Origin of the sequence: Pseudoalteromonas arctica, from assembly GCF_012927645.1 — a bacterium.
Taxonomy (GTDB): domain Bacteria; phylum Pseudomonadota; class Gammaproteobacteria; order Enterobacterales; family Alteromonadaceae; genus Pseudoalteromonas; species Pseudoalteromonas arctica_A.
The window spans coordinates 1-57,671 of sequence record NZ_JABBMT010000020.1; the positions used below are offsets into that span (position 1 = coordinate 1).

The following is a 57,671-nucleotide window of genomic DNA, read 5'->3' on the forward strand; positions in this document are numbered from 1 at the left end:
AGCATTATATATTTACCAGACAAAATTCCTATCGTTGCCAATTTGGAAGCGCGCAATCAAACCATCATTGATTGTTTGGGTAAACAGTATCAGAAAATTTATTCTTAAAGTGGGTGCGGAAGATCGGTTGTAATGGTTTGCATTGCTTTAGCACGCCAAGTTAAAAATGATGAAAATACGTTCAACTAGTCATAAATCTGCAATTAAACTATAGGATAATTTCTATTCGATTTAATTAACTTAGAAAAGACGACTGACTTTAATGACCACTCCTTTAGTGCGCTTGAACTTTGCACTGCAATCATTTGAAGATCCGCTCTCAGCTGCCATGGCACATACTATGGAGTACGATACGCTGCATCTAAATGCAAACGCACAGCATGAAATTACACTGCTTTGTGTATTACCTGAAGATGCACATGAAGGCGACATTATCTCATTAAGTGCAACACATATTGCAGCGCGTGATGCGCGTTACTTTATACAATACACACTGCGTCAAATCGATATAGAAACAGGTACGGTTGCGCTGACACTTGAAGAAATAACTATCAGCGATGAAAGCAACGAATATGTGCTGCAATTAATGCTGCATGGTTTACATGCTACCCTCAAAGACAGTGCTGAATTTGATGCCGCAATCAAGCAGTATGGCGCAGGTTACCTACCACAATACGAGCCAGATCTGGCGTCTAAAAGTCATTCACTGCGCCAATATATGACAAGTTTTAGTAGTTCATTTTTATCATTATTTTAATCCGCAAAGCTGACTTTACCCATAGTAATGATGGGAATGCCCTGCGCTTGATTACCAAAACGTTGCTGGCCACCTGCTAAACATTCGTTCGCTAAAATCGCAAACAATACTGCTTCTTTCGCATCTGGGTCGATACCTAGAGCATGGGTATTTTTAATCTCATGTAACTGTGGACACAAAGATAAAATATGCTTCATCAGCAGTGGGTTATGTATTCCCCCACCACTAGCATAAACTGTAACATCGGCTAATTTTTCACTGCATTGATTAATAGCCTGTGCAATCATCATCGCCGAAAATCGATTTAGTGTTGCCATCACATCCTCGTGACTTAGCTGGAGGGTGTTAGTTATCGTTTGTGCTTGGTGTAAATAAGCCAAATTGAAAACTTCAGGGCCTGTCGTCTTGGGAAAGTCTAAATAAAAAAATTCATCTTGGCATAACTCATCCAACAGCGGCTGATTTATCTGGCCTTGGTTGGCAATTAAACTATCTTTATCATACTGAAGCGGCGCAAAATGACGCTGTACATAAGCGTCCATAATGGTATTACCTGGGCCAATATCAGAGCTAAATACAGCGCTCGCATCAGCAGATTGTGGTAAAAAAGTCAGGTTAGCAATACCACCCATATTCAGTAATATGCGATTTTCAGTTAGGCTACTAAAAAATAAATAGTCGCCATATACCGCAAGTGGTGCGCCTTCGCCACCCGCTGCAATGTGCTTTTGTCTAAAATCCCCTATCGTGGTAATACCTGTGGTAACCGCTAAATGGTCGCTATCACCTATTTGTAACGTACCATGATTAAAATCAGTTTGCTTATGCTGGTTTTTTGGACAATGGTAGATCGTTTGCCCGTGACTCGCTATTACATCAATCTCAGCCGCATCCACTCCCCATTTAGCTAGACATTGTAAAACCATTTTGCCATGTAATTGCCCCACCCAAGGGTGAAGTAAAGTAACTAACTCCAAATCACATTTACGCTTGGAAAATACTGTTTTTATTTTCTGTTTATAGTCACCATCATAATCAACGGTGTGAAAGGCTAACACATCAATTTGAGTGTCCATGCCATGACCTGAGACTTTACACAATGCTACATCTAACCCATCTAATGAAGTCCCACTCATCAGACCAATTATTAATCTTTGTTGTTTCTTAGCACTGTTATACAGTTGTAATATATGCTGATGCATTATTTTTACCCTTAAAAATCAAAACACTCACAAATGTACATTCATTTTAAACTAAAGAATACTTTATACCTTAACCTTGAATATTGAAAGAATAATTATTGCAAATACGTTAGGAATGTTTTAAAACTTATTAACACACAGAGTGTACCGACAACGATAAAACTCATAATAGCAAAAAATACATAACCACGGGAACAGACTATGAAACACCGCAAACCTAACTCAATGCGCCCACTCCACCTGCTATCGCCAATTGCACTGACAGTTATTGCCACTACTAGCCCTGCTTTATTGGCCGCTGAACAGCAACAAGTGCAGCAAAAAAAGCCTGAAGTAATTACGGTTACTGGCTCGCGTATTCAGCGCACGGAATTAGTTTCAAGCAGCCCGGTAGTAAGTGTGGATGAAGCACAAATACACCTAGATCGCGCGGTTAATGTAGAAGATATTACCGCAAAGTTACCACAAGCCGCAGCGGGAGCTAATAGTACAGGTGCAACGGTAGGTGACTCATTTGGCTCATCGACTATTGATTTACGTGGTCTTGGTCAAAACCGAACTTTGGTATTAATTGACGGTACGCGCGCTGTGCCATTTAGTTTTCGTAACTCAGTTGACGTCAATACAATTCCTGCCGGTTTGATCAAACGTGTTGATGTTTTAACTGGCGGTGCGGCTGCAGTTTATGGTGCTGATGCCGTTGCAGGCGTGGTTAACTTTGTACTTGATGATGACTTTACCGGCGCCGAGTTTTCAAGTAGTTATGAAACAGCTGATGGTGGCAATGAAAAACTTAATTTTGAAGCCATTTTTGGTGGCGATATAGCTGATGGTAGTGGCCATATTACTGGCTATCTTGGTTATTCTGAACGTAAAGAGTTACTTGCTGGTGAACGTGATTATGCCTTAGAAAACGGCGCTACTATGATTAATAGCGGCGGTTATTATACCGATGTTGCCAGCGGCAACAGTTTAGCGATAAATGATGCAGGGCAAGTCGTGAGCGACCGTCAAACCAGTGACTTTACCGGCGACCGTTATTTAACTCAGCCAATGGATAGAATTTCTGCTGGGTTATTATTTGATGTGGATGCCAGCGACAGCGCAATCATTTACGGCCGCGCTATGTATTCAAAAGTAACCGTTAATGGCTCCGGCGCTAGCGGCCAAACACCTATTTTTGTTAATGAGCAAGTGACCCTCACGCAAGATAACCAATATATTCCTGATGAACTACGCCAGCAACTCACGTTTGATGCTGATGGCAATGCGCTAGTCAACGTTGAACGTAATTTAGGCCTTGGCGTTCAGTATACTGAAGCCGTGCGCGATTCATTGCAATTTCAACTGGGTTTAAAAGGCGATATTAACGATTACTTACGTTACGACATTTATGGTCAATACGGTCAAACTGACGAAGTCGCTGCAATTTACAACAATGGCTATAAAAATGATAGCAGTGGCAATAGTCGCTTTGGCAATATTGCTAATAGCAGCGATATTTTTGATCCTAACTTAAATTTAAATGAATTTAGCGACCCACTGTTATATACCACCCGTGAACGTACTCAAAGTGTATTTGCTGCAACTCTCTCTGGCGATTCTAGTGCCTTATTTGAATTACCTGCCGGTTATGTCGATTTTGCAATTGGTTATGAGTACCGCAAAGAAACCGGCAAACAAACACCAGGAGATGCATTTAGAAATGGCACTAGCTTTGCCTCAGTTAGCGCATTTGATATGGATGCCAGCTTTGACAGTCGCGAGTTTTATGCAGAGCTATTAGTACCAATTCTAATTGATATGCCATTTGCAAAAGAACTTAGCTTTGAAGGTGCTTACCGCATTTCTGATTACTCAAACACTGAAGCCGAAGACACCTATAAACTCGGCATTAACTGGGCAATTAATGATGATATTCGTATTCGTGCGAATAAGCTCACTGCATTTAGAGCACCAAACTTGGGGGAATTCGCAAGTCCGATCACAGGGTTATCATTAGCTTTATTTGACCAAACTAGTGACCAATTTGTACCACGCTTTGCTGGTCGCTTTAATGGCGACCCATGCTTGCTAGGTACGGGGGATGCAGCGCAATGTGCCGCTTTTGGCGCACCGCCAGTAGGCACTGAGTATGACTCAACAACAGCCAAATATACTTATGGCGGTAATCCGAACATCAAGCCGGAACAAGCAGGATCAGATACTTTAGGTGTAGTTTATACCCCTAGTTACATTGAGGGCTTTGACCTATCAGTTGATTACTACAGCATTCATGTAACCGATGCAGTAAGTCAAATTCAACCTGCTGCAGCATTACAAAGCTGTTATATCGACGATCCAAATCCGAATAACCCATTGTGTGGCGCAGTACTTCGCGATCCTAATACAGGCTTTATTAGCACCGCGATCGTAAATGACTTTAACCTTGCTGCGATTAAACAAGCTGGTATCGATTTAGCAGCCAACTATGTATTTGATGCACCAATGGCTTTAGGCGGTCGCTTTAGGCTCTCATATCAAGGTAACATTGTAACAAAACAAACTCGCCAAAATAATAGCACCGTAGCCGAAATTGATTGTAAAGGCACTTACGGTAGCGCGTGTTCAGGCGATTTTGCGAGTATCTTACAAGCCGATTATAAACACCGCGCCACCTTTGATTGGCAGCTAGATACCATGAACTTCCAATTAGGCTGGCGCAGAATCGGTGCAGTAGACTACGCTGTAGATAGAGCAGAAACAATTTCAGCACAAGACTACATGGACTTTGCCACATCGTGGCAAGCAACCGACACTCTCGCGGTTAACTTTGGCATCGATAACCTATTTGACAAAGCACCACCAACACCTGACATTGGTGCAAACCATTTTAATACCGTCAGTGATTACAGCGTGATTGGCCGTACAGTGGGCGTTGCAGTACGTTACTCACCGAGTTTTTAGTTAACTCCCAATTGCTCATAGCAACACAGGATTAAACCCTTAAAGCGCACCCTGCCCGGTGCGCTTTTTATATTAGACTTATGATGAAATCAAAACATTTGCGATATCATTAGGCTGATCCATGATTTAATTATGAAAATGTGAGCGTAAATGTGTTTTACACCGTATTACCTTTAGTTAATGTCACTGAGCGACTATATAGTCCAGATCGCATGAGTACGCTATGGGTCAAATGATCTCTAAACAAATTCATATATAAGGCTTTGAGGATAACCATGATCAGATTACATCATTTAAATAAATCACGCTCTAAACGTATTATTTGGCTACTTGAAGAGCTAGATGTTGACTACGAAATTGTTGCTTATCAACGCAACAGCGAAACATTTTTAGCTCCTGATGAGCTTAAAGCGATTCATCCACTAGGCAAATCCCCGGTGATTGAAGACAACGGTCAAATTATTGCTGAGTCAGGTGCGATCACCGACTATTTAATTACTCAATACGGTAATGGCAAGTTTGCGCCAAGCCGAGGCAGCAAAGACTATATTGATTATCAGCAATGGCTACATTTTGCTGAAAGCTCCGCAATTTTACCGCTATTATTAAAAATGTTTGTGCAAAAAGATGGCGTTAAAACGCAATTTTTAGAAGGTTATGCCGATGCAGAAACCGCCAAAGTTATTAATTACTTTAATGACCGCTTAGAAGGTAAGCGTTACTTAGTGGGTGACTCTCTAACTGGTGCTGATTTTATGATGTCATTTATTGTTGAAATTGTTAAAAATGCAGGCCAACTAGCACATTTTAAAAATCTCGTTAAATACGATGAGCAATTACAAACTCACGAGAAATTTCATTCCGCTAATGAGTTAGAGGCAAAGTACGACTAAATTAGTTTAATAGGTAATTTAATTAACCTGAGCCTCCGTTGCCGGTGCGGGCGTAGAGGAAATTGCCAGTATGTCTAAAGAAACCAGTTTATCTTTAAAAAACAATATATTAGTTATTTTAAAGTAGATTAAGATGTAAAGCCCCTTTACATCTTAATCTACTAATCTATATCCTACCGCAGGCTCAGTAAGTAAATACTTTGGGCTTGCGGGATTTGCCTCTAATTTTTGCCTTAGCTGCGCCACATGCACACGCACATATTCAGGACGATTTATATATTGCTCTCCCCATATATGGCTTAATATTGCATTATGAGTTAGTACTTTATCTTTATTTTGAAATAATAACAGTAAGATTGCATATTCCTTTTTAGTCAGCTTAATCTCATTATCACCAACACGTACAATATGCTTATTTGGGTCGATATAGATGTCACCACATTGCAACGCAAAACTGACTTGATTATTAGTACGCAGTAACACCCGAATACGCGCTAATAGTTCATTGGCGCTAAAAGGTTTTGTAAGGAAGTCATTGGCACCATTATCAAGCGCTGTAACCTTTTCAATTTCACCATCACGCGCTGATAGCACTAATACCGGTAACTGACTCCATTGCCTAAACTCAAGCAGCCAGTCTTGGCCATCCATATCCAAAAGCCCTAAATCTAACAATACAAGGTCATAACTTTGCTCACTCAAAAGTGCAAAACCATCCAGCCCTTTATCACAAATGCTCAGCTCATAGCCACTGGCTTGCAGCAAAGTTTTTAAAAAACTTTGCAACGGCGGAGAATCTTCAAGTATTAAGATCTTAGTCATTATTTTTTATCCAGATTAATTTTGCCAGAGCCATTTCTGTATCGTTATCTATCGTCAGTGAAAATGTGCCTTGATGAAACTTAGCAACCACATCACAAATTACACTGCCAAGCCCTACACCTTCATCAGCACTTGCTTGTGGCTTGCTAATTAATTTATTGCTCAATAGTAATTGATAATTCACCGCTGACTCGTAACGGTTTTGGGTAAATTCAACAACCACCTCACCATCACCGTAACGCCATGCATTTTCGAGCATATTTGCCAGTGCTATTTCTAATAGGGTCACATCGCCTTGGCAGCTCGAATTGGCATCAATATTTGTTGTTACCACTAAATGCGCTAATTGCTGTTGCCTACGCGCTTTTGCTTCGCTTAGCAAAGCTTGTAAGTTAATTGTTTGCCAGCACAGATTTTCGCCCATTTTATTTACTCGGCTTAGCTCCATCACCTTGTCAAAATGCTGATTAAGAATTTTACTTTGTTCATAAATATTACCGGCCTGCTCTTTTATTATCGCTTCACTGAGTGTGATCTCATCATCAGCCAACATGCTTGAGGCGCCCATAATCGTTGCCAGTGGCGTGCGCAAGTCATGGGATAAACTGCGTAATAATGCATTTTTAGCGCGCTCAAGTTCAGCTTGAACTGACATAGCCGCCGACTGCTGCCTCAGTAAAGTTTTCTCATGTACCTGATACAACAATGAAATTGCGGTATTTACGAAGCTCCTTTGTCCTTCTGACAGTAACGCTGTAAAAGCAAACCCACCCAAGTTTTGTTCTTTGTCACTCAATAGCATAAATTCGCCAGCAGATTGCTGATGTGATTGTTGAAACTGGCAAGTAATGGTCAAATGTTCGCTAATAAGTTGCTGAAAATACTGCTTTTGCTCATCCAGTGTGTCTAAACTATTTAATCCTTTAGCTAGCTCATAAAGTAGCCGACTATTGCTCGCGTGTAATTGCACATCTCGCACCTTCGTGTTTAATTCGCCTGCTAACTGGCTGATCATTAATCCCACAATGAGCATCACTATAAAGGTGACTAGATACTCAATATTTTCAATATGAAAAGTAAAATACGGAGTAACAAAAAACCAATCTGTACACGCTACACTGACCAAGGTGGTAATGGCTGCAACCCATCGATTGCTGCGTACAGCAACCCATGCGACCCATAACAGCTGTAACATCACAATGTCGGTGGTCGAAAACCAATCTCGTAGCGGATAAATCACCATAACCACAATGTTTGGCATTATCACCGCCAAAAAAAATGCTTTGTATTTGCTAGGTTTGCCCTGCACTTGGTTCATTAACGATTCCTCTGACAATTAATTACATAGGTTACTGCCTTTTCAATATTGCCTCTATAAAGTTTTTATAAAGTTTTTTATCTCATTTATAAAACCTTTATAAAGCTTTGCAGTGCAAAGCTGACTTTACTATTGGATCCCGTATATTCAACTCAACTTTAGTGATTGCGGGCTGCCTGCTATAGGTATTTGATAAGGCGTATTGATGATATTCTCGGTCGCTATGATAGTGGGTCGGTTAGAATATTTCACTGTTTTTGCACTTGTTACTCATAGCTTTTTGAAAAAATAACGAAGGAATAATATGGCACATTTTACAGTTATTGGTTTAGGCCGTTTTGGCATTGCAGCAAGTCTTGAGTTGATCCATTTAGGGCACACTGTGACTGGCGTTGATAGTAACCCAAAACTCGCCGAAAAATATGTTGAGCACTTATCAGAGACAGTGGTATGCGATTCAACGGATGAAGCGGCGTTAAAAGAGCTCGATTTAGCAAATAGTGAAGCAGTCTTAGTTGCGATTGGTGAAGATATGCAGTCCAGCATACTGTGTACCTTAGCACTAAAAAATCTAGGGGTTAAACAAATATGGGTTAAAGCCAGCACCAAAGCGCATCATACGATTATTTCAAAGTTGGGTGTCACACGTATTATTCACCCAGAAGAAGAAATGGGAGTACGCGTTGCACAAGCGCTTAACTACCCAATAGTGAATGATTATATTTCCTTGGGTAATGGTTTATACGTGGTAGAAGTGAGTATCAAAGCGCATTTACATCAAACACAATTAGGCCATTTACTAAAAGAAATAAAAGCGTTAATTGATCCGCTACTGGTTAAACGAGGCAAACAAACATTTGTAAAATTAACGGATGACTTTGAGCTGCTCGAATACGACACGCTGCTGTTATCTGGTAACCGTGTACAATTAAATTATCTTGCGCCAAGGCTGTTATAACCATGGTTTTATGGCATCCACTAAAAACCGCTATCGAACGCAGCCCTAGCGGCAATAAAAAAATCAATGCTGCGCCGCCGCTTATTTTATGTTGCAGCTTTTTGATATTGATCGCACTGGGGGCTTTAGCATTAAAGCTGCCTTTTGCCACTAATGAACCTATTTCGTGGATACAAAGTGCCTTTACTGCAACATCGGCGGTAACCGTCACCGGATTAGTTGTGGTAGATACAGGCTCCGCATTTACGCCTTTTGGCCAAGGGGTGATCGCGCTATTAATTCAACTTGGTGGTTTGGGTTTGATGACATTTGCAGTGGTAACCTTGCTAGCACTGGGTAACAAAGTTGGCTTTATTCAAAAAACAGTGACTAAAGCCGCTTTTAATCAAACAGATACATCAACACTTTTGAGTACGGCAAAATCAGTGCTGCTTTTTGCCATCATTGTAGAGTCACTCGGTGTTGTTATTTTAACTCTGTACTGGCTCCCAGAGCTGGGCTTACAAACTGGCTTTTTTCAGGCACTATTTTATACCATTAGTGCATTTAATAATGCGGGATTTGCGCTTAGCCCTGATAGCCTGATGCAGTATGTTGACGATCCCGTGATCAATTTCACTATTACTGGTTTGTTTATTATCGGTGGCCTAGGTTTTACAGTACTCATGGATGTGTATAAAGCAAAACGTTGGGCAGCCCTTAGTACCTATAGTAAGTTGATGCTGCTCAGCACGGCTATCATTAATATTGTCGCGCTGGTGCTGATTTACGTTATTGAATATGACAATCCAAAAACACTGCAACCCTTGTCAGAAGCTGGTAAATGGCTAGCTGCTTGGTTTCAAGCCGTAACACCGCGTACAGCGGGTTTTAATACCATTGCTATAGAAGAACTAAGAAATGCCAGTAGCGCATTAATAATGATGCTAATGTTTATTGGTGGCGGCTCTTTAAGTACTGCCAGCGGTATTAAAGTGGTTACTTTTGTGGTGTTGATTTTAGCCACTTACAGCTACTTACGCCGCGATAAAGGCGTTACTGTGTTACGCCGAGAAATCGACAAAGAAGCTGTTTATAAAGCACTGGCTTTAACCCTTGTTTCAGCGGGTATAACATGGCTGGCTATTTTTACGTTACTAATTGTTGAAGATGCGCCTTTTTTAGATGTCGCCTTTGAGGCTGTGTCTGCACTTGGCACTGTAGGGTTGTCGCGGGGTTTAACTGCTTCTCTTTCGCCACTAGGCGAATTTATCATTATGTTTTTAATGTTTATGGGAAGAATTGGCCCCTTAACCATTGCCTACTTTTTAGCGAGTCCTCGCTGTAGGAAACTAAGGTATCCAAGCGCACCATTATCGATTGGCTAATCAACCTGAGCTCGGGATCAGTTATTGTTAGCCCGAGCTCGCATATTTTACTAGGCGATTATTTTACTAGACGATAATAACAACTGCATCAGTTAAAAACTAAATGCCCGCCAATTCACGCTCAGTTATACACTCCCCTGACGCCATTTCAAATTCGCGGCAAACCAGTGGGCGGTTTTCATAAATAGAGCACATTAAGGTGTTTCGATCGAGCGCTTGGCACCAACCATCATCGGCGCGTTTCATAACCTCGCTCCCCCATTTATCATATTCAATATAATGAAACGGCACACCAGTATCAGTCACTATGCGCACTTCCAACTGACAACAACATGCTTGGCAGTTAGCACAGGTAACCGGCTCCGGTGCGTTAGTAACTGTTTCAATAGGAATTATATTGTCTATGGGGATAACGGTTTGAGGCATAGCAGCTTACTAAAATAATGTTAGCCGCTTAGCATACACGAGCAAAACTAACGCGCCAGTAGTTTCGCTTTTATTTCATTATAGCGTTGCTGTTCGCACAAACCAAAGCCACTGAGTTGGCGTACTTTATTGCGGGCAAATAACGGCATACTCATTCCCGCTAAAAAACGGCATTGGGTTTCAATACCTATATTATGTATACCTTTATTGACTAGGTGACTAAGTAACTCATCAACCTTTTGATAAATTACAGCATCGTCAACAAAACGATGCTCTAATGAATACTCAAGTGTTACAGCTTGGTCTCTACATACTGAGCAATGCCCGCATTGCTGTGGCGCTTGATGGTCGTCAAAATAACGAGCTAGGTTATAGCTTAAACAGCTTTTCAGCTCAAAAAAGCGAATAAGTGCGGCAATACGTTTGATCTCTGCTTGCTCTTTATCAACAAAATAACTGTGTAATTGCTGAGTCAGATCAGGGTTATTGATCACCTCATTATGTACTTGATAGACTTGGGTAATCCGTTTGGTTTCCAGCGCAATTAAATTCTTCTCAGCTAAATAATCAAGCGCTGCAACAACGCGTTTTCTATCAACTTGAGCTGCTTGAGTTAGAGTATCAAAATTAAGTGTACCCCAGATTTTTTTAAACTGGGTATGGCTAAATATTAACTGTAAAAATGCTTGGCGTGCCGTATCAAAATGGCTAAGTAAAGCGGCTTTATCAACCAAAAATTTATATTTAAAATCAGCGTAGTATGCATAAAGTGGGGTGATCGCGCCTTGCATTTCTAGTTGTACTAACAAGGTTTTAAGCGCTAATTGGCGAATATTACTATCACTTGAAAGGCTGTATTCTTGCATTTCCCATTGTTGATTGTCTTTTTGATGGTCACTTAGATGCTGACGAATATCGTTGATCACATGTTCGATGCCACTAAGCTCTGGGGTATCGCCATAAACAAAGTTTTCAACCGTGTTTAAGCCATCTAAATTAGCTAAGGTAAAGCACTGCGATGGTTGTCCATCTCGCCCCGCACGACCAATTTCTTGGCTATAGTTTTCAATCGACTTTGGTAAATCGTAATGAATTACAAAACGGATATCTGATTTGTCCACCCCCATACCAAACGCAATCGTGGCCACCACAACATTAATTTTACCCGCTATAAAATCATCTTGGATACCATAACGCAGGGTATCTTCAAGCCCAGCATGATAAGCCACAGCGTGTAAGCCTTGGCGGCTAAGCGCTTCAGCGACTTGCTCTGCACTATGTTGTAAGGTCACATAAATAATCCCTGGGCCCGTTTGCTCGCGCACAATATTAGCCAATGTATTTGCTTTATCAGCGCTTTTCACGCTGAGTATCGATAAGTCTAAATTAGCTCGATAAAACCCAGTTTGTACAATACACTCAGGCGCAATTGCAAAACGTTCACTCATATCACGCTTTACTTTTTTAGTGGCGGTGGCCGTTAATAATAATACCAAGGGAATATTGAGCTCATCACGATAGCGCGGTAACTTTAAATAATCAGGCCTAAAGTTATGGCCCCATTCAGAAATACAGTGTGCTTCATCAACCACCAGCATTGAAATAGCCACTTGATTAATAAATTCGCGAAATCGCTCGTTTTTAAAGCGCTCTACCGACACCATTAAAATTTTCACTTTACCGGCACGCACATCGCTCATTACTGTATGACTTTGCTCTGTGGTTTGACTCGAATCAAGGCTAGCGGCATAAATTCCTTTATTATTTAAAAAACCAATTTGGTCCTTCATCAGCGCAAGTAATGGCGAAACAACCAGCGTTAGATTAGGTAAATGTAATGCGGTTAACTGATAACACAATGACTTACCAGATCCAGTAGGAAAAATTGCCAATGATGATTGGTTATTTAGCAGTTGTTCTATGGTTTGCTGCTGACCTTGGCGAAATTGACTAAAACCAAAGTGTTGCTCAAGTGAAGAAACTATCGATCCGCTCATAATATTTCCCTTCATTTATATTCCCTAATAAAGGAAATCATAGTTTGAAAATGCAATGTTTGCCATGGTAACTTTTTTTTGCTTTATTTTCTTGGCTTATCTATTTGTTCCCATTAATTTTACTGACAAGTCGTGGGAAAAGGCGCATTATAAATGCGTTGCTTGAAAAGGTATTTTGAATATTTTTGTTCAGCTCAATACCTAAGTGTTCTATACGTTTTATCATAAGAGCATTTAGGTATAATTCTTTTGAGGGCAATGAAATGATAACCACACATCCTAAAATCGTGATCATCGGTGGCGGTGCCGGTGGCTTAGAGCTGGCAACGCAATTAGGGCATAAACTAGGCAAGAAAAAACAAGCAGATATTCTATTAATTGATAAAAATCGCACCCATATTTGGAAACCTTTACTGCACGAAGTGGCAACGGGTTCTATTGATGCCAATTTAGATGGCGTAGTTTACTCAGCCCATGCCGCGAAACACCATTACAACTTTCAACTGGGGACTTTCTGCGACCTCGATAACACCAATAAAACCATCACACTCAGTGCCTTTAATGACGAACTTGGCCATCAAATTTTACCACAGCGTACCGTTCATTATGACTACTTGGTGATTGCCATCGGCAGCGTCAGTAACGACTTCAATACACCCGGAATTAAAGACCATTGCTTTTATCTTGATTCAAACCAACAAGCAGAACGCTTTCAACACGCGCTACTTGATAACTTTACTCGGTTACACCAAGACGACGACCCACAACATACGCTAAATATTGCTATTGTTGGTGGTGGTGCTACAGGCGTTGAACTCTCAGCTGAGCTGTATCATGTTTCTGACTTATTAAAACTTTATGGTTTGACAAATATGTCAGCAAAGCGTTTACACATTCACTTAATCGAAGCAGGCCCACGTATTTTGCCCGCTTTACCAGAGCGTATAGCAAACTCAGCGAAAAGAGAACTACTAAAGCTTGGTGTTAAAGTTCGAGAAAACACCCAAGTAAAGCAGGCAACAAATCAGGGGTTCATCACTAAAGATGATGAACAGATCAATGCTGACATTATGGTATGGGCAGCGGGTGTAAAAGCCCCTGATTTTATTAAAGAGCTCGGGATTTTTGAACTAACTCGTAATAACCAAATCATGGTGAACGACTATTTGCAAAGTAATAACGATGACACCATTTTTGTATTAGGCGACTGTTGCGCGTTTACTCAAAAAGATGGCAAGTTAGTACCACCTCGTGCACAATCAGCTCACCAGATGGCACAATGTGTTGAAAAAAACTTAATTGCGACACTGCGCCAACAGCCATTAACTGGCTTTGAATACAGTGATCATGGTTCACTTGTCAATTTGTCACGCTACAGTACCGTGGGGAGCTTAATGGGAAATCTCACCAGTAACAGCTTTTTTATTGAAGGCAAGATAGCCCGCTTTATGTATATCTCACTGTATCGCATGCACCAACGCGCTATCCACGGCAGCGCCAAAACCTTTGCATTATGGATCAGCGAAAAAGTACTTAGGGTCGTTAGACCAAAAATGAAACTGCACTAACCAACTGACAAGAGTAAGTGGAGCCGACGCTTCACTTACATACGTAGATCTAATTAAATAAAGATCTAATTGACACCCATCTAGAAATTATTTATAAACTTGACACCCATTCAAAATATAAACTTGACACCCATTCAAAATAAAAATGAAATTACAAACATCCTGATTGGGGCAATCAACCAAACAATTAAAACCTGTAGTTATTTTCAAAAAAGACTTTTATTAAAATGACAGGTAAATATTAGACGTTTGCATTTTTAGGTATCAGAAAAACCTGAATTAATAAGTTATGTATTATTGGCTACTTTATCACGCTAGTAATTTTTCACAATTCGTTAGATTCGTTCGTCGCTTAAAGTGCTGATGTTCACAAAACAGGTTTAACGACTCCGGTCTTCCAACAGCGCCGTGAAAAATGGTGGTAAATTTGCTGGTAACTTTCAACCAGTTTTCGGGGGTTATTTGCAACCTTTCAAGCAAAGGGGTTAGATCGGCGGCTATAAAACCTATTTTATCAGGACGAATATAGCGCCCAGTCACATCAACAAGAGAAAGGTAGGAAGTTAGCTCAAAAGGTAAACCTTTCACCATATGCTGTGTTGTCATCCCTGAAAAACGTTGTAATGATTTGGGCTGTTTCCCTGCTGTGGCCGAAATAATACGCTTTTTAACACTCGTGAAATCTGAATTTTCCGGTGTGTCAGCAATACCTGCACGAACTGGGTTTAAATCAACATACGCCATACATGCTAATAATGCGGCTTCATCAAGTAAAGCTTGGGATTTGAACCGTCCCTCCCAAAATCGCCCCTTACAGTCATCTTCTTTATTTGCTTTTCGCGCTATATATTCATTCAAAGAGCGCATGAACCAGCTAATATCCATTAACCTTGAACGATATTGCGCAATACTATCTGTAACTATTTTCATCTCAAAAGACGCTAGCTTTTCACCTTTAGCAAAACGTCGTGTTAATTCAGAACCTTTAAAAACTTTATGCCAGCGAATTGCAACCGCTCTATCATTTACTCTTTCCGCCTTTTTACTATCTACATACACTATAATATGAGTATGATTACTCATTACTGCATAAGCGCACACATCTATAAAAAAGAGTGATGCCAAACTCATTAGCTTATCTTCAACCCATTTTCTACGGTGTTCATAACATTGACCCGTATATTCATCCACACCACACAAATAGGCACGTCTTACACATCGTGATATACAATGATAGTAGTGAGTGTCCATTAAACTGATTTGTCGATTTCTTGCAGTAGCCATAAATACCTCAGATATCACGTTCCTTATAGAATACTAGTTCCTCATGGTAATACTGCAAATATAGTCATTGTTATGGGTGTCATTTAAGTTTGAATTACTACAATTACAATCGCCATTTATTAAGTGGGTGTCTTTATTTTTTTCTTTATTTTTTTATTTGTTATTTTGTATTAGTTACTCTGACTGTGCTGAGGCTATATGCTCATAACGGGCTAATATTTCATCATATTCACCTGAGCGCTTTATTTGCTCTAGCCCTTTATTAAAGGAGGTTATTATATATTCAGCATTGGGGTGCTCTTTACTAATTCCAATATGAAGAGGGTGCTTAATTAAAGCTGGTTGCCAAATTGTTAGCTCTGTTGAGTAATCGTTTTTCTTCATTTCGAACCATGCCGCGTATTTATCAACCAGAGCAATATCAGCGCGATTCTTTCTTACATGCTCAAGACAACTATGAACATTAAGTAAAGGAACAATTGTCAGCCTATCAATTGACTGTAAATACTCATGATATCCGTAGCCTCTAATTATACTGATTGTTAAGCTTTCTAGGCTGTGAGAACCTTGATAATCAAGCTGCAACTTAGTATTACTAATGATGCTAAGTTCATTGGTAAAATAGGGCTGGCTAAATAAAATTGTTTGAGCACGACTTTCTGTCCACCATAATGCAGGGATCAAATCTATTTCATTATTTCCTAACATTCGCATTGCACGGCTGAATGGCGCTATTTTAATATCCAATGCAACCTTCTGGCTAGAAAATGCAGCACGTACAAGCTCAGCGGTCATACCCGTACCATCAGCAAATATGTAGGGAGGCCATTCATTATGAGCTCCTACTAAAGGCTGTGTTATTGCATTAGAAAGCGCAGCAGTACTTTGTATGTATAACAGCAAAATAATAAAAAATTTAGTCATAGCAACACGATACCTTTTATCATGCCTACCTAAAGATACACAACAATACATTTACACTAGGAAAATCTGCGTAACTTAACTATTTAACCTGAGGCTTAATGGCAACCTGAACTTTGTTACTAAACCAGAACTCAACTGTTTAAGCTTAGACTACATTTGACTATATTATTTTCAATCTATAAAAAGTATTGCCTAAAATTAATAGCAAAAATCCTTATTATATATTTGTGTGGATTGTCTTCAAATTTAAATACTTTACCTGTAAGTTATAAAAAACCACATAAAGGAATGATGCTATGACCGCGAAAACGCTGATTTTCAACTTTGATGGCACAGGTAGTGAGCCACGTGATGCTGAGCAGTTCAGCTCTGCGCATTTTAAGGAAGATGTAAGCATTTCGAATATCCTCAAACTTCATTTATTAATGGGTGGCCAATTAAATAACGAGCCCGTTACTCCTTTTACTAATCAACTCAGCTTCTATTACCCAGGTATTGGAACCCAAGGCAGCCGGTTAAGGAGGTTCCTTAATCAATCTTTCGCACCACGCGATGACGATGTTGCCAGTATTTTAAATCATGCTATAAATGATTTTAAACACTACTACAAAGCTGGCGATACACTGTTACTCACAGGCTTTAGTCGTGGCGCTGCGTTAGCACGACGTTTTGCAAAGTGCTTAGAGCCGCTCATAGCTAATAATGTTTATTTATGCGTATTTGATACTGTGGCATCCATTGGTTTCTCTAAAGTCACCAAAGCTACCCGAGGTGCTGAGCATGTTATTTTTGAAAACCATACTTTAGCGACCAATATAAGTCAGGCTCTGCATTGTGTGGCATTGGATGAAAAGCGTCGAGCTTTTGAGCCCACTCTTATAAATCATCAAAACAATGTACATGAAATATGGTTTTCAGGCGCTCACTCAGATATCGGTGGTGGCTATTATCGTGATGGACTGGCTGATATTTGCTTACGCTTTGCAATGGAATGGTTGCTTGAATTACCTGTAGCTTTATCTTTTTTAACTAGTCAAGCAATCGATTATGCATCGTTATTTCCAGCTGATCAAAACAGTTTTATCGCCCAAGATGATATGACCATCACCCCAGATCCTCTCGCGTTAAGCCACCAACAGAATTATTTTTGGCTTAATCCTTTATTTAAACTTATTGATCGTGAATGTACTGTGTTGGTTGATGATGAACAAAGTGAGCTGTTACCCATTATCCACCACAGTGTTGCTAAACGTATCAATCAATTAACCAGCTATCGCCCTGAGTCTTTAAAAAACCTCAGTTATCAACTGTTGTATACAGATCAAAGTACATTGAATTTTAAAGGTTTATCTGCCCATATTGCTTTAAGAAATCAAAATATGTCGGTATTGAAGATTGGTCAAAGCCAAGATGTGTTGGTATATGCTTCTGAGCAATACAATGCAACAGGACTCATGCTTGAACAAGGGGCGACTTATCGCTTTAGCCCTTACCCCGCACAATTATGGTATGACGATGGCGTAAAATGTGGGCCACAAGGTTGGCACCGAGATAACCTACAGTTAGGTGTAAAAGAGATCCCCATGGCATTACTCGAACCCTTTCGCCGTTTACCACATGCCAACTGGTTTGCCTTAATTGGCGCTATTGCCCATAGCGATAATGATGCTTTTGAGATTGCCGATGGAGGGGAATTTAAAATGACTCACTCAGGAGAGTTTACGCCTTTTGCAAATGATTTAATGCGTTTCTATGGCGCGAATGCTGGGCGTATAAAAATAAACGTGACTCGCCTTGGTTAATTGTAACAGGCCGTGCAAACGGCCTATTAATGATATTAAACTCTCACTATTTTGCACTTAAAGCGGCTTCAGCTTCAGCCAATATAACAAACTATTCATCGGCACTGTGTGCGACTAAGTGCTTACTACTATAAGCAACTATTTGGCGAAAACCTTTCAGGCACAGTAAAGCGTGCGCAGCTTTAGTGATATCAATTATACCTAGGAGCAGTTAATTAATAGGTATAGCTGGCAATTATCTGCTTGATATTCGATTGCATATCAATGATCGCAGCATTAATGGCCTGCACATTGTCAATCGTGACCGTTTTTTTGCTGAGCATAAAATGGATTGGATTATCATGAATAACATAAGGATGCAGTGTAATACCGGGAATTTTTTCTTGGCTTATGAGGTATAACCCAGATATTTCATCATCAATCATAAAATCCACACGTTTTGCTTTTAACATATGCAGTCGATGCTTGAGTAAAGGTACCCGTACAAGTAAATCTTTATAATTTGTAACTTTGCTTAGCTGCTCAAATTCTTTACCATAATAAGCACCATTATTTACGGCTATGGTTTTTTGTTGCGCCAACAGAGTGGCTAAATCATATGCTAGATATTTAGCATCTTCATACCAGAATAGTCGTATTTTCTCACGCCTATACGGGGTTGAAAAGTGACTATATTGAGCACGTTGTTGATTGAAACTTGCAGCAGTTAATATATCCACACGGCCTTTTTCCAGCTCAACCAAACCACGCTTTGATGACGGTAAAGACACAAACTGACTACAGAATCCAGCATGCGTTAACACCAAACGGCTGATCTCTACATCTATTCCTGTCAGAGCCTGCTCACCATCAAAGACAAACGGTGGCCAAGGTAACACTACCCCTACTTGTAGAGTTTTTTCGCAGCCACTACTAATTGGACTCAACAATATCAAAAATAAGTAGATGTATTTAATAACCACAGCCCAGTAAAATTATAGACGCTTTGTACAGTATGGTGCATCTGGCTCGAAATACAAAAAAAGCAGCCCGAAAGCTGCTTTATGTGAGTGAATTTCACTTTAATTTATTACCTAAAAGTAGGCTTGGGTAATAGGCTAATTAAAGTAATTTCCATACCTCTGCTACGCCTGGCTCATTTCCTTGAGTCCACCACTTCGCTTGGTATTTGTTACCACCATAAGAAACTTGGTCACCGCTATTGTAAGTTGCTGATGACTGCCAAATCAGAGCTTCGGTATCATCTGTTGGTTGCGTAATAGCTTCCCAAACGCCACCTAAGTCAGGACGATTACCTTGAGTCCACCATTTAGCTTTGTATGTAACGCCGTTATAAACAACAGTATCACCACCAACATATACCTTACTCGCATCCCACGTATCACCTGTAGGAGGCGTGGTATCGGTGTTAGTTACCGTTACAATAAAGCTTTGAGTGGTAGCAACTTGGCCGTCACTTACTGATACTGAAACTGTTAAGTTTGTATCTGCAGCTACTGCGCCCGCCGTAAGGTTAATATTGGCACCACTGCCTACTAATGTAAGACCTGCAGGGACATTCCATGTATAAGTCAGTGTGTCATTTTGCGCATCAGAGGCAACAACTGTTACCGCAGCAGAAGCGCCTTCTTCAACAGTAATATCAGCAATTGCATCAACTGTCGGTGCAGTGTTACCACCTGTTGTTGGCGCGATGACATTAACTACAACGTTTTGGCTTACTGTTGCTTTACCATCAGTCACACTGACAGTTGCCGTAAACTGGCTGTCTTGGGTTACGTTAGGTGCAGTAATTGCCAATGTGCTTGTTACGCTGCCAGATACTATTAACTCAGGTGATGCAGTCCAACTAAACGTCAGTGGATCATTATCAGCATCTGTTGCTGAAGCACTGACAGAAACACTTTCACCAGCGTTCACAGTTACAGCGCTTGATACTGATAACACTGGCTTTTTATTAATTGGCGGTGTAACAACTCCACCTAAGCCATCGTGCATTGCATTAAGAATATCGCCATTATCGGCATCAATTTCCCATGCAAATAAACCACCTAGGTTGTATTGATTAACATAGTTACCTTTAGCAAGTACCGATTCACGGCTATCATAAGTGATTAGTTTACCGGTAGAGCGGTTCCACACATACGCCGCTTGGGCTTGGTCATCGTAGCCTACTTCAAAGCCATTAACACCAGTGCCTGCAGCACCAATCATATGTGTTTTAATGCCTTTATAATCGATAACGCCATCTTCCCACACGCCTTGTGCTGTTGAGCCTGTTAACTTGCCATTGCCAGGTGCGGTCATCGGATTGCCATCTATTGTAGTATTTTGAGGATATACGCCTTCCCAACCACGGCCATACATAGCCGTACCTACAACGATTTTCTTCGATGGTACATTTTGCGCTAGTAATAATTGTACGGCGTTATCAGTTGTATATGCAGGACCTTTACGTGGCTCGCCATTTTCATCAACCCCCGTACCATTACATTGGCCAGTGCTCATGTGCTCACCACAATAAAGCGCAGTTTGGTGGCCTGTTACATTGCTCCATGCGCCGTAGAAGTCATACGTCATCGCGAAAATGTAATCCATATATTGACTAGCCGCTTGGTAGTCAACATCTTCAATTTTATCGTAACCTGCACCAATTGCTGACGTAAGCTCGTAAGTACGGCCAGTTTCAGCTTCAAGCTTATCAAGCATAGCACGCAGTTCTTGCATTAATGCCACATAGGCTGGACCATCATTTATCGGATCGCCGATATCAGGATTAGGGCCGTCACCACCAGGAAATTCCCAGTCAATATCAACACCATCGTAAAACTTCCAGGTTCTTAAAAACTCTTCCATTGATGCTACAAAAATGTCTCGGTTAGCTTTATTAGTAAAGCCACTGAATGGGTCTGATAATGTCCAGCCACCCACTGATGGTAGGATTTTAAGATCGGGGTAACGCTGTTTAAGCGCCATTAACTGTGAATACGTACCACGGATTGGATCGGTCGCGTCCACTCCTGGTAATGCTTTTTGCACAGCCGCCCACGGATCGTGAATAACCACTTCATAATCAGCAGAGTCAGCACAGGCTGTTTCAAGTGCACGCTTAGGAGCGCCAGTTAATGATGCATTTTCACCACAAATTGGAATAAAGCCATATAAAATGTGGCTTAAGTTTTGTGCCGGGATATTTGTAACATCATAATCACGTCCGTAAATACCCCACTCAACAAAATACGCACCAGTCACTAACCCTGCTTTGGTGCCAATATCACGGTTATTAGGGTCAACATCCATCGGTAATGGCACTAAATGCCCACCGTCGGTATCTGCAATAACAATTGGCTTACCAGTACTGCGTGCACAGGTAATACCGCCTTCACATAGCTCTACATATAATGTATGACGACCAGCTTTGTCATAAGGAAATGCAACAGTTCCTGTTTTAGTTCCTGCTGTCAGGGTGCCTTCGTTTACCAACATATCATCAAAGTAAACTTTATAGCTGTCACCGCCATCACCACTCCATGCACTCCATTGAATGTTGATAGCGACTTGATCAACACGGGTAACCAGTTGCTTATATGACCCATTACCTTCTAAGTTCACTTCAACAAAAGAATATTGTTGCGGTTCCCAATTAATACTTGGTGTAGACGGTTCTGCAACGGCTGTACTTGCAAATAGGGCAACGCCAATGGCTGCTGTTAACTGTTTAATATTCATATTTCTCTCTTATCCATTATTAATTTAATTATTTAATAAGTTTGAACTACAAAACTTAGGCTTCTTAATAAAGTTTGATCCATACATTGGCTTGTCCCGGTATATCACCTTGAGTCCACCACTTAGCGCTATAGCGCTGTCCTTGATACGTTACATCAGCACCACTTTGATAGGCTTTGCTTGCATTCCAATCGTTGTTCATATCCGGTTGTGGATCGCTTTGCCATGCATTAGAGCTATCAGGTTGCTGACCTTGGTTCCACCATTTCGCTGTATAAACAACACCTTGAAAACTGACTTTGTCCCCAGCTTGATAAACAGCACGACTATTCCAAGCAGCAACATCAGGATCAGTAATAACGCTGTCATTTACGGTGACTTTAAAACTAGTTTGAGTACTTAATTGACCATCTGAAACCGACACTGACACGATATAATCAGTGCTTGCCGATACTTCTGGTGCACTAATCACCACGTTTTCATCACCACCAGTAAAACTCAGCGGCGCCGGCACTGACCAGTTGTAAGTCAATTGCGTTTGTTCATCATCAAAAGCATGTAAATGCACTGCTGTCGTAGTATTTTCTTCCATGACTACATCATCTGGCGTATGCACAATGGGTGCAGTGTTAGTAGGAGCACTTTGCACAGTTAAGGTATAAGTGTAATTTTCATTACTACTATACACTTGATTAATAAGCACATCTGTACTGTTATAAACCACGTCACCAGCTTGATTTTGCACGCCAATTTGTACTACGTGGGCATAATCTAAGTTCAGTTGTGCAGCGAGTGTTTGTTGCCAATTCACTTGATTTTCAGCGCTGATTTTTAACTGCTGATTAATCACTTCTTGGCCATTTTCATCAAATAAACGCGCCCACACAGTGTCACCCACAATGGCATTTTGTCCTTGACGAACAAAGTAACCAACACTTGACCAAACACTCGGATCCGTCGGCCCTGCATCGGTCACAATGGTAATATCGCTACAGTTATAAAAGCCTTCACCCACTACATCGTTACGTTGCCAACGGCTATACAAAATAGCATCGCCGCTACGTCCTTGTGGAATTGCAACATTCATTTCGTAATAACGCTTTCCATAGGTGTCTTTAATAACGTCAATACTTTCATGTTGTTGAACTAGTTCTAAGTCAGCCCACGTCAATACATCTGTTGCCGTATTAAAGCTGGGTTTAGTCAAGTAAAACTGCCAAAAACTTGGATCATGTGGTGTAGCCGCAAGGTAACGAATTTGAATATCACCATTAGCATTAGGCACTACATCACTGCGTTGCCAATGCAGCGAAGGCAAATCCATACCACGCTTTGCGTCGTCACCACCAGCACATAACGACCCACTTGGCACCTTAGCCTCTACCGCTGCTTGATTTAAGTAATCTGGTGTATTAGCCGAAAACTCAATATCTTGCACAAATTGCACAGTACCCGACTCTAAAAATGCGGCGCGACAAGCAAGGTTTGGAATATTGCTACCATCGGCTGGCCACCAATATCCACCATCGGCTTGGCAAAAAGCTTGCCGTGCTTTGGGGCTATCCATGTAACCATGGGCATTCACTTGCACAGGCACAATTGTTAGTAATACGCTGCTTACCACTACCGAAAGTGATAATGCTTTAGAGTTAATAGGTATCATTATTTTGTCCTTAAAAAAGCTAAAATTTTGGGGCAAATGAACTTGCCCCTATTATTTATTTACAGACTACAGCTTTTAGTCCAGTCAGCCGTTGATCCTGGCTCAGAACTTGTCCACCACTTCGCTTTATAAACAGCACTGTTATGAACCATTAAATCACCGCTTGCGGCATGGCTTGGATTGCCAGCCCAATCTTGTTGAGGGAAGTTTGGATATACAGGGATTGAGCTGACAGCCACACCTTCACACATACCAGATGTATCACCATTACCTGGATCCGTAGTGTCACCGCCACCGGAAGTACCATCGGGCAACTGCGGATACTCAAATTTGAACGCGTAAACTTTGCCGTCTTTTTCAATAGTAAAATTACTAGGACCGGTAATTGGCATGTAATACATCACCTGCGCATTAACAGTTTTACCATCACTGAAGTCTTTCGGTTGACCGCCCCATTCATTGTTAAGAGTGATTGAAAAACGGTGGAATTCATTTTCATAGCCACCAATGTTGTTACCGGCTGCATTTGAGCCATTTACTTCAACTGCCATACCCAATTTTTCTTGTGCATTCCAGTTAGATTTAAAAATAGCCGATGTTGATACCGGCACATCAAACGAGATTTTCGCACCGCTTAGATCAATATTTGAGTTATTAGTGAACGCAAATGTTGGGCTAATTGGGTAGTTGTCATCACCAATTGGAAAGTCTTTGGCTGCAAACGTTACATCTACCGCCTCGGTTGGTAGTACAAAGTTTGGATTGCCTGGGTGAGTGTCATACGCCACGCCACTTTGATTAAACTTGTCATAAGCCAAAGTTGTTAAGGTAGAGCCCATGAAGTACTCGCCTTTTGCTGAATCAAAATCATAATCACCAGCAAGTTCCCAAAACATGATACCGCCAAGGCCATTGTTGATTACGTAATCAACTTTAGTTGCCATCGACTGTTCATCTTCAATAGATAGGAATACTTTTTTCTCTGCGTTCCATAACCAAGGTGCAACAGCAACGCTGTCATAATGACGTGTATAAGTACCCGTTAATTGATCATCTGCATCAGTCTCTGGCGTTAAGCCATACACACCTAAGTACGAACCAACAATACCATTTTCAAGATTTTTAACATGCCACAAAGGGTTAGAGCCTGCTGGCATTTCTTGACCTGCATCGTTCTTATCATGCCAAAGATTATCAATGCCTAATGCGCCATTACCACACTTGTTATTTTCGCCAACACCAGTACCTTTTGCACAGTCCGCTTGGTTAGGTAAAGCAGATTGCCCCCACAACCCATTAGTACCACCACTAACATCTTTAAAACCACGGGTGTAGTAAGGAATACCAATATTGATACGCCCTGCCGATACTGCGCCACGGAAATAGCGTACCGCCCAATCAGTATTTAAATAACCGATTCCTTCAAATTCTTTGGTGCCGTACACATTCCATTGTGCAAGCTCGGAGTCAAGGCCGGTATCAAATAAGGCTGCGTTGTGGCCAACATGAGAGTTCCATGCACCGTGAAGATCATAAGACATGATATTGACGTAATCGAGGTATTTAACCGTTTGGAATGTTTCCATACCACGCAGTAAATAGCCTGAAGAAGGCGATGCAATCGTTAATAAGTAATGTTTCCCTGCTTTTTCACCAGCACGGTCTAACTCTTCGCGCAGTTTTTTCATTAGTACTTGGTAAGAGGCATTTAAACCAGCGCGGCGTGCATTTGAAATTGGAAAATCATCAGGATGGCCTGAGTCTTTCATTGATGATGGGTATTCATAATCAATATCAACACCATCAAAACCATATTTTTCAATGAACTCGACTGAGCTTTTTGCAAAGGCATCAATGCCCGCTTGATTAACTGAACCATCGGCATTAGTAGTCATGGTATAAAAGCCGCCACTTTCAACACGGCCTGTATCATCAAAAAAGCCACCCGTTTCAGCCCAACCACCAACTGATACTAAGGTTTTCACATGTGGGTGTTGTTTTTTATATTTATTTAGTAGATTAAAATGACCTTTGTATGCAAAGCTTGGATCCATTTCAGCGCCTGCAATACTTGGCCATTCCATATTAGTTGCGGGATTACCGACAGCATTTGGATCGCCAATCGATACTTTATTATTTGCATCAACATGAGCAAAAGCATAGTTAATATGCGTAATTTTATCCCATGGAATATCATTGACTAAATAGCTCGGTTGGCCATTTTCGCCATTACGCCAACTGGTAAAGTAACCAATCACACGGCGTGGATGATCATCTCCCATGATCTCGCGGCCATCAGCATCATACACAGTGCAGTACGGCGTATTGACACCTGGGGTTTGATATAAACCTTGTGGACGACACTCATCTCCCGTTACAGGCCCGGTGTTTTCTTCAACAACGGTTAACACTTTCGTAGCCTGAGCCGTTGCACCGTCATTATCAGTTACCGTTAACGTAAAGGTCGCTTGACCAAGCGCTGTTGCTTGCCAAGCATAACTGCTTGATGCCGTGCTTGCTTGATGCACATCAGCACCATTAACAGCAAAGTTAAGCGCCGTTACTTGACCATCACTATCAGTACCGGCAAGCGCAAACACCACTTGCGAACCAACCGTTAACTCTGTTGGTAAACTGCTAAAACTAATTGTTGCCACCGGTGCTTGATTAACCGGATCCACAATATCAGTAACACTGATCGTATTGCTCACTTGCGTAGATTGCGCGCCGTCGTCATCAGTTGCCACAGCACTCACTTGATGAGTGCCGACAACCGCAGGCCAATTAGTACTAAACGGTGCGCTACTATCAGTTGCAATTAATGCACCATCAACAAAAAACTCAACTTTTGTTACAGAGCCATCGTCATCGGTTGCTTGCGCTGTTATGACAACGCTGTCTTTATCGGCAAATTGAGAACTGTTTGCGGGGGTTAATACTGTAATATTAGGTGCCTGATTTTCTGTGACAACGCTGTCACACAAACCCAAAAGTTTCCACTCTTGCCAGTCACCAGCATTTTCAACTGGATTTGACTGTGTCCACCATTTTGCCTCATACGCATTATCTTGTGCGTGTACTTGGCTGCCACCGCTGTGAGTTTGCCCCATTTGCCATTGTGGTAAGACACTACAGTCAATTGCTGCATGCGCACTCAAGCCGACAAAACTAAGTGATACCACACTTAGCTTAAATGCATTTTTTATTGTCATTTGTGAGCTCATAGCTCCTCCACCCAAGGTTAAATATAACATCAAATTTACAATTCATTTTAAAAACTACCACAGTTTACCCATACGTCAACTTAATTTGGATATGTAATGCATATAAAACAGCCTAACAATTAGTGAAAAAAGACCATTAAAAATATTTTTTATAGTCATTTAACATTAAAAAAAGCCATCTAGTTTATATAATGGGTAATTTCGCATACAAAATATGAACTCAAGGTTAATTTATAGTTAAGGTTTATTTACAAGTACTTTGACGGGCTCTGGCAACTTTTACGAAGGCGTAAACGAGAGTATAAATGGATAAAACAACAATAATGGATAGCTATATAACCAAAAAGCCTCACCTAGAAAAAAATTATCTAAGCGAGGCTTTATAAAAACGCGCGTGTTTACCGTTTTTTGTAAAAAACAGCACTTAGAATAAAAGCACTATTTGATCGCTACATTTTTAGGCGGCGATTAAATAGGACTCTCGTCCTGTATGTTTGTTGTTGCGCTTGTAAGCGCCTTTACCTTTTTTAGCTTTAACCACTTGCGGTTTAAATACTTTAGAGGTAACCAGCGCTGCCAATGCGTTGTGTTTTATCACTCCACGCCCTGCGTCTACTGCGGATTTGTTAACCGCTTTTTCTTTCGATTTTTTAGCCATATGATTTCCTATTAAGTAAGTTTAAAGTATAACAAGGGATACCGTCCCACACTGTTATTGGTGGCGATTGTATGCTTAATTTTAAAGCATGCAATCATTTTTAATGCTCTTTTTAATCTATTTTAGCCATAAAAAAGCGCCGTTTATAACAGCGCCTTTGTTGGTTTAACTTAGCCTAAAGAATTAAAAACTAAAACTTACTTTTGCATAGTAACTACGGCCATCAAAACCGTATGGTACGGCACGTACAGGGTATTTAAATGCCCCATTTGAAATAGCGTTTAATACTTCATCATCACCTAGTTCATCTGGCGTTTCATCAAATACGTTATCGGCACCAACCGAAAGCACAAACATATCGTTAATTTGATAACTAACGTTTAAATCCACTAATACGGCTGGTTCTACCGTACTGGTTGCTTTAAATGAACCATCTGTTGCAAGTTCAATATGGTCATTACCAAAGTACTTCACATCAGTTTCACCAAAGAAATTAAAGCGGATCATTGAGCTGTACGCATCACGTTCATAATCAAAGGTTAACGTTGCACGTTCACTCGGTTGTCCATCCGTTAAAAAACTACTTTGGATATCATCAAGTGCCACATTTTCAGGAATACCAGGTGCTGCATTGACGCTGTCAATTTTGGTTTCGTTTAAATTACCAGCAAACGTTGCAGAGAAATTACCGTCATATAAATCAGTGCGGTATGATGCAATAACATCGACACCTTGCGTTATCGAGTTTACTGAATTGGAAAAATAATTAGCTTGGTCAGATCCTGTTGCCTGAAGAGCAGCAACAGCAGTAGGGTTAAATGCAAGATCTTCAGCTTTAATAAAGTTACCCAAAGTGATTCGATCTTTTATTGTTATATGATAAAAGTCTACTGTTAATGACAACTCACTGCTTACATCATAAACAAGACCAAAACTAGTATTTCTGGAGCTTTCTAATTCTAAACTTTCAACACCTAAAGCAACAGGAAGATCTGAACCTGCTTTAGCAATAAATGATTGCTCAAGTTCACCAACATTATTCAAATTTGTGGTAAACGCAGTGTATGCGCTTTGCTGAAGTGATGGCGCTCTAAAACCAGTTGATAACGCGCCACGAACTGCGAAGTCATCGTTAAATTCATAACGCGTAGCTAACTTACCAATTAATTCATCTCCAGCGTCAGAGAAGTCTTCATAGCGAAGAGCACCACTGATATTCCAGTCATCAGTGAGCATGGTTTCTGCATCCACATAAAATGCATAACTGTCACGACCTTGCTTGTTTGATGCTTCTGGCCTTAAACCGTTATAAGCTTGAAAACCGCACTCAGCAACAACATTAGGATTGTTTACTGAAGGGTACAAAGTATTATTATTAGCTAAACCACATGCATACGATGCTTCATCTCCAGGTACTATTTCGTAGTTCTCTTTACGATATTCTGCACCAATTGTTACATAAAGTGGTTCAGCGCGCCCCATGTCCACAATACCATTTACATCAAGGTTAACTGTAGTCTGATCAAACCTAAAGCCACCGGAGTAACCACCACTTGGGCCTGCATTTGCTGCTATCTCAGCATCACTTGCCGTTGGATTATTAAATAAATACTCCGCCGCATAAGAAGCGTTTAAGGTATTGCGTGATGTAAAGTCATATTGGTTTTCACCATACACTGCAGATACATCGTAATTCCAATCTGGATTAATATCACCTTTAAAACCTAGCGCAATAGAAATATCCTGTGCTTCGTTATAAATGCGCGGTAAAAAACCGTCTGGATAGACTTGAGTAACATTTTTAGATGCTTCATTAAAGTTACGGTAAAAGCCGTTACCCAATGCCGTGCGCTCAGAGTAACCACCAAATGAGTAAAGCTCACTCTCACCAATTGGCAATGCCATATTATAAAATAATGAGGTAAATTCACTTTCCGAATTACCTTGGCCCCAACGAACGTTTTCAGATAACGTACCTGGCTCTACATCAAGCGAACCACCGGTATCGCGCTCTGCACGGTTAGTACCTTCAGCATCACGATACTCAAGTGATAAATTAATAAAACCGCCTTCAGTGCCCAAATCAAAACCGCGATTTAAACCTGCTGAAATGGTCTCGCCATCACCTTCTGCCGTTTCGCCGTATTGCACATAACCCGTTGTTATACCCGTTGAGTTATTCAATGATAAGTTAATCACTCCAGCAATCGCATCTGAGCCGTACTGCGCCGCTGCACCATCACGTAATACTTCAACCCCTTTTAATGCAATAAGTGGAATAGCATTCATATCTGTACCCGCAGAGCCACCGCCCACTGTACTGGTTAAACCAAAAATAGCTTGGTTATGACGGCGTTTACCATTGACTAAAACCAGTGTTTGATCTGGCTGTAAGCCACGTAAAGTTGCAGGACGGAATAAATCAGAGCCGTCTGATACTTGAGTACGCGAAAAGTTAAACGATGGCGCTGTAGCTTGTAAGCTTTGACCCAGCTCTGTAAATCCGCCTTTATTTAAATCATCTGCGTCAATTAAATCAATGGGTGATGAAGATTCAGTGGCTGTGCGGTTAGAGACCCGCGAACCTAAAACGGAAATTTGCTCTATATTTTTATCTGCTTGCACTGTTGCTTCTTCAGCCATGACAGCTGAGTTACTAAATGCAAATCCTACGGCGATAGCCAATGTATTTAAACGAAGTATTGTCATGTGTGTTTTTCGTCCCTGTTGACTCTTTACCTGTTTACTCAATTGCAGCAGTAAACAGGTAAATTAATAAAAGTTATAGTGAGTGTAATTAAGCGAGATTTACAAAATCACGCCACATTAAACATCCTAGCAACATAAGCACATAAAAAGAAACATTTTCAGCTGCGACAATGGTCGATATATAGAAAAATTACCTAAAACTTACCCAGAAAGCCATTTCTGATTGAATTTCGATCAGAAAAAAGCATGGTTATTCAAATCATGCTGTCATGCTCCGCTGAGCGTGTCATTAATCAGGTATATACCCAAACCAACAATTGGCTAATTTAAAGCAAATTATTACTTATCCTAACTACGGTTAAATGGTTTTTGCTAGAGTTAAGGTCGTTCACTCAATACTGGGAATATACATCGCACACATGTACCTACATTTACAGTGCTCTCAATTTCAATTTTACCCTGATGATCATTAACCATAGTGTACACTAATGGCATGCCCATACCGGTCCCTCTGCCAACTGGTTTAGTAGTAAAAAATGGATCAAAAACTTTTGCAAGCACTTGCTCACTCATGCCCCAACCATTGTCATCAACACTTATAATTATTTGTTTGTCGTCGCTATCAACTCGCACATGGATATGTGCTTGTCGATCAATTAATTCCTCACAACTGTGTTTTGCATTAATAAGTATGTTAACCATTATTTGATTGATGGTTGCCAAATCACAATAACTTAGCGGCAATGTCGCTATTGCTGTGGTTAGCTGGCAACCTTTTAATTGATTTTTAAGCAATTTAAGTGCATTTTTTACGGCATCTGTCATATCAGCCAATTGCTTCTTATTAGTCGTTGGTCGCGCAAAATTAAGCAAATTACCCACGATTTGATTAATACGCCTTAATCCTTCCGCACTATCTGCCACTAATTGATGAATATCTTGCAGCAGTTCAGCAAATGATTGCTGCTCACTAAATGATGCTAACTGTTGTTGAAAATTTGTTTCACTAATCCTCTTGGCTAAATATTGCTGGTTTAAATCAAGTAACTCACAAAAACCATCCATGCGCTGTTGCAAACTTTCTACATTACTCATTGCATAAGCTAAGGGATTATTAATTTCATGGGCAACCCCTGCACATAAAGTACCTAAGGTCGCCATTTTATCTGCTTGAATAAATAACTGCTGTTGATACTCAAGATCAGCTACTTTTTTTATTAACTCTTCATTTAGTGCATATAATACGCGACTTTTATCTTCAATCAGTTGCTCAGCCTTTATACGTGCAGCACGTTCACGAAAATAAGCTTGCTTGTAATTTTCATCTATCGTATCCATCTCAATTAACCAGCAATTAAAAACGATTATCTTGTCATTAAAATTAGCACAGCTGATGCTAATGACACGGTTTTATTAGAAAAACCATAAGAGACAGGCTATGGTTAATGATATTGTTTATCCATAGGTACAATCGTGAGTCAATCAGCAGATCTACCAACCATGCAAGTATTATGCGTTGACGATGATGAGATTGTGTTACGCTCTTTATCGCGGCTATTCAAAACGCAGCAACTTACAGTACTTACCAGTAACTCGCCCATAGATGCACTAAAATTAATCAAACAATATGAATTTGATGTAGTTATTAGCGATATGCGGATGCCAAAAATGAATGGCGCTGAGTTTTTTCAACAAGCGCAGAAATTAGCACCTGATACTCAACGTATTTTACTTACTGGGTATGCAGATATAGAAATCACCTTAGCTGCGGTTAATCAAGGCAAGATCCATGGCTATATCCAAAAGCCATGGCAAAATGACTTATTACTACGTTGTATCACCGATAGCATTGAAAAATATCAACTTAAAAAACAAAACCTGAAACTCCAACAACAAATTAATCGCCATAATGAAGTCCTCAAAGAACTTAATAGCTCCCTTGAACAACGCGTTGAAAAAAGAACCAAACAAATAAAACAAGTACTTAAAAAGCTCGAAATTACCAACGCCCATGAAAAACACAAACATAGTTCAACCGTTGAGTTGCTCTATAATTTCATTAATGCCAATCCATATTTAGATGGCACTAAAACGCAGAACATTGCCAATACTTGTACGCAAATAGCAAAACAGTTGCAGCTACCGACAAAGAATATAGAAATGGCAGCAATGGCCGGCTATTTAGCGCAAATAGGGCTATTAGCAATGGATCCCGCACTGTATGAAAAACCCGTGCATGCGCTTAATGAACAGCAACGCAAAAGTTATTATACGCATCCAAGTACAGCACAATTGATGTTAATGCCTGCGACTCATCTGCATGAAGTGTCTGATGCCATTTACCACCAGTACGAGCGCTATAACGGGAACGGCCTACCAAAAGGATTAAAAGGTAATGATATTCCTCTTAGTGCAATGATACTCTCACTTGCCCGTGACTATTGGGATGCATTTGAACAAAGTAACTTGAAAGATGAAGAAAAGCACCAACATGCACTCGAAACAGTAAAAATGTACAGCGGTAACTTTTACCATCCTAAATTAGTGCAAGCTTTGGAGGCTTGCCGAGTTAAATGCATTAAGCAGCAAGCAAAAGTAGGCTCGATGAAAATAATAACAGCCAAAGAGCTAGCCATCAATATGGTACTTAGTCATGCACTGCATAGTCACACGGGTATTATGTTGCTACCAAAGGGGCATATATTTAGTGCTAAATCCATTGAAAAGTTACAGCAATTAGAGGCTAAAAAACCGGCTCCATTTAGGATCATGATCAAATCATTGTAAATCAGTGATCCTATTTACCCTTTCATTCGTTACAATAGGCTATTAATATTAATAGCCTATATTTCATAACCGTCTATTTTGCTTTAGGAGCATTGCGTGTCGAGATTTTCAGCAGTTACCGATAACCCTCATGATCAGCGTTTTAATCAAAAAACAGGGATTTTACTGACCAACTTAGGCAGCCCAGATGCGCCAACCGCTAAAGCTCTTCGTATTTATCTAAAAGAATTTTTATCTGATCCACGTATTGTCGAAATCCCTCGCTTACTATGGATGATTATCCTCCATGGCATTATTTTACGTATTCGTCCGAAGCGCTCAGCAAAATTGTACGAAAGTATCTGGACTGAAAATGGCTCGCCGCTGACCCATATTACTCGGCTACAATGCGATAAACTCGATGCTCATTTAAAAAATCAGGGCTACGAAAACACTGAAGTAGTGATGGCGATGCGCTACGGTAGTCCGTCAATTGAAGCCGGTTTAGAAGAGTTACGTGAAAAAGGCTTCACGCGCATTGTTGTTTTTCCTTTGTATCCACAGTATTCAAGTCCAACCACAGGGTCAACCTTTGATGCGGTGGCTAAAGTACTGCGTAAATGGCGCTGGGTGCCAGAGCTGCATTTTATTAATGGTTATCATAAAAACACCACATACATAGAATCTCTAGCTAATAGCATTAGTGAAGACTTACAAACTAATGGCATGCCGCAAAAATTAGTGTTTTCATATCATGGTATGCCGAAACTGTTTTTAGATAATGGCGATCCATATCATTGCTTATGTTTACAAACCACTCGCTTAGTGGTCGAAAAACTCGGACTCGATAAAGAGTTAGTTATCAGCACCTTTCAGAGCCGTTTTGGTAAAGCTGAGTGGTTAAAACCATACACAGACGCCACATTAGAAAGTTTTCCCGCTGAAGGTATTAAAGACGTGGCTATTATCAGCCCTGCATTTAGCGCTGATTGCCTTGAAACACTCGAAGAACTCGAAAGTGAAAACCGAGAGATCTTTGAACAAGCTGGCGGTGAAAAATACCGCTACATAGCTGCACTGAATGATAGAGACGATCATATTAACGCGTTATTTGAGGTGCTTAAACCAAACTTATAAATTAAACTTTAACACTGCCGCGCAGCGCTTTGGTATTACCATGTTTGGTTTTCTTATCCATGCGTCTGCGCTGCGAGTTACGACTCGGTTTAGTTGCCCGACGTGCTCTTTGTACTTTAGTGGCAGAGACAATCAATTCTTTTAAACGCGCCAATGCATCTTCTCTGTTTAGCTCTTGCGTGCGATGACTTTGAGCTTTAAGAACAATCACACCTTCTTTAGTGATACGGCTATCATTTAACGCCAACAACCGCTCTTTATAAAACTCGGGTAGCTTTGAGCGATTAATGTCAAAGCGAAGGTGGATCGCACTGGCCACTTTATTAACATTTTGACCACCCGCACCTTGTGAACGAATAGCTGACAGCTCGACTTCCCATTCATCTATTGTTACGGTATTTGAAATAATTAACATGAGGTTCAGCTACTTCAGGCAAAAATGGAGTATATCATCTGATGTTAATAGACTAAAACCCTCTTTAATTTATAGCGGTTATCTAATATATAGTCTTTAATGCAACTAACAATTGAATAAAGGTGCTCAACATGAAAAAAATAATTTTATCTCTTAGTTTGTTAGCAATGAGTTTTTCAAGCCTTGCGGCAGATATTACAGAACAAGATTTACAAAGCTATATGAAAGCATTACCTGCAGTTGTTGATTGGTCACAAAATCAAGATTCATTAAAAAGCATGGATTTGGGTAGTGTGTTAAGCGGCTCTGAAGGTGGCTCGAGTGCAATGGCATTAGGCGCCCTTGATACAATCAAAGATAATGATTTATACAAAGAGTTTGCTGCCTTAACCAATAAATATGGTTTCACGCCTGAGCAACTTATCACTGTGGGTTCTGAAGTCTCAATGGCTTACCTTGAAAACATTAAAGGTAATTTATCGCCAGAAAACAAAGATAAAGTAAATCAGCTAATGGGTGGGTTACAAAGTATGGGCGGCTCGAAAAATAACAGTGCCAGCTCAATGCTAGGCTCAGTAGCTAATTCTGCAAATGCTAAAAGCTCAGCAGAGCCTGCTGTTAGCGAAAGTAATTTAAAACTCATTAAAGAATACATGCCGCAACTACAAAAGCTATTTGCCATGATGTAATAAATTTTTAATAGCGACTTAGGTCGCTTTTTTATCGGTTGTAACTCCCCTAACTGAAACTTATACTGGCAGCAATCATTAGCAATTTTAGTTATTAATTTTATGTCATTAAGCACTTTGCCTCCCGCCACAACTGATCACGACCAGAAACAACTGTGTGTATTACTTGCACTGATAATAAGTAGATCATCGCACGGCTATAATAACTCTGTCCAACAGCTCACTAAACGTCTTTATAGTCACATTAAAAATGGCTATTCATTTTCTCAAGCTGAAGTCGCTAAATATACTAAACAACTCGAATCTAACAATTTAATTTGGAAGCTCCCCTACGGAGTAGACTTTCGCATATCAGTTAGCGCTGTAGCTTATGTAGCAATAAATGCTATAAAATATCAGCCAATTTTATTGCATGCTTTTTTAGCCGAATCTCAAAAAAACTATTATTATCATGATCAAGCCGTGCACTTTATGCACCTGCTATTTAATGATCTTGACCGCACAAAAAGCGGAAAAAAACCACTCCCCGTTGATTTATCACTTGAGCTTGATAAAGTTTTTGTTAATTTACTCACGCAATCACCATACGGCGAGCAACTGTGGCAATGCCTACCTGAGCAATGGCAACAGCTTTGCTTGGATAACTTTATCCGCGGTCAATTTTTCAACCTCACCAGTGAGCCTGCATGGCCGACTCTGATTGCCAAAGTGCTCCCTGCAACAGAGCTGAGAAAACGTATTTATTTTAATGAGAATTTAGCCATATTATTACAAGAAGATAATTTCGCTGAATTGTTAGATGATAAAAGAGACCATGTTTTAGCCACTTTTTATGAAGCAAATACCAATGCCATCAAGGGTCAGTTTATTGATGTTGCTTTGCTACAATATAAAAGTGCTTTAACAGCGTTTAGAAAAAACTTTGGCAAAGGCAGCTACCCTACAGAGATCACCGGGTTACTTTACACTGTATGTCTATTTATCAGTGCAACCGCTGGCGATATTAAACAACTAAATACTTGTCGAAAATGGTATCAAAAAAACCTGGGGGAATTTAGCCACCCAAGCCAAGCGGTTGATTATTTGCTTGAAGAAGACTTAGCGAACTACCAAAACTATGCTTTAAAAAACAGCCTAACTCATCTACTTAGTAACCCGAATGCATTAGCGCCATTATTTTGCTTATTACTGGCAATTATTAAAAACGCCACAGACGAACAGGTAAATCATCTAAGAGGTGATACTGAACTGTTAAAACAGCTCAATAGCGCAATTAGCCCTCATCAACACTGGCTGGCTGAGCAATGCCAGCACTTAGTTAATTGGCTTAGCGATGACACGCCATTACCCAACACAGGTTTATTGCAGCACTTTATCCGCGTCCCACAATGGCAGCGTTGGCTTAATAATATTAGCCAGATTGATACGCCCACTGCGCAGCAACGAATTATCTGGCAACTAGATTTAACCCATTTAGATTTACCGCTCATACAAGCTAAAGTACAGCAACTCAATGCCAAAGGCGAATGGACCAAGGGCCGTAAAGTAAACGCTCAAGACCTTGCTTATAACCAGTATCAAGATGCATTAACCAGCGCCGATCATAACTTAGTACACGTGCTCAACAACCATGCCGATTCTGGTTATCACGAGATACACGCAACGGCTGCGGTATTACAAGCTCTAATAGGCTTTAAAGGGCTTGAAGATCACAAAGGACAGCCACTTAAACTGATCAAAGGCGAGTTTGTCATTGAAATTGCGCAAGACAGCAATGATTGCTACCGCCTTGTAATGCAACCGAGCATCAGCGATCCGGACTGTGATTTTTTACTTATCCACAGCCATGAAAATTGTTACCAAGTATTTGCCATTGATGACAAACAGCTCAAATTACTGCAATTATTTGAGCAACAACCCAATAATTTAACCGCAGAAAAACTGCCACAACTGAATGCCGCATTACAAGTACTGGCTAACGAACATCATATTAGCAGCCAGCGTACCGAATTTGCCCATATCAACAACGTACGCCAAGGCTTATGTGAATTTGCCGCAGTGATCGCTCTTACCCAATTAGGTATCAACATTAATTTTTATGCCATGCCAAATGGCGTAGATGGCCCTTGGGTTGAACCCGGTATTGGTGCTTTGACACTCGCACATACTGATGATGATCAAACCGACAGCATTGTTATTAAACGTGATTTAAAAGCAGAGCAAAAAGCGTTTAGGAAATTACTGAAAAATATGGCCGGATTATTTGCTGATCGGCAATCACCGCAACATAATCAAATTCAACAGCAGTTTTATTTACCTGAAGATATTAGCCAAGCAATTGAGTTACTTGAAGCTGCGCAAAAAGCACAGTCTCTGGTATTAAGTTGGGACGAAACGAGCCAAGGCATGAAAGTTGCCAAAAGCCAGCACCTTTCTCTTAATTTAAATGATGATAACGATTGGTTAAGCGTCAGTGGTAAAATCTCACTCCCTAGCGGCCAAATATACGAATTACAAACCCTGCTTAAAGCCCCACGCCGTGGTAGCATTTTAGAGTTTTCTGAAGGCAATTCATTATTATTGGATCAGCGTTTAACTAACTTATTAAATCGCTTAGAAGGGATGCAAAATATTGATAAGCACAACCCAAGTGATGAACTACGGATTGCCAACGCGCGTGCATTGCCTTTACAGCAAAGCATTGCCGACTTAGGTGATGTCACATTTGGTGACAACTGGAAAACGCGTTTAGCTAAATTTGAGCAAACTATCGACCCTACCTTACCTGCACATTTAGTCCATATTTTAAGAGACTATCAAGTAGTCGGGGTTAAATGGCTAATGCAACTGGCCAACTGGGGACTCAATGCTTGTTTAGCAGATGACATGGGGCTGGGTAAAACCTTACAAACCCTCACCGTGTTACAAATGCGCAGTAATTTAGGTGCCAGTGTAGTGGTTGCGCCAAAATCAGTGTGTCATAACTGGCAAGTCGAAAGCGAGCGATTTGCGCCGGCTTTGCATGTAAAAATCATCGAAAGCGCCACTACATGCGCTGATATTCTCGCAACGGCAGGCAAACACGATTTAGTGATCGTCAGTTATGGTTTACTGCCACTAATTGGTGAACAACTAGCGCAATTTTCTTTTGCTAATATTGTTTTTGACGAAGCGCAGGCAATTAAAAACCCCTTGAGCTTACGAGCAAAAGCCGCGTTTTCACTCAATGGTCAATTTAAAATTGCCTTATCTGGCACGCCAATCGAAAACCATCTAGGTGAACTATGGAGCTTGTTTAACTTTTTAATGCCAGGCTTTTTACACACCCTACCAGTATTTAAAAAGCGCTTTGGTAACGCCGATAAAAACCAACAACAAGCCGATACCCTAAAAACCCTGATCGCTCCATTTATCCTGCGTCGGACTAAACAAACGGTATTGACCGAGTTACCTGAAAAAACCGAAATAAACTTAACCTTTGCATTAAGTGAAAAAGAGCAAGCACTGTACGAAGCAACCCGTTTAAACGCACTTGAACAAGCAAATCAGGAAGACAGCCAATATATTACTATCTTAGCGTCATTAACTAAATTACGCCGCGCTTGTATTGCCCCACAGCTGTTATTGGAAAATAGTAAATTGCCATCTAGTAAGCTAGACACTGCAGAAGCGATTATTGAAGAATTACTAGAAAACAACCACCAAGCGCTGATCTTCAGCCAATTTGTCGATGTGTTAAAATTGGTTGAAAAGCGCTTACAAAAACGCGGCATTAATTACTGCTATCTTGATGGCAGCATGAGTGCGAACAAACGTAAACAACAAGTCGATACATTTCAAGCAGGCCATGCACCATTGTTTTTGATTAGCTTAAAAGCAGGCGGCACTGGGCTTAATTTAACGGCGGCTGATTATGTGCTGCATCTCGATCCTTGGTGGAACCCTGCGGTTGAACAACAAGCATCAGATCGCGCGCATCGCTTAGGGCAAACACGCCCCGTTACTGTGTACCGACTGATAGCACAAAATACCATTGAAGAAAAAATCCTGCAATTGCACGAACATAAACAAGCACTCGCAGATAAAGTACTCGCTGGCAGTGGTGATGCTGGGCAAATGTCTAAAGATCAACTACTAGCACTGTTAAGTAACAGCGAAATGTAATTCTGACGTGTTCATATTTCGAGGTTATTACAACAGCCTACTTAGTTTTTAAGCAAGAAAAAACCTATGTAGCGCGGTTATTCTTGGTGCGCCAAAGTAACCGCAAAGGCACTGGCATCTTCTAATGTCGAAAGCATGGTTGGAGTAGGCAGACAGATGCCCTGAACAAAATGCAGTACATGGGGCTGTGGCTCACTAAAGAGAATATCCAGCGCTAAGCGGTCTTTACCGTATAAACCACGGTGGATCATATTTGCCGAGAAGATCAATAAATCTCCTGCTTGCATTTCAATCACATGACCGGTGGCTAAATCATCACTGTTGTTGTTGTGTTCAATAGCCATTCTAGTTGCCAGCTCATCAGGTGTATCCCAACGCCGATGAGTACCTGGGACTAACTCAATGCCCGGCTCATCTTCGAGCGCAATCCGGCAATGTATTACTTCAGGACCCAATAACGCAGCTTGCTGCTCCGCTAAGCTTAAATGGTACTGCATATCACGGTGCCAATAATTTTCTTGCTCAGGGTTAACCGGATTAAAAAACAACTGGGTATTCATAAAAGCCGCTGGTTCAAGTATCGAATCAACTTGGGCCATTAACTTATGGCTGGCAATAAACTTAAATAATACTAAGCGCTGAGCCTCATCTAAATAGGTATTTGCAGTTAAATAAGCACTATTAACCGCCTTGGTTTGATAAAATTGTTGATTATCAGCAATCCATTGCTGATGAAAACAATTGATCACTTCGCGCTCATGCACAAGTTCACGTTCAGTGTAAAAACCTTTTACATGAAAAAAACCATGCTGCTCAAATTGGGTATTGCTCATCAAACTAATCATCCTCGCATTGCAAAATTGCTTGAACAGCTTGCGCCAACTGTGGCACCACATCACGCTCAAACCAAGGGTTTTTAGTTAGCCAAATATTATTACGCGGACTCGGGTGCGGCAATGGTAAAACATCTGGCCAATACTCACGCCATGATTTTACCAACTCAGTGAGGGGTGAATGTTTTGTATGTGGTAAATGGTACGCTTGGGCATATTTACCTAGCACTATGGTTAACTTAATATTGGGCATTGCCGCTAAAAGCTGGGGACGCCATGCAGCTGCGCATTCTTTACGCGGCGGTAAATCGCCTGACTTACCTTTACCTGGGTAGCAAAAGCCCATCGGCAAAATAGCAACTTTAGTTGCATCATAAAAATCGCAAGGCTTAACCCCTAACCACTCGCGCAGCCGCTTACCACTGGCATCATCAAATGGAATGCCACTTTGGTGTACTTTAAGCCCCGGCGCTTGTCCGGCAATTAAAATACGCGCATTAGGGTTAAACTGAATAATCGGGCGCGCTCCTAAAGGTAAGTGTGGCTCACAGATCACACATTTACTAACTTGCTGTGCTAAATCATGCTGAGTCACTATTTTGCCCAATTCGCCATAACACTCCTGACGGGTCGTATATTACAAAATCCGTCATATTCCAAGGCTGTACGCAAGGTTCACTCATTTCTATGTGGTATTTATCAGTTATAGCCTGTGCAGTTAAATGCTGATGCCAAGCTGCAACATCTTCAACTAAAAGGTGCATCATAAAGTTATCAGCATGAGTTTTATCATAAAAATTTTGCAATAAAAAACTACAATCACCATGATAAAAGTAAGCCATATCAGGGCTTTGCCACGCAATTTCAAACCCCATATCGGTATAAAAATCACAGCTTTGGCTAAAGTTTTTTGCTGGTACAAACGCTTTTATTTCTTCACAAGTTAAATTGCTCACTTAACAGCTATCCTTAGTTAGTAAAATAATGATCTGTTGTAAGTTAAATATGTTCTGACCACACAGCAAATTCGTTGCCGCTAGGCTCTGTAAAATGAAAACGACAACCACCAGGAAAATCAAAGATAGGCTTAATAATGACTCCTCCATGTTGCTCTACTTTAGCCTGTGTTTGCGTAATGTCCTCACTATAAAATACTAACAAAGCAGCGCCATGTTGCGTTAATGAGCTAAGTGGTGCTTGATAAAATCCGCCATCAAGGCCTGCAGATTTTTGATCAAACGCCGTGTATTCTGGGCCATAATCAACAAACAGCCAGCCAAATACAGCACTAAAAAAAACCTTTGTTGCCGTTAAGTCGGCTGCCGCAAATTCAACATAATTTAACTTTTTATGTGCACTCATCATAAATCCTGTAGAAAATAACAATCCCAATGCTAAATAGCCTAAACACCATAAGCATACAAGCAGCTGAAAAATTTGCGAACTTTTCCAATTAAAACGATAAAGGATAGCAATAGATCATTATTTTACTAAGTAAATGTGCTGAGTATTATCAAGCTCTCATCGCAATAAACAACAAAGAAAATACGAATCACTATCTTTTCTATATTTAGAATATATAATACCCTCTTTATTCGCCCCCACTTGGGACTTTGAGGGATCATCATGCATGCTCAATCTGTCAAAAACAGCCAAACACTCTCTATAAGGTCTAAAATAAGCCAAACTTATCAAGCCCATGCTTACCGTTTTGCTGTTATCTCACGTTTTTTTGCTGCCATTGTTGGTGGCTATACCTTTACTGCCGTGTTTACCGCATTACTGAGTATTATTTTACCGCTGAAAAAGTCAGATGCCGTATTACTTAGTATCAGCCTGACTATTTTAGTGTACAGCAGTGTATTTATTTGGGTGTTTACTGTTAAATCACTCAATAAAATATGGATCACTATTTTACTAACTACTTCAGGGTGTGCTCTGATCTTATCATTACTTAAAGGTTGGCTATGAAAGAGAGTTTTTTCCGTTCCATGACCTGGATGCATACATGGGTTGGATTATTGGTATGTTGGCTACTCTATTTAATATTCTTCGCCGGTACAGTGAGTTTTTTTCGGGACGAAATTACCCTTTGGAATCAACCGGCACTACACAATGTACAAGCACCAGAGCAGCGTGTAGCGCAACAGCGCAGCCAAATTATCAGTGGTATTAATTACCTACAAAATACAGCCCCGGAGTCTACGCGTTGGGGAATTTACTTACCCACAGAGCGAAAACCCCAGCTTAACTATGCTTATGAAAAGCCTCGTCCTGAGGGTAAACGCTTTGGTGGTTGGCAAGATCACAACATCAACGCACAAACCGGTGACGAAATAGCACAAACAAGAGACACCAGAGGTGGTAACTTTTTTTATCGATTACATTTTGACCTACATTATATTGATGTACGTACCGCACGCTGGATTGTCTGTTTTGCGAGCTTATTTATGTTGGTAGCGCTGATATCTGGGGTGGTGATCCATAAGCGCATTTTTAAAGACATGTTTAGTTTTCGTGCCAACAAAGGCAGCCGCAGTTGGTTAGATAGTCATAATGTATCGTCAGTATTGGCGTTACCTTTTCATATTATGATCACCTATACAGGCCTAATCACGCTAATATTTATGTTATTCCCCTATCCAGCAATGACCGCATACGAAGATGGTATACGTGGTTTATTTAACGATGTGTTACCCACCAATGTACGCACTAAAACTAGCCCTGATAGTGCCCCATTAATAGCCATAGATACTATTTTAGATCAAGTTTATACTAACTGGCCTGATGCTGACTTAACGCAAATATCAATCCGCGATCCAAATAAAGCCTCAGCCACAATTACAGTCCGTGCAGATACCGGTAGCCTAGTTCGCGACCAAACACCCACCTTATTATTTAACGGTGTAGATGGCAGCTTAATAGCTAAAAGTGCAGCCCAGTTAACCAATACTGAAGTGTTCTATGACTCGCTAACAGCCCTACACACAGGCCGTTTAGCTAACCCATTATTACGCTGGTTATACTTTTTATGCGGCGTAGCTGGCTGTGTAATGATAGCCACAGGCTGTATTATGTGGGCTAAGCGTATTCGCGAACGCATGAAAAAAGATCAACCCGCTACAATTGGCTTAAAGTTGGTAGAAGGGTTGAACCTTGCCACATTAATGGGCTTACCACTTGCAACCAGCACATTTTTTATTGCCAACCGGTTACTGCCCATCACAACCCCAGAGCGGGCTGATAAAGAAATACTCGCATTCTTTGTGACTTGGCTAGCCGTTGCTTTGTTTGCGCTATTTAAACGCGCAAGGCCGCAGTGGATTTTTCTCGCGTGGATAAACGCTATTGCCTGTGTCAGCGTGCCTGTTATCAATGCTCTTACCACCAATGGCAATCTAATAAGCTACTTGCTAAACGGCCAATGGGCGTTGTTTAGTTTTGATTTAATATGCTTAGTATTTGCAGCCTCATTTGTAATTCAAGCCAAAAAAATACCAACTCACACTCCGGTTAAAACACCGCAACAACGGGCGCGCCGTTCAGCAAAAACTAAATTACAGGAGCATTCATAATGCATGAATTACTGCAATTCAGCCTATGTTTATTGGCCTTTAATTGTTTTGCTTTGGCTAAATTCAATCATTACCGTGATGTATTTAAAACCCGCCCTAGCAACAAACTAAGTACACAGTTTTTAATCGCTGCTTGGATCAGTATTTTACTAAGCTTAGTACTGAGTGTTGTACAACATAACGGCTACGGTGCTTTACTATTTTGTGGTTATATGGCGCTAAGTATCTTAATATTAATGATTTTTTATAGCTTCAAAGTATCTTGGATAAAAATAATAAGTGCTTTAAATATCACCGTTGTAATGCTCAGTGGGCTATTTTTAAGTGTTTTTTAAGCTTAGTTAGTAAAAATATGATCTGAGCAAAATTCACAACAAACCGCTTAGCGTGCTCATTTTCTAAGATTTTTGCTTGGTACTATTTAATGGAAAAGGACTCACTGGTGTAACCTTATCGGGCATGCCAGTACAGCCAGCAGGAAACTACTCACGCACAGAGTAGAGTGATAAATAATTATTTTTCATCATTGATTCCTTGATTGTTAATTAAGTCACAAATGCAGTAAAGCATAAAAAGTTCACTTAATACTAGTTGTTCTAAAAGCCTTAGGTTAGGATCATTTTTTTACTAACTATTAGAGGTTAATAATGAAGATATGGGTTGATGCTGATGCCTGTCCGGTGGTGATCAAAGAAATTTTATTTCGTGCCGCAGAGCGTACGCAAACTGAAACAATTTTAGTCGCTAATCATGCAATGCGTATTCCGCCTTCAAAATACATTAGCCGGTTGCAGGTCTCATCAGGATTTGACGTAGCCGATGACGAAATTGTAAAACGTATTGCAGCAAACGATTTAGTGATCACCGGTGATATACCGCTGGCCTCAGAAGTAATTGATAACGGCGGCCAAGCTTTAAACCCGCGCGGCGAGCTGTATACAGGTGAAAATATTCGCTCGTTACTAAATGTGCGCGATTTTATGGATACTATGCGCTCAAGTGGCGTTGAAATGAATGGCGGCCCGCCTCCGTTGAGCCAAAGTGATAGACAAAACTTTGCCAATAACCTTGACCGCATCCTCGCGCGAAATAAATAATGCATCAGCAACCAATTGGTTTTGGCGATCAATCCTTTCACGTCGCAGTGTATATTGCCAATATTCCTAACATGCCGCAGTACAGTGAAATTAGCACGTTACAAGCGATGATAGATGGGCAAATTGATGCAATAAATAAAGCCTGTGGCAACGGTTGGCGCAAGGTATTTAATGTTTACGCTAAAGTGCTGTTTGCATTGCCCAGTGAATATTATCAATTTGCTAGATCAGCCCCCACTTGGCAACACTACCGTGATACGCAGCTGCTGCAAAAAAATAGCCATACAGCGCTATTATTTAGCCCGCCTGTATTAACGAATAATAATACTTTACATATTATCGCCGGGCGCACATATGCTAAAACGCTGATCAATCAAGGGCTATTAACTGCGCAACTCGATTGGCTTGATGACGAATTTGCCATAGACAAAACAAATAATGTTATTGTTTGTCCCTACTTTGATTACCGTCAATTAAGCAATATAAAAATAGCCCGACTAAGTGAATTAGTAGCGCGTATTCAATTTATTAACTTACCTTAAAGCTTTTATACCCAAGTCACCTCACAATGTCAGCCATCCGAAAACAGGAATATCACTTTATCAAAAACCTAATGATATTAGCGCAATTGTAGATATTAAATCAGGAAAACAACCAGTAAAAAATACATTGCAGAACGCTTGAGCACAGGGCAGATAATCTGCCCGCTTAAAGTTTAAATCATGTGTAATTTATTAATCTCTACAGGTAACGCAAGGGCTGATTCATAAAATGCGAACACCTCTTTCACATACGGTTGCTGGTAATGTTCATCAAGTGCAGCTTGTGATGCAAACTTTTCTATCAAAAATAAACACTGTTGATCTAAATCTTCATATAACTCAAAACGAATACACCCTGGCTCTGCTAATGTTGGTTGTAACATTTGCTGTAAACGCCCTTTACACTCAGTAAATAATGCCGCATTAGGCGTGATTTTTGCCACTATATTAATCATTTTAATCCCCTATTAAAAAACGTGATAACAACACAGCGAATAGGTGGAGCAACAGTAAATGCCACTACAAAAGCCGCAGGCCACGCATTAATAAATGCAATTAGCCAACTGTGTAAAAATGTTTCACTTAAACCTAAATTAACGTAGGTTACCCAAGCAGATAACAAAAACGACATCAAAAAAGAGAACACCGCAGTAAACACAAAATGAATTTTCATAACACCTCCTTGGCGTTACTATATGCAAAGAGATGGCGTGCAAACAGTCACGATAACGCAAACTAAGATTGAGAAATTGATATGCTAGACGATCTACATTTATTTATAGAAATAGCACGACGTAAAAGCATGAGCCAAACAGCTAAAGATCTAAGCTTAAATTTATCAACCCTTTCACGACGTATTCAATCTTTAGAAGAAAAGTTAGGCAATCCCTTACTACAACGTACCGCCAGAGGGATTGTGCTCACAGCAAAAGGTGAGCAGCTTTATAATAAACTGGCCGAGCAAGTATTAACGCTCAACACGCATTTAAATCAACTAAACTCGCCCACACTTGAGGCCAGTGATTTTTACTTACTGTGCCCACAAAATATTATTGCTGGGCCATTAATGCCTGCACTCAATGCATTTTCAGCTAATAATTTAGCGCTTAATCTACACATTTACCCAAGCAACACGAATAGCCAATTAAGCCAAAAACGCTTTGATTTAGCGATTCGTGTAGGCGAGCAGCAAGACTCAAGCTATTTTCAAAAACGCCTAGGCAATATAGCGATTAAGTTTGTCGTAAAACACCAAGCGCCACTGTCGCGACTAGTGCTCCCTTATGCAGAGTCACAACTTCCAACGGGTTTACTTAAACTACTTAAAAAAGAGTATGCACACATCAGCTTTTGTTTTGATATTACCATCGCTAAAAATATGGTTGAATCAGGCTATGGTGTAGGGCTGCTACCCATGAGCGAAATTGACAGCATTACACATAAAAACCAATTTAGTTATATAGCGTCACCAATCGCGATCCCTACAAGGCCTGTTTATGCACTATGGCCGCATTCCAACAAGCCATCAGCCACAGCTGAGCAATTAATAACTTTAATACACGACATAACTACACAAACACCCAGCCTACAAGGAAAAATTGTAGCGCTGAATTAACAGGTATGTAAAAAGAATAAAGTAAATAACCAAAACCCGTAGCGGGTTACCCCGCGCAGGTTTCCTCGGCTTGTAGGTCGTGCTTTAGCGCGACAATAAAAAGCAGCAGTTCAATCGAGTTACCTTACACCGCTTTATCGATTTCTTCATCCATCATATTTTTTATTTCCTGCCTAACCCACCGATGAATTGGGCTATTGTGATGAATGAGGTGCCAAAATTGTTCAACTCGGAAATCGGCAGTGTAAAACGGTAAATCGGCCACCGTAATGTCATAGCGTCGACCTAAGTGGGTGACTAGACGTTTTGGTAAGGTGGCGATCAGATCAGTGTTAATCAATAACTCCGGCACCATCGAAAAATGTGGCAAAGATGCCACCACTTCACGCTGAGAACCCAACCTTTTCAGCTCATGATCCATATCCGTTTTGCAAAAACCATTACCAGAAATGATCACATGTCTGCTCTGGCAATAGCGCTCTAACGTCATAGGCTGATTAGCCCATTTATGCTGGCGACACATTACTACGGCATAGTTATCATTAAATAAACGCTGTTTAAACACGTTGGTGGGTGTCTCATCTGTGGAATACAGCAATAAATCAGCCACCTTTTCCAAGTAATCATTCAGCGGTATAAAGCAGTTGTAAGACACAATTTGTAATTTCAAGTTTGGAGCACGCTGCTGAAAGCGCGCCAACAATTTCGGCACAATCATCATCATTTCAAAATCCAGCGCCCCTATAGTGAACACGCCTGAGTATTGCAAGGGGTCAAACTTATCGTCCACCAACATATGTCGAATGGTATTGAGTAATATCTCCAGTTCGCTACAAAGGCGCTCACCTTTTGCAGTTAAACGGTACTCATTTTTCACCTTCACCAACAATGGATCATCAAATTGCTCACGCAAGCGCATCAGGGCTCGGCTCACTGCAGGCTGGCTCATATTTAATACTTGAGCGGCCTGACTAATATGCTTATGAATCAATACTTTTTCTAAGATCGTTAACAGATTTAGGTCAATACTACGTAGATTCATCTCAGATATAGCCATGACATCACCTTATAATATTATGCGTAAATGATCTACATACTATAACAAACATGCATTTTTGATATGTTTGTTTTTGTTTTATCTTTTTTTCATCTTATTGAGGAGAGAAAGAATGAAACTATCCACCCTAGCTTTAACCCCTATTGTTGCTGCAGTGTTTACTTTTAATGTCAGTGCGAAAGGCCATGACCATAATAGCCAGCGAGCAACTTTATTCCCTGGTGAAGCGGTTCAAATCGAAGTCGATCCATCAGCAAAGCAATCGCTGAAAATCGGCCAAAAAATTAATAACCTTTATGAGCGCCAGTTTGATGACAGTAAATTTACTGTGCAAAAATTGGGCAAAAACACCTACTGGATTGGCGTGAATTACTACAACGCAACCGTTGTGGTTTCCAAAGACTCGGCATTGCTGATTGACCCTCTTGGTGATGGCCGTATTGATGCTCTTTTTCAAGGCATTCAATCTATCACCAATAAGCCGATCACTGCTATTATGTACTCTCATTACCACCTAGATCATGTAGGTGGTGGTAATCAACTAATTGACTTGATCAAGAAAAACTACCCAAAGGTAGATAATGTCCGTGTGATTGCTAGTCAAACCGTTGCCGACAAGATCAACCACCACGCTGAACTGGACGAAAACGGTGTGAAAACCCCTAAAGTTCCAGCACCAAATGAAGTGTACGACTTGAAAAAACCTCAAATAGTCAGATTTGGCTCAATAAAGCTGAAGATGATGGCACCAAAAGGTTCTGGTCATACACCGGATAACACTATGATTCTAATCCCGAGCGATCGCGTGCTGCATTTCGCTGACATGATTAACCCTGATCAACTGCCGTTTTACAATTTTGCGGGAGCGGAAGATTTTAATGGTTATGAAGCGGATCTACAAAATCTTTTGAGTAAACCGCTCAGTAAGCAATGGGACTTTATTAATGGCGGCCATGGCAACATAGGTTCAAAAAAAGACGTAAAAGCTCTGCTGCAATACATTGCTGATGTTAGAACTGAAGTCGGAAAACAATTGGAAGTGGCGTCTTATACCCCAGCTTTGAGTGACGGTAACCACTTCATTTGGTTTAAACGCTGGCAAGAAGAAATCACTAACAATGTGCATACCGCACTTGCGAACAAATATGGCCACATGTATGGTTTCGATTCAGGTGCGGTTGAAACCCACGCAGCCATGATTTTGGCAGATATGATCGATCATTAATATCACTCAGATAAAACGGCGCTCTAAGCTGCTAGGTGTGGTTGCTCGGACATTTACAATTCATCTACCACTTTCACTGTTGCTATGTGCGATTTTAAAACATCATTAACTGTATAGTTTATTTGGAAATACAAAGTCCCTTTTTTAAAAGGTTGAGCTTTCACTGAAGGCATCACTTTATAACATTTATACTTATTGTACGATGGTAATTCCTGTTGTGGGCTCCCATCAAGCAAAGGCAATGCGTGTGTCAATTTAAATCGTGTAGGAATATCTAAGCAAATAACCCCACTAGTTTCGCCTTGTAAAATATATTGTGTGTTATTTGAGGAGTTATTTGAAACGAGTTTTATACCGCCTTGCTTCATTTCAACTAATTGTTTTTTAGCCTTATTTAAAGAAGCGATAGGTGCAGTAAGGTTATCACTTTTAATACCCGTTGAACTTTTTAGTAATTCATTTATTGCAGCTTCTATTGGGGAAAGTAGTTTTCGCTTTTCCCATAGGCTTGGATCCCCACCTTTGAGAATAGATAATCTAAGCCATGTTTTATCAGTAAAATAATTAACTTTCTCCGGGCTTTCATCTGACTTTGATTTATGAACTAATCCTTTGCTACGCACTTCTAGCGTTTGTGGCTCCACATCTGATAAAGATGACCCAGCGGGTGTATCAGTTAAACCAATTGTCATTGCGGTAATTGGAGAAAGTAATATATCTGTAGCGTAACCTACAGGGTTACGTATTCCTTCTTCTTTACTGAAATAGTCGTAACATCGCCCAATAGCACACACTTCTTTCTTTATAAGTACTATTTCACCTGCTTTTAATGGTAAAACATTTACATTTTTGTTACCAGTATGTTTATATAGCGAATTACCTGCAACAAAGTCTAAATCTAACTGGAGCACTAAGTCATTATCATTTGTACCTGTAACTGATTTTGCGACCTCTTTAGCTACTTTTATTTCTTGTGCGGTTACAGGGTTTGATAGACTTAGAGCCTCTCCTGCTGTGGCGATAAAATCAATAATGCTTCCGGCTTTATCGTTTTCATCTAGATCGTACTCATAGATTTTTAATTTGATACTTAATAAGTCACTCTCCATTCGTTTAGGACCATATAGTGCTTTATGGAAAAATGGAGCTTTCGTGGCATCTGCAATTGAGTCATATGGTCCTAATATTTTGGTAATGGTATCGCTTGATGTCCCTGTTACAACTTCTTCAAATTCAGCGACAATTAAAACTTCATTATCTCCGCCAATATCTGGAAGATATCTTAGATAGGTATCAGTTAAATAAATACTAAAAGTATCATCGCCGCTTAAAGCATGAGCTTCATCAGTTTTATATATCATACCATCAGCACTATATAATTCTTTGGCAGCAACTAGAGGAGGTATAAGCTTTTTATCTGGAGCGACGGAATAAATGGAGATATCACCGGTGCTTGCAGTGCAACCACATAAAAGTAAACATAAAACAATAAATAATAAAAGCCTCATCAGAAATTCCTTTTCAACTAACTTAATAGAAGGTTAAAATTTAGACCAAACCACATCAATGTCAACTTTTTAACACTTGTTATTGAATTAATAGTTTCACGATTTACATTACATTAACTAGAGGGGTTTAGGTACTTGGAATGTGTCGCGAACAAAATTCCGCCATGCAAGTGATTACTCATCAATTTTTAGCTTTCGGGTGTGATCACGGGGGAATATTTCTTAACAGCAGCACTTCAGCAAAGTTTGTCGGTCTACATAGGTTTGCTTCTAACTGCAGATACACTAGCATTGGTGTTTAATTTAAGGAATATAACCTCTCAAAATGAATTATGCCTATTGATTGGGCTTTTTCGTGTTAATTTTCAACATCAAACATTGTCGCCATAAATGACGACCTACTACAGGGGGGCTAGTATTGTTCCGCAGCTCGTCGCCTGAAACCCGCAGCATTTTATCATTTCACTTGGCTAACTCAGTTATCGCTTTTAAGCTAAACCCATGCATGGTCACATTATGTTGTTTTTTGATAATCGTTTTCACAATACCTTGATCGATATTCAAATAATCATGTACAAAGGCGTTGCGTAAGCCAATGTTTTGCCAAACCAATACAGACTGCTGTCATCAACTGTAACAAACGCTCCACCGCACGATAGTCTCTATTATTAAGTTGTTCTATTTGGCTTAATTCATTGAGTTATAAAATATATTCTTCTATATGTCATGTTACTTCCTAATATAAAGTGATATTCCTGTATCAGTCATGCTTACTCGCGATCGTCTCAAACTCAAATTGGCTATAAATACGCTGCTGCTCTTTCATTGCTCTCAAGCTATTTTTTCCTAAAATGGCATACCCGTATTCTACTACATTGAATGCAAGGTAACTTGGGATCAAAATTGAAATAAGCTGCTCATGCAAGCTAAGTGCATTGCTGATTTCAAGCTCGAGCTCTTTTGGCCTGAGCCGTTTATCAAATGAACTTAACTCAAAGTTTTTAAAAGCAATGGCAAGATCTATATCGCATGGGGTTGCGCCGTGCCTTTGGCGTGGGAGCCATATAACCAAACAACATCAATATCGCTATTTTGTTGCAAAATTTAATTATTTTTTGAAAAATATTATTTCCCACAATACAAAACCATTAATAAAACACAGAGATAATCATAACCTATCAGTTTTGCAGTGAACACAAAAACTGATAATTCACTTTTATTTATATCAATTGGTTTTAAAACAATCAAAGGTGGAAAAAGGAGCTAGGCTCTAGGGAAGTGACTAGCGGCTAGAATCCGCACACAGCTCGAGGAACGTCGCCCGCAACTTTCTCTTCTCATTTGTCTTTCTTGGTAGCCAAAATAAACTACCCGACACTGAGATCCGAGCTTGTTTACCTAATGAATCGAGGTACACACTCGCTTCTTCTTTACTCCCAGGGCTATAAAATCTTCTCAAAAATTTATAATCCCCTAAATATTAAGATCTTGTTCAGATATATTTGGTTATTATGAACACTCACTCCTGTTGATATCCCTGACGACATTATGTTGTTTAAGCAGTTTTACCAGCTCTTCATAGAGCTGGTTTTTTTGCCTGTTTTATACTAACTTCATTTTATCCCACTACAGCAATGTAGCGATTGCTCAGCACACTGCTGTAAAAACAACGTCGAAAAATCAACCAGCCCTAGTTACTAGTAGGTAGTCATGTTACAGTTTCAATAATTTACTTAGCACTTTAATTTACCGACTAGGCATTAGTATGCGTCATTATTTTGTATCAATTTTAGTTTTTTTTGCCACATTAGTGGTAGCTCAGGCACAGGCTGAAGAGTCTCGCTCTGCACCCAGCCAACAACAACAGGCACTCAAAAAACTCCAAGAGCCGATGTATAGACCCTTGGTAGAACGCTATATTCTTGATGAACTTAAAGCGGTACGCCAAGATCAGCAAAAACTACGTGAAGACGTTACCAAGCAAGTCTCTCATGCTCAGCTTGATACCGCTGACCGTGCACTGACTTACACCACAGATACAATTAATAATGTATTTTTTATCATCACTGCCACAGCCTCTATTTTGGTACTGGTTGGCTGGAACTCGTTACGTGATGTAAAAAACAAAGTCGAAGATATTGTTAATACCCGTGTCAGCGTGATCACTAATGAATACGAAGCACGTTTGAATACATTTGAAGAGAAGCTACGCGAGCGCTCTGAAGAAATATTAAGTAACCAACAAAAAATCTCCGTTACCAATGAAGTCCACTCTTTATGGATGCGCGCTAATTTAGAAAGCGATATAGCTAATAAGATCGAAATTTTTGATGAGATTTTAAAACGTAAACCCGAAGATGTTGAAGCTATCGCTTATAAAGCCGATGCATTATTAGAGCTTAATGAAACAGCTCAGGCGATAGAGTTGTGCAACCAAGCTTTAGATATAGACAGTGACTACGGCTACGCTTATTGGCAACGTGCATGTGCGTATGCGTTGACGCATAAACACGCTGATGCGTTGGCCGACATTAAAATGTCGTTGGAGTATTCACCAAACTTACGTAATGAGTTATTGCATGAAAGTGCATTTGCCAGTTTGCACGATAATAGTAGCTTTAATGCGATTGTTTCTGGCAACAATGATTAACGTTCTAAGAAGCGTTCAATTGCTTGAGTGAGTAGTTCGTCGAGCTGCTCTTCAAACTCATCTTTGTTGGTTTTAAAGTGCGCCAAATATGCCTGCGCATGCTGATCTGACAACAGCCGAGCATTAATACTGTATTCGCGCTCAGCTTTGGTTTTATCAAACCGCGCAGTAAAGTGGTACAAAGCAAAATAAGGGGCGACTAATTGCTGATTAGCATAATCACAAAAGTGTTCAATGGTTTGTGCCCCCGTTGGCCCTAAACAACCGGGCTCAACACGATAAAGTAACTTAATTTTTTTATCATCACTAATTTTCATACTCATCGCACCCCTTTATTTGCCTATATAATCCACCTATTAATGCTCTATCTAAAAAAGAGCACTTTAGTTATTTTGCCGTTTTCAACCTGATAACTAGAGATTAACTCCCCACGCTTATCGACCACGTTGGGATCTGTTGAGCAGGTTTCTGACAGTTCATGATCGATAACGATATTACCGTGTACAATGCGTTTAATTGGAGATGATTTTATACACTTTAATTTTTTAAACATTATTCCGTAACGGGCAATCAATTTTTCTTTGCCTTTGAAAAGTAACTCATTTGGAAAAGCATAAAACTCTACATTTTCAGCATACATACTAATAAATGTGTCAATATTTCTGGCATTATACGCCTTAATTAATTGCTCAATAACAGCTAATGATTCGCGTGACTGTTTGGCTTTAACTTGTTGCTTGAGTGTTAGTGCTTCTTTAGCTTGGCTCACCGCTTGCTCTGCTTGTGCGACAGCAAGCTGCTTTTCTTGTTGCGTTTTAGGAAGCTCAGCAGGTTTTGCCGCTTCGGTGCCAAGTACCTTACTGGTATCAACTTCAGCCTCACTGGGTTTGCTAGTGTCCGTTTTAATTGGCTGTGTTGATTCAACATTTACAGGCTCAGCTAATTGCTGATTTTGCGGCGTTAACGTGATCACCGCTGGGCTATCTTGCAGTTCAGCCTCAGTTGATTTTGTTGGGGCTTTACTCTGCACTGATTTTTCTTCGCCAGTGCTAGTGTCAGTCGTTTTTACTGCAGCAGACAATTTAACTGCTGTTGTTTTAGTTTTAGTCTGTGGCTCAACTACATCAGTTGCAGTTGCAAATAACTGCCACGGAAATAGCAAACTTACTAAAAAAAATAACGGTTTCATACTGTTCCTGAGTAATTTAAGAAACTCTAAAATAACAAAATTTACCGGATCGCGATAGCTTTTTACCAATACTGCTCAACAGTAATTTGCCCAGGCTCGCGACGACGATTGCGGGTGTAGCCTTGCTTGATTAATAATGCGCTGGTGTCTTTAACCATTTGTGGATTACCACAGATCATAAATTGAGTACTTTGCGGGCTAACTGTGCTGTTACAATGATTAAATAAAGTGCCATCGGCGATTCGATCAGTAATGCGCCCATCCAAGCCGACAATTGCCTGCTCGCGACTCACTACGGGCAGATAAGCCAACTGTGGATACTGCTGCTGCAATTGCGCTATTTTTGCTTGATAACTTAAATCAGCATTCAAACGTACGCCATGCACTAAGGTAATGTGCTTAAACTGCTGCCACACATCAGGCTGATCTAAAATAGATAAAAACGGCCCAATTGCAGTTCCAGTACTAAGCATAAATAACTGTTCACTGGCGGGAATTTCATCAATAGTAAAAAAACCACTGGCACGGCTTTCAATCATCACCGTATCGCCGGGTTTAAGTTTGGCTAATTGTTGTGATAATAAGCCATCTGCAACGTTGATCAGATAAAACTCTAAATCGGGAGAACTTGGCGCATTGACATAAGAGTACGCCCGTGCAATACGTTTTTCATCCATCATCATAGAAAGCTTAGTAAACTGCCCTGCTTTAAACGGCCCCACATCGGCATTTACAATGAGGCTAAATAAACTATCGGTCCACCAAACAATCTCTTTAACACTCGCTTCAACCCAATTAGACACAATTAACGCTCCTGAATTACTGCTTTGTATAACAGTGGCAAGAGTGCACAGCATTGTCAATGATTCAGTAGCTTTAAGCTATAAGAATAAAAAAGCCGCCTAGTTTAACTAGGCGACTTTGGAGGTTAGTCTCACATTATTTTGGGCGTGTCTCCAAAATACTGCGAATACGTTACCAAGGAACTTTTTGTTTATTACGCTTCGATTGACTCAAGCGCAATTTTAACCATTTCGTTAAAGGTGCTTTGACGCTCTTCACTTGGGGTTGCTTCACCGGTGATCACGTGGTCACTCACAGTAAATAATGCCATGGCTTTTGCGCCATATTCAGCAGCAACGCCGTATAAACCGGCCGTTTCCATATCAATCGCTAGCATACCTAATTTATCAAGCTCTTGATAAAAAGTGTTGTCAGCTTGATAGAAAGTGTCGGTGGTAAATACGTTACCTACTTTCGCTTTAATGCCTAACTCTTTCGCAGCATTAACGCCATTTAGTAGTAAGTCAAAGTCAGCAATTGCTGAGAAATCATAACCACGTACACGCGCACGGTTTACATTTGAATCTGTGCTTGCGCCTTGTGCGAAGATAACGTCACGAATTTTAATGTCGCTACCAATACCACCACAAGTGCCGATGCGAATTAGGTTTTTAACGCCATAGCTGACAATTAATTCGCGTGCATAAATCGACATTGATGGAATGCCCATACCAGAGCCCATAATGCTTACTAGTTTACCTTTATAAGTGCCAGTAAAACCATACATGTTACGAACGCCGGCTACTTTTACAGCATCATCAAGAAAATTTTCGGCAATGTATTGCGCACGTAATGGATCACCCGGCATTAATACCGTTTGTGCAAAATCGCCATTATTTGCGTCAATATGTGGAGTACTCATTATTCGTTTCCTTTTACTTTTAGCGCGTTAAGCTTATCAATAAAGCCATTGCCATATTCAAGTGCAGGTAAGTTAAACCACTGGGCAAGTGTTTGACCTATGTCTGCAAAACTAGCACGTTCACCAAGCGGGGTATTTTCCAGCCCTACCTGATAAGCAAGTACAGGCACATATTCACGGGTGTGCTCACTGCCCGGGAATGTTGGATCACAACCGTGATCCGCCGTAATAATTAGTACGTCGTCGGCTTTAAGCTGATTAAGAAGCGTTGGTAAGTAATCGTCCAGCTGTTTAAGCGCTTTTGCATACCCAACAGGATCACGGCGATGACCAAATTTTTCATCAAAATCAACTAAATTAGTAAATATCAAACTGTGATCAGGCGCTGACGCCATCACTTGTGTGGTTTTTTCTAACAAGTTTTGTAAGCCTGGGGCTTTATGTTTTTGGGTGATCCCTTGATGCGCATATATATCTGCAATTTTACCAATACTAATCACTTCTCCACCGTCTTGTGCTAGTTTGTCTAGCAATGTTGGCGCTGGCGGTAGCACTGAGTAATCTCGACGATTGCCAGTTCTGGCAAAATCTTGATTATTAGAACCCAAAAATGGCCGCGCAATCACTCGTCCTATGTTCATTTCATCAAGCAGCGCCCGTGTGATTTCGCAGACCTGATAAAGCTTTTCTAGACCGAAAGTTTGTTCATGCGCGGCTATTTGAAACACGCTATCAGCTGAGGTGTAACAGATTGGTTTACCTGTTTTTACGTGCTCTTCACCTAGCTGTTCTAAAATCGTAGTACCCGAGGCATGGCAATTACCTAAAATCCCCGGGATACCGGTACGAGCAATCAGCTCGTCAATTAACTCTTGTGGAAAACTCGGTTGTGTTTTAGGGAAATATCCCCAATCGAATAACACCGGTACACCTGCCATTTCCCAATGACCTGATGGAGTATCTTTACCACTGGAAAGCTCTTTAGCGTAACCCCAAGCTGCAATCGGTGTTTGGCGGTCGCTAACAAGGCACGGTTCGTTGCCTGCTGCTTCACATGCATCAACTAAGCCTAATAACGATAGGTTAGGTAGTGATAGCTGTTCACCCGTTTCTGCAAAGTATGCTTTAAGCAAATGTGCAAAAGTGTTTGCGCCCAAGTCGCCAAACTTATCAGCGTCTGGTGCTGCACCTATGCCTAGGCTATCTGCCATTAATATAATTGCTCTTGCCATACTCACCTCAATTGTCCAATGTAGC

The 57,671-nt window shown here is 40.4% G+C and carries 49 protein-coding genes; 19 read left to right on the top strand and 30 right to left on the bottom strand.

Translation table 11 applies throughout. From position 1 onward, the window contains the following. The first annotated feature begins 262 nt into the window (after positions 1–262). Positions 263–757 carry a hypothetical protein gene (locus tag HHO47_RS12665; protein ID WP_169020620.1) on the top strand — a complete coding sequence of 165 codons (495 nt, stop codon included), beginning with the start codon at positions 263–265 and terminating at the stop codon, positions 755–757. Here the strand turns inward: HHO47_RS12665 and HHO47_RS12670 are convergent. Beyond that, on the bottom strand, positions 754–1,959 hold the full coding sequence (locus tag HHO47_RS12670; RefSeq protein WP_169020621.1) for an anhydro-N-acetylmuramic acid kinase: 1,206 nt from the start codon (positions 1,957–1,959) through the stop codon (positions 754–756). The genes HHO47_RS12665 and HHO47_RS12670 overlap by 4 nt on opposite strands. A 201-nt stretch (positions 1,960–2,160) precedes the next feature. On the opposite strand from HHO47_RS12670, the gene HHO47_RS12675 reads away from it, so the two are divergent. Together HHO47_RS12675 and HHO47_RS12680 are read left to right on the top strand one after the other, a co-directional pair. Further along, positions 2,161–4,905: a TonB-dependent receptor domain-containing protein gene (locus HHO47_RS12675; RefSeq protein WP_169020622.1), complete on the top strand. Its 2,745-nt coding sequence runs from the start codon at positions 2,161–2,163 to the stop codon at positions 4,903–4,905. 275 nt (positions 4,906–5,180) lie between these two features. Beyond that, positions 5,181–5,798 carry a glutathione S-transferase family protein gene (locus tag HHO47_RS12680; RefSeq protein ID WP_169020623.1) on the top strand — a complete coding sequence of 206 codons (618 nt, stop codon included), beginning with the start codon at positions 5,181–5,183 and terminating at the stop codon, positions 5,796–5,798. 153 nt (positions 5,799–5,951) lie between these two features. Here HHO47_RS12680 and HHO47_RS12685 read toward each other — a convergent pair whose 3' ends face one another. Continuing rightward, on the bottom strand, positions 5,952–6,620 hold the full coding sequence (locus tag HHO47_RS12685; RefSeq protein WP_169020624.1) for a response regulator: 669 nt from the start codon (positions 6,618–6,620) through the stop codon (positions 5,952–5,954). Beyond that, on the bottom strand, positions 6,613–7,938 hold the full coding sequence (locus tag HHO47_RS12690) for a DUF4118 domain-containing protein (protein ID WP_169020625.1): 1,326 nt from the start codon (positions 7,936–7,938) through the stop codon (positions 6,613–6,615). Before HHO47_RS12690 ends, HHO47_RS12685 begins: the two co-directional genes overlap by 8 nt. A 304-nt stretch (positions 7,939–8,242) precedes the next feature. Here HHO47_RS12690 and HHO47_RS12695 point away from each other — a divergent pair, with 304 nt between their 5' ends. Then, entirely contained in the window at positions 8,243–8,896 is a 654-nt protein-coding gene (locus tag HHO47_RS12695) for a potassium channel family protein (protein ID WP_169020626.1), read from the top strand. 2 nt (positions 8,897–8,898) lie between these two features. Next, on the top strand, positions 8,899–10,263 hold the full coding sequence (locus HHO47_RS12700) for a TrkH family potassium uptake protein (protein ID WP_169020627.1): 1,365 nt from the start codon (positions 8,899–8,901) through the stop codon (positions 10,261–10,263). 99 nt (positions 10,264–10,362) lie between these two features. Here HHO47_RS12700 and HHO47_RS12705 read toward each other — a convergent pair whose 3' ends face one another. Both HHO47_RS12705 and HHO47_RS12710 read right to left on the bottom strand, forming a co-directional pair. Further along, the gene (locus HHO47_RS12705) at positions 10,363–10,689 is read right to left on the bottom strand and encodes a YkgJ family cysteine cluster protein (RefSeq protein ID WP_169020628.1); all 327 of its coding nucleotides are present in this window, start codon (positions 10,687–10,689) and stop codon (positions 10,363–10,365) included. 47 nt (positions 10,690–10,736) lie between these two features. After that, positions 10,737–12,686, bottom strand: a complete 1,950-nt coding sequence (locus HHO47_RS12710; protein ID WP_169020629.1) for a RecQ family ATP-dependent DNA helicase — start codon at positions 12,684–12,686, stop codon at positions 10,737–10,739. 263 nt (positions 12,687–12,949) lie between these two features. Between HHO47_RS12710 and HHO47_RS12715 the strand changes: the two genes are divergently transcribed. After that, positions 12,950–14,254 (top strand): NAD(P)/FAD-dependent oxidoreductase, encoded by a 1,305-nt coding sequence (locus tag HHO47_RS12715; protein ID WP_169020630.1) that lies wholly within the window; start codon positions 12,950–12,952, stop codon positions 14,252–14,254. 309 nt (positions 14,255–14,563) lie between these two features. Here HHO47_RS12715 and HHO47_RS12720 read toward each other — a convergent pair whose 3' ends face one another. Then, entirely contained in the window at positions 14,564–15,538 is a 975-nt protein-coding gene (locus tag HHO47_RS12720) for a transposase (protein WP_169020631.1), read from the bottom strand. 174 nt (positions 15,539–15,712) lie between these two features. Beyond that, on the bottom strand, positions 15,713–16,462 hold the full coding sequence (locus HHO47_RS12725; protein WP_169020632.1) for a substrate-binding periplasmic protein: 750 nt from the start codon (positions 16,460–16,462) through the stop codon (positions 15,713–15,715). 296 nt (positions 16,463–16,758) lie between these two features. Here HHO47_RS12725 and HHO47_RS12730 point away from each other — a divergent pair, with 296 nt between their 5' ends. Then, positions 16,759–18,264 (top strand): phospholipase effector Tle1 domain-containing protein, encoded by a 1,506-nt coding sequence (locus HHO47_RS12730; RefSeq protein ID WP_169020633.1) that lies wholly within the window; start codon positions 16,759–16,761, stop codon positions 18,262–18,264. Between the two features lie 215 nt (positions 18,265–18,479). Here the strand turns inward: HHO47_RS12730 and HHO47_RS12735 are convergent, their stop codons facing one another. From HHO47_RS12735 to HHO47_RS12765, 7 genes are all read right to left on the bottom strand, one after another. Beyond that, a complete protein-coding gene (locus HHO47_RS12735) occupies positions 18,480–19,226 on the bottom strand; it encodes a substrate-binding periplasmic protein (RefSeq protein WP_348981659.1) in 747 nt (248 codons plus the stop codon). A gap of 139 nt (positions 19,227–19,365) precedes the next feature. Further along, the gene (locus tag HHO47_RS12740) at positions 19,366–21,993 is read right to left on the bottom strand and encodes a glycosyl hydrolase family 18 protein (protein ID WP_169020635.1); all 2,628 of its coding nucleotides are present in this window, start codon (positions 21,991–21,993) and stop codon (positions 19,366–19,368) included. Positions 21,994–22,057: 64 nt separating this feature from the next. Beyond that, on the bottom strand, positions 22,058–23,656 hold the full coding sequence (locus tag HHO47_RS12745) for a lytic polysaccharide monooxygenase (protein ID WP_169020636.1): 1,599 nt from the start codon (positions 23,654–23,656) through the stop codon (positions 22,058–22,060). Between the two features lie 59 nt (positions 23,657–23,715). Then, a complete protein-coding gene (locus HHO47_RS12750; RefSeq protein ID WP_169020637.1) occupies positions 23,716–26,880 on the bottom strand; it encodes a glycosyl hydrolase family 18 protein in 3,165 nt (1,054 codons plus the stop codon). Between the two features lie 457 nt (positions 26,881–27,337). After that, positions 27,338–27,538 (bottom strand): alternative ribosome rescue factor ArfA, encoded by a 201-nt coding sequence (arfA, locus tag HHO47_RS12755; RefSeq protein WP_169020638.1) that lies wholly within the window; start codon positions 27,536–27,538, stop codon positions 27,338–27,340. A 183-nt stretch (positions 27,539–27,721) separates the two neighbouring features. After that, entirely contained in the window at positions 27,722–30,247 is a 2,526-nt protein-coding gene (locus HHO47_RS12760; protein ID WP_169020639.1) for a TonB-dependent receptor plug domain-containing protein, read from the bottom strand. Positions 30,248–30,625: 378 nt separating this feature from the next. Continuing rightward, positions 30,626–31,585, bottom strand: a complete 960-nt coding sequence (locus HHO47_RS12765) for a sensor histidine kinase (RefSeq protein ID WP_169020640.1) — start codon at positions 31,583–31,585, stop codon at positions 30,626–30,628. Positions 31,586–31,747: 162 nt separating this feature from the next. On the opposite strand from HHO47_RS12765, the gene HHO47_RS12770 reads away from it, so the two are divergent. Together HHO47_RS12770 and hemH are read left to right on the top strand one after the other, a co-directional pair. Then, positions 31,748–33,034 (top strand): HD domain-containing phosphohydrolase, encoded by a 1,287-nt coding sequence (locus HHO47_RS12770; RefSeq protein WP_169020672.1) that lies wholly within the window; start codon positions 31,748–31,750, stop codon positions 33,032–33,034. A 96-nt stretch (positions 33,035–33,130) separates the two neighbouring features. Next, positions 33,131–34,150, top strand: coding sequence for a ferrochelatase (gene hemH, locus HHO47_RS12775; protein WP_169020641.1), 1,020 nt, complete (start codon positions 33,131–33,133; stop codon positions 34,148–34,150). Position 34,151: 1 nt separating this feature from the next. Here the strand turns inward: hemH and arfB are convergent, their stop codons facing one another. After that, on the bottom strand, positions 34,152–34,565 hold the full coding sequence (gene arfB, locus HHO47_RS12780; RefSeq protein ID WP_169020642.1) for an alternative ribosome rescue aminoacyl-tRNA hydrolase ArfB: 414 nt from the start codon (positions 34,563–34,565) through the stop codon (positions 34,152–34,154). 131 nt (positions 34,566–34,696) lie between these two features. On the opposite strand from arfB, the gene HHO47_RS12785 reads away from it, so the two are divergent. Together HHO47_RS12785 and HHO47_RS12790 are read left to right on the top strand one after the other, a co-directional pair. Beyond that, positions 34,697–35,254: a short-chain dehydrogenase gene (locus HHO47_RS12785; RefSeq protein ID WP_169020643.1), complete on the top strand. Its 558-nt coding sequence runs from the start codon at positions 34,697–34,699 to the stop codon at positions 35,252–35,254. A gap of 102 nt (positions 35,255–35,356) precedes the next feature. Continuing rightward, a complete protein-coding gene (locus tag HHO47_RS12790) occupies positions 35,357–39,418 on the top strand; it encodes a DEAD/DEAH box helicase (protein WP_169020644.1) in 4,062 nt (1,353 codons plus the stop codon). A 77-nt stretch (positions 39,419–39,495) separates the two neighbouring features. On the opposite strand, the gene HHO47_RS12795 is transcribed toward HHO47_RS12790, so the two are convergent. From HHO47_RS12795 to HHO47_RS12810, 4 genes are read right to left on the bottom strand one after another with little or no spacing between them, the layout of a single operon-like run. Next, on the bottom strand, positions 39,496–40,251 hold the full coding sequence (locus HHO47_RS12795; RefSeq protein WP_169020645.1) for a phytanoyl-CoA dioxygenase family protein: 756 nt from the start codon (positions 40,249–40,251) through the stop codon (positions 39,496–39,498). Between the two features lie 4 nt (positions 40,252–40,255). Continuing rightward, a complete protein-coding gene (locus HHO47_RS12800; RefSeq protein WP_169020646.1) occupies positions 40,256–40,846 on the bottom strand; it encodes a uracil-DNA glycosylase family protein in 591 nt (196 codons plus the stop codon). Continuing rightward, a complete protein-coding gene (locus tag HHO47_RS12805) occupies positions 40,833–41,207 on the bottom strand; it encodes a VOC family protein (protein ID WP_169020647.1) in 375 nt (124 codons plus the stop codon). Before HHO47_RS12805 ends, HHO47_RS12800 begins: the two co-directional genes overlap by 14 nt. 43 nt (positions 41,208–41,250) lie before the next feature. Next, entirely contained in the window at positions 41,251–41,613 is a 363-nt protein-coding gene (locus HHO47_RS12810) for a VOC family protein (RefSeq protein ID WP_169020673.1), read from the bottom strand. 264 nt (positions 41,614–41,877) lie between these two features. Here HHO47_RS12810 and HHO47_RS12815 point away from each other — a divergent pair, with 264 nt between their 5' ends. The 5 genes from HHO47_RS12815 (at position 41,878) to HHO47_RS12835 (ending at position 45,465) form a co-directional block, all read left to right on the top strand. Then, a complete protein-coding gene (locus tag HHO47_RS12815; RefSeq protein ID WP_211183719.1) occupies positions 41,878–42,222 on the top strand; it encodes a hypothetical protein in 345 nt (114 codons plus the stop codon). Further along, positions 42,219–43,826: a PepSY-associated TM helix domain-containing protein gene (locus tag HHO47_RS12820; RefSeq protein WP_169020648.1), complete on the top strand. Its 1,608-nt coding sequence runs from the start codon at positions 42,219–42,221 to the stop codon at positions 43,824–43,826. Before HHO47_RS12815 ends, HHO47_RS12820 begins: the two co-directional genes overlap by 4 nt. Further along, positions 43,826–44,161 carry a DUF3325 domain-containing protein gene (locus HHO47_RS12825; RefSeq protein ID WP_169020649.1) on the top strand — a complete coding sequence of 112 codons (336 nt, stop codon included), beginning with the start codon at positions 43,826–43,828 and terminating at the stop codon, positions 44,159–44,161. Before HHO47_RS12820 ends, HHO47_RS12825 begins: the two co-directional genes overlap by 1 nt. A gap of 312 nt (positions 44,162–44,473) precedes the next feature. Next, complete coding sequence (locus tag HHO47_RS12830) at positions 44,474–44,923, top strand: YaiI/YqxD family protein (protein ID WP_169020650.1); 450 nt, start codon at positions 44,474–44,476, stop codon at positions 44,921–44,923. Next, positions 44,923–45,465: a DUF6942 family protein gene (locus HHO47_RS12835; protein ID WP_169020651.1), complete on the top strand. Its 543-nt coding sequence runs from the start codon at positions 44,923–44,925 to the stop codon at positions 45,463–45,465. Before HHO47_RS12830 ends, HHO47_RS12835 begins: the two co-directional genes overlap by 1 nt. Positions 45,466–45,638: 173 nt before the next feature. Here the strand turns inward: HHO47_RS12835 and HHO47_RS12840 are convergent, their stop codons facing one another. Continuing rightward, positions 45,639–45,920 (bottom strand): putative quinol monooxygenase, encoded by a 282-nt coding sequence (locus HHO47_RS12840; RefSeq protein WP_054452414.1) that lies wholly within the window; start codon positions 45,918–45,920, stop codon positions 45,639–45,641. After that, the gene (locus tag HHO47_RS12845; protein ID WP_169020652.1) at positions 45,917–46,138 is read right to left on the bottom strand and encodes a DUF2798 domain-containing protein; all 222 of its coding nucleotides are present in this window, start codon (positions 46,136–46,138) and stop codon (positions 45,917–45,919) included. The genes HHO47_RS12840 and HHO47_RS12845 overlap by 4 nt, the downstream gene beginning before the upstream one ends. 81 nt (positions 46,139–46,219) lie before the next feature. Here HHO47_RS12845 and HHO47_RS12850 point away from each other — a divergent pair, with 81 nt between their 5' ends. Next, a complete protein-coding gene (locus HHO47_RS12850) occupies positions 46,220–47,080 on the top strand; it encodes a LysR family transcriptional regulator (protein ID WP_169020653.1) in 861 nt (286 codons plus the stop codon). Positions 47,081–47,204: 124 nt separating this feature from the next. Here HHO47_RS12850 and HHO47_RS12855 read toward each other — a convergent pair whose 3' ends face one another. Next, positions 47,205–48,137: a LysR family transcriptional regulator gene (locus HHO47_RS12855; RefSeq protein WP_169020654.1), complete on the bottom strand. Its 933-nt coding sequence runs from the start codon at positions 48,135–48,137 to the stop codon at positions 47,205–47,207. A gap of 112 nt (positions 48,138–48,249) precedes the next feature. On the opposite strand from HHO47_RS12855, the gene HHO47_RS12860 reads away from it, so the two are divergent. Continuing rightward, complete coding sequence (locus HHO47_RS12860) at positions 48,250–49,362, top strand: VarG family subclass B1-like metallo-beta-lactamase (RefSeq protein ID WP_169020655.1); 1,113 nt, start codon at positions 48,250–48,252, stop codon at positions 49,360–49,362. 53 nt (positions 49,363–49,415) lie between these two features. On the opposite strand, the gene HHO47_RS12865 is transcribed toward HHO47_RS12860, so the two are convergent. The 3 genes from HHO47_RS12865 to HHO47_RS12875 form a co-directional block, all read right to left on the bottom strand. Continuing rightward, the gene (locus tag HHO47_RS12865) at positions 49,416–50,870 is read right to left on the bottom strand and encodes a hypothetical protein (protein WP_169020656.1); all 1,455 of its coding nucleotides are present in this window, start codon (positions 50,868–50,870) and stop codon (positions 49,416–49,418) included. A gap of 462 nt (positions 50,871–51,332) precedes the next feature. Then, the gene (locus HHO47_RS19410) at positions 51,333–51,482 is read right to left on the bottom strand and encodes a HepT-like ribonuclease domain-containing protein (protein ID WP_348981660.1); all 150 of its coding nucleotides are present in this window, start codon (positions 51,480–51,482) and stop codon (positions 51,333–51,335) included. A gap of 148 nt (positions 51,483–51,630) precedes the next feature. Beyond that, the gene (locus HHO47_RS12875; RefSeq protein ID WP_248291002.1) at positions 51,631–51,942 is read right to left on the bottom strand and encodes a nucleotidyltransferase domain-containing protein; all 312 of its coding nucleotides are present in this window, start codon (positions 51,940–51,942) and stop codon (positions 51,631–51,633) included. 693 nt (positions 51,943–52,635) lie between these two features. Between HHO47_RS12875 and HHO47_RS12880 the strand changes: the two genes are divergently transcribed. After that, a complete protein-coding gene (locus tag HHO47_RS12880) occupies positions 52,636–53,520 on the top strand; it encodes a tetratricopeptide repeat protein (RefSeq protein ID WP_169020657.1) in 885 nt (294 codons plus the stop codon). On the opposite strand, the gene HHO47_RS12885 is transcribed toward HHO47_RS12880, so the two are convergent. The 5 genes from HHO47_RS12885 to HHO47_RS12905 form a co-directional block, all read right to left on the bottom strand. Then, the gene (locus tag HHO47_RS12885) at positions 53,517–53,837 is read right to left on the bottom strand and encodes a hypothetical protein (RefSeq protein ID WP_169020658.1); all 321 of its coding nucleotides are present in this window, start codon (positions 53,835–53,837) and stop codon (positions 53,517–53,519) included. The two genes, HHO47_RS12880 and HHO47_RS12885, sit on opposite strands and share 4 nt — an antisense overlap. Positions 53,838–53,884: 47 nt before the next feature. Then, positions 53,885–54,709: a nuclear transport factor 2 family protein gene (locus tag HHO47_RS12890; protein ID WP_169020659.1), complete on the bottom strand. Its 825-nt coding sequence runs from the start codon at positions 54,707–54,709 to the stop codon at positions 53,885–53,887. Between the two features lie 62 nt (positions 54,710–54,771). Beyond that, positions 54,772–55,512: an FAD-binding oxidoreductase gene (locus HHO47_RS12895; protein ID WP_169020660.1), complete on the bottom strand. Its 741-nt coding sequence runs from the start codon at positions 55,510–55,512 to the stop codon at positions 54,772–54,774. Positions 55,513–55,706: 194 nt separating this feature from the next. Beyond that, complete coding sequence (gene deoD / locus HHO47_RS12900; protein ID WP_169020661.1) at positions 55,707–56,414, bottom strand: purine-nucleoside phosphorylase; 708 nt, start codon at positions 56,412–56,414, stop codon at positions 55,707–55,709. After that, entirely contained in the window at positions 56,414–57,646 is a 1,233-nt protein-coding gene (locus tag HHO47_RS12905) for a phosphopentomutase (RefSeq protein ID WP_169020662.1), read from the bottom strand. Before HHO47_RS12905 ends, deoD begins: the two co-directional genes overlap by 1 nt. Positions 57,647–57,671 lie beyond the last annotated feature (25 nt).

Coding starts and splice junctions, on each gene's coding strand:
- HHO47_RS12665 (WP_169020620.1), top strand. CDS start 263: ATGACCACTCCTTTAGTGCGCTTGAACTTTGCACTGCAATCATTTGAA.
- HHO47_RS12670 (WP_169020621.1), bottom strand. CDS start 1,959: ATGCATCAGCATATATTACAACTGTATAACAGTGCTAAGAAACAACAA.
- HHO47_RS12675 (WP_169020622.1), top strand. CDS start 2,161: ATGAAACACCGCAAACCTAACTCAATGCGCCCACTCCACCTGCTATCG.
- HHO47_RS12680 (WP_169020623.1), top strand. CDS start 5,181: ATGATCAGATTACATCATTTAAATAAATCACGCTCTAAACGTATTATT.
- HHO47_RS12685 (WP_169020624.1), bottom strand. CDS start 6,620: ATGACTAAGATCTTAATACTTGAAGATTCTCCGCCGTTGCAAAGTTTT.
- HHO47_RS12690 (WP_169020625.1), bottom strand. CDS start 7,938: ATGAACCAAGTGCAGGGCAAACCTAGCAAATACAAAGCATTTTTTTTG.
- HHO47_RS12695 (WP_169020626.1), top strand. CDS start 8,243: ATGGCACATTTTACAGTTATTGGTTTAGGCCGTTTTGGCATTGCAGCA.
- HHO47_RS12700 (WP_169020627.1), top strand. CDS start 8,899: ATGGTTTTATGGCATCCACTAAAAACCGCTATCGAACGCAGCCCTAGC.
- HHO47_RS12705 (WP_169020628.1), bottom strand. CDS start 10,689: ATGCCTCAAACCGTTATCCCCATAGACAATATAATTCCTATTGAAACA.
- HHO47_RS12710 (WP_169020629.1), bottom strand. CDS start 12,686: ATGAGCGGATCGATAGTTTCTTCACTTGAGCAACACTTTGGTTTTAGT.
- HHO47_RS12715 (WP_169020630.1), top strand. CDS start 12,950: ATGATAACCACACATCCTAAAATCGTGATCATCGGTGGCGGTGCCGGT.
- HHO47_RS12720 (WP_169020631.1), bottom strand. CDS start 15,538: ATGGCTACTGCAAGAAATCGACAAATCAGTTTAATGGACACTCACTAC.
- HHO47_RS12725 (WP_169020632.1), bottom strand. CDS start 16,462: ATGACTAAATTTTTTATTATTTTGCTGTTATACATACAAAGTACTGCT.
- HHO47_RS12730 (WP_169020633.1), top strand. CDS start 16,759: ATGACCGCGAAAACGCTGATTTTCAACTTTGATGGCACAGGTAGTGAG.
- HHO47_RS12740 (WP_169020635.1), bottom strand. CDS start 21,993: ATGAATATTAAACAGTTAACAGCAGCCATTGGCGTTGCCCTATTTGCA.
- HHO47_RS12745 (WP_169020636.1), bottom strand. CDS start 23,656: ATGATACCTATTAACTCTAAAGCATTATCACTTTCGGTAGTGGTAAGC.
- HHO47_RS12750 (WP_169020637.1), bottom strand. CDS start 26,880: ATGAGCTCACAAATGACAATAAAAAATGCATTTAAGCTAAGTGTGGTA.
- arfA (WP_169020638.1), bottom strand. CDS start 27,538: ATGGCTAAAAAATCGAAAGAAAAAGCGGTTAACAAATCCGCAGTAGAC.
- HHO47_RS12760 (WP_169020639.1), bottom strand. CDS start 30,247: ATGACAATACTTCGTTTAAATACATTGGCTATCGCCGTAGGATTTGCA.
- HHO47_RS12765 (WP_169020640.1), bottom strand. CDS start 31,585: ATGGATACGATAGATGAAAATTACAAGCAAGCTTATTTTCGTGAACGT.
- HHO47_RS12770 (WP_169020672.1), top strand. CDS start 31,748: ATGCAAGTATTATGCGTTGACGATGATGAGATTGTGTTACGCTCTTTA.
- arfB (WP_169020642.1), bottom strand. CDS start 34,565: ATGTTAATTATTTCAAATACCGTAACAATAGATGAATGGGAAGTCGAG.
- HHO47_RS12785 (WP_169020643.1), top strand. CDS start 34,697: ATGAAAAAAATAATTTTATCTCTTAGTTTGTTAGCAATGAGTTTTTCA.
- HHO47_RS12790 (WP_169020644.1), top strand. CDS start 35,357: ATGTCATTAAGCACTTTGCCTCCCGCCACAACTGATCACGACCAGAAA.
- HHO47_RS12795 (WP_169020645.1), bottom strand. CDS start 40,251: ATGAGCAATACCCAATTTGAGCAGCATGGTTTTTTTCATGTAAAAGGT.
- HHO47_RS12810 (WP_169020673.1), bottom strand. CDS start 41,613: ATGAGTGCACATAAAAAGTTAAATTATGTTGAATTTGCGGCAGCCGAC.
- HHO47_RS12815 (WP_211183719.1), top strand. CDS start 41,878: ATGCATGCTCAATCTGTCAAAAACAGCCAAACACTCTCTATAAGGTCT.
- HHO47_RS12820 (WP_169020648.1), top strand. CDS start 42,219: ATGAAAGAGAGTTTTTTCCGTTCCATGACCTGGATGCATACATGGGTT.
- HHO47_RS12825 (WP_169020649.1), top strand. CDS start 43,826: ATGCATGAATTACTGCAATTCAGCCTATGTTTATTGGCCTTTAATTGT.
- HHO47_RS12830 (WP_169020650.1), top strand. CDS start 44,474: ATGAAGATATGGGTTGATGCTGATGCCTGTCCGGTGGTGATCAAAGAA.
- HHO47_RS12835 (WP_169020651.1), top strand. CDS start 44,923: ATGCATCAGCAACCAATTGGTTTTGGCGATCAATCCTTTCACGTCGCA.
- HHO47_RS12840 (WP_054452414.1), bottom strand. CDS start 45,920: ATGATTAATATAGTGGCAAAAATCACGCCTAATGCGGCATTATTTACT.
- HHO47_RS12845 (WP_169020652.1), bottom strand. CDS start 46,138: ATGAAAATTCATTTTGTGTTTACTGCGGTGTTCTCTTTTTTGATGTCG.
- HHO47_RS12850 (WP_169020653.1), top strand. CDS start 46,220: ATGCTAGACGATCTACATTTATTTATAGAAATAGCACGACGTAAAAGC.
- HHO47_RS12855 (WP_169020654.1), bottom strand. CDS start 48,137: ATGGCTATATCTGAGATGAATCTACGTAGTATTGACCTAAATCTGTTA.
- HHO47_RS12860 (WP_169020655.1), top strand. CDS start 48,250: ATGAAACTATCCACCCTAGCTTTAACCCCTATTGTTGCTGCAGTGTTT.
- HHO47_RS12865 (WP_169020656.1), bottom strand. CDS start 50,870: ATGAGGCTTTTATTATTTATTGTTTTATGTTTACTTTTATGTGGTTGC.
- HHO47_RS12880 (WP_169020657.1), top strand. CDS start 52,636: ATGCGTCATTATTTTGTATCAATTTTAGTTTTTTTTGCCACATTAGTG.
- HHO47_RS12885 (WP_169020658.1), bottom strand. CDS start 53,837: ATGAAAATTAGTGATGATAAAAAAATTAAGTTACTTTATCGTGTTGAG.
- HHO47_RS12890 (WP_169020659.1), bottom strand. CDS start 54,709: ATGAAACCGTTATTTTTTTTAGTAAGTTTGCTATTTCCGTGGCAGTTA.
- deoD (WP_169020661.1), bottom strand. CDS start 56,414: ATGAGTACTCCACATATTGACGCAAATAATGGCGATTTTGCACAAACG.
- HHO47_RS12905 (WP_169020662.1), bottom strand. CDS start 57,646: ATGGCAAGAGCAATTATATTAATGGCAGATAGCCTAGGCATAGGTGCA.